We start from the raw sequence: 57671 nt of genomic DNA, 5'->3' as shown, positions 1-57671 counted from the left end.
TTATTTAAAATAACAATTTTAGGTTCAATAAATTCTTGCTTGTTAGTCAATGATTTGTTTAATGTTAAAACTAGACAAGGCAATAACATTAAGTTTGATAACATTCCGAAGGCTAAGGTAATAGCGATTAATCCGCCCAAAGCGACAGTGCCGCCAAAATCAGATAACATGAATACAGAGAAACCAACAAATAATACTACCGAAGTATAAAACATACTTATTCCCGATTCCTTTATTGTAGCAAAAACTGATTTTTTTATCTTCCAATTATTGCGCTTTAGTTCTTGACGGTATTGTGCCAAAAAGTGAATCGTATCGTCAACTGAAAGTCCAAAAGCAATGCTAAAAACTAAAATGGTTGAAGGTTTTAATGGAATGCCAAAATAACCCATCAATCCAGCAGTAATTACAAGCGGAAGTAAATTTGGAATCAATGAAACGATCACCATCTTAAAAGAACGGAACATGAAAACCATTAATAATGAAATTAAAAATACTGCAAATAATAATGAAGTGACAAGATTGTCTAATAAATATTGTGTTCCTTTTTCAAAAACCAATGCTTTACCAGTCATAACGACGTGATAGCGATCTTTAGGAAAAATTTTATTGGCTTTTGCCCAAAGTTTATCTTCGATTTTAGCCATATTTCCGGTGCCAATGTCTCTCATAAAAGTGGTGATTCTTGCCACTTGTCCTGTGCTATCTACATAGCTTTTCATTAAATTGTTTTTCGAGTTTTTTGTAGCATTTTTAGCATAACCTAAAATAAAACTTTGCTCCTGTGAGGTTGGTAAATCATAATAATCAGGATTACCATTATAATACGCTTGCTTTGAATATTTAACTAGGTTTAATATCGAAATAGGTTTAGAAAGTTCTGGAATTTCTTCTATAGTTTCCTGTAATTCGTCCATTTTTTTTAGTGTAGACAAACTCATAACCCCTTTTTTTCTTTTGGTGTCAACCGTAATTTCAAGAGGCATAATTCCTTCAAATTCTTTTTCGAAAAATAAAATGTCTTTATAAAAGCTAGTATTTTTCGGCATATCTTCGATAAGACTTCCTGAAGTTTTGATTTTTAAAGCGCCCATAATGCTTACTAAAAATACAACTAAGGCAACGATATAGACATATTTTCTATTGTATTTTACTGTTTTTGCAATCCAGTTTATGAATTTACGGGTGTAATTACGATTTAAATGTTCTAAATGTTTTTGTTTAGGAACGGGTTGGTAACTGTAATAAATAGGAATTACAATCAAACATAAAAAGAAAAGAGAAATAATGCTTAAAGAGGAAATAATACCAAATTCCTTAAGAAGATGACTACTAGTAATTATAAAAGTGGCAAACCCCGCCGCCGTGGTTAGATTAGTCATCAGCGTTGCTGTTCCTACTTTTGTAATAACGCGCTGTAAAGCTCTTGCTTTGTTGTGGTGTGCGCTATATTCTTGTTGGTATTTATTGGTTAGGAAAATACAATTCGGAATTCCAATGACGATAACTAATGTTGGAACAAGTGCAGTAAGAACCGTGATTTGGTAATTGAACAATCCTAATAATCCAAAAGTCCACATGACACCAATAATTACAATTATGATGGCAATCAATGTAGCGCGAAACGAACGAAAAAAGAAGAAAAATATTAAGGAAGTTAATAGTAACGAAGCACCAATAAACAGACTGATTTCATTTACAATACTCAACGCATTTAACGTACGGATATAAGGCATTCCGGAAACACGTAAGTCAATTCCGGTTTCTTTCTCGAAAGCATCTATTTTTGGAATAAATTCTTTTACAATGTAATCCTTACGATGTGCAGTATTTACAATTTTTTTGTCTAGATAAATAGCTGAGCGAATGCTTCCACTTTTTTTATTAAAAAGTAAACCTTCGTAAAAAGGCATGTTCTGAAACAAATCCTTCTTGATTGAATTCAAATATGCTGCACTATTTGTTTTCTTAGAATCAACAAAAGGAACTAATTCAAACGTTTGTAATGATTCATTTTTCTTTAATTGCTTTAAATCATTTATCGACACCACTAAATCGACTTCCTTTTGCGCTTTGATTTCGATCATTAATTTGTTCCAAGCAGCGAAAGCTTTTGGTGTAAAAAAAGCATCATCTTTTACACCAACGACGATTAAGTTTCCTTCTTCGCCAAATTTATCTAAAAAAGCATTGTATTCTTTATTAACGATGTGATCGTCAGGAAGTAAATTAGCCTCTGTAAATGAAAACTGTATATTTTTCCATTGTAATGCTAAAAGAGCTGTTATCGCAATAATAATCGATAACATTAAAATTCTATTTTTGAGGACAATTCGAGCTACTAGTTCCCAAAATCCTATGCTAAACCACTTCGCCATATTTAATATTTAAAGGATGTAAAGGTAATTAAATGGATTCTAAGTCATTAATTTTAGCCTCTTTTTTTTGATGGTTTTAACTTTGGTTTCAGCTTATATATTTTATTTACTACAATATAAATATTAGAATAATAATGATACATTTGGCTACTCTTAGCCCGTTTTTGAATTCGAGTTTAATGCCGTAAAATTAGATATGAAAAAATATAAAAATACTATTTTTTATTTCGCTGTAACTGGCGGATTCTCTGCCTTAATATATTGGATTATTAGTAAAGGGAAATTCTTAGAAGCGAGTAAAACTATTGTTACGCCCGCAAGCGGAAATGGTTCTTGGAAAGATTTTTTAGCTTCTATGCAATACAATTTTCAAGATCCATTAGCGATTCTTTTAGCACAAATTATAACCATAATTTTGGTTGCTCGTTTTTTTGGCTGGGTTTTTAAAAAAATTGGTCAGCCGTCAGTTATCGGAGAGATTATTGCCGGAATTGTTCTGGGTCCTTCTTTATTAGGGATGTATTTTCCGGAATTTTCAGCGGCGCTATTTCCCGTAGAGTCTTTAGGGAACTTAAAATTTTTAAGTCAGATAGGTCTAATCCTTTTTATGTTTGTCATCGGAATGGAATTAGACATGAAAGTCCTAAAAAATAAGGCTAATGAAGCCATTGTAATCAGTCATGCCAGTATTGTAATTCCTTTTGCGCTAGGTATTGGTCTTTCCTATTTTGTATACGATCAGTTTGCTCCAGAAGGCGTTAAGTTTCTTTCTTTTAGTCTCTTTATGGGGATTGCATTGAGTATTACCGCTTTTCCTGTTTTGGCACGAATTGTTCAGGAAAGAGGAATTCATAAAACAAAATTAGGTGCAATCGTAATTACTTGCGCTGCCGCCGATGATATTACGGCTTGGTGTATTCTGGCAGTTGTAATCGCTATTGTAAAAGCAGGAACTTTTGTTAGTTCGCTATACATTATTATGCTTGCGGTACTTTATGTTGTTGCTATGATTTTTATAGTAAAACCATTTCTAAAACGAATTGGGGATTTATACGGTTCTAAGGATAGTATTGTAAAACCAGTAGTTGCTATCTTTTTCCTCGTGTTGATTATGTCTTCTTATGCTACTGAAGTTATCGGAATTCATGCTTTATTTGGTGCTTTTATGGCTGGAGCAATTATGCCAGATGTTCCAAAATTCAGAACTATTTTTATAGAAAAAGTCGAAGATGTAGCTTTAATTCTTTTGCTTCCCTTGTTTTTTGTTTTTACAGGTTTAAAAACTGAAATAGGATTATTAAACGATCCTTATCTCTGGAAAGTAACAGGATTCATCATTCTAGTTGCTGTTGTTGGAAAGTTCCTTGGAAGTGCATTAGCAGCAAAGTTTGTAGGTCAAAGTTGGCGCGACAGTCTTACTATTGGCGCCTTAATGAATACCAGAGGTTTGATGGAATTAATCGTTTTAAATATTGGTTTAGAACTTAAAGTGCTGACGCCAGAAGTTTTTACCATGATGGTTATTATGGCTTTGGTTACAACATTTATGACTGGACCCGCATTAGACTTGATCAATTATATTTTTAAGACAAAAGACAGCGATGCAATTGTTGAGCCAATTAACTTTAACAAATACCGTGTTTTAATATCCTTTGGAAATAATGAAAAAGGAAAATCATTGCTGCGTTTGGCAAACAGTTTGACCAAGAAGCAAAAAGCACAATCTTGTATAACCGCTATGCATTTGTCTTTGAGTGATGAGGTACACTCTTTTAATTTAGAGGATAAAGAAAAAAACACTTTTGATCCAATTGTTGAGGAGTCTCAATTGTTACAACAGGATATCAAAACTATCTTTAAAGCAACTGTGGATATTGAAACTGAAATCGCAGATATAGCCAATCAAGGAGATTATGATTTGCTATTAATAGGTTTGGGTAAATCTATTTTTGAAGGCACTATTTTAGGAAAAGTAATTGGCTTTACCACTCGGATTATTAATCCAGATCGATTGATTGATAAGTTTACAGGAAAAGAAGGTTTGTTTGAAAATTCTCCTTTTGATGAAAGAACCCGACAGATTATTTCTAAAACTAAAATGCCAATTGGTATTTTGATCGACAAAGATTTACAAGAAGTCAATCGTGTATTTGTTCCTATTTTTAGTACTGAAGATTCCTTTTTGATAGAATATGCTCAGAAATTAATTTATAACAACAATTCAAAATTGGTCATACTTGATGTAAATGGGTATTTTAATTCTAATTTTGTCATCAAGAGCGCTGTAGATTCTTTGCAAGAAAAATATCCAAATAACATTGATCTAATTGACAATCGAACTATCGAAAGTGAGTTTTTAGGACAGCAAGATTTGATGCTGATTAGTTTAGGAAGTTGGAAGGAATTAGTAGATTCAAGAAGTATTTGGTTGAGTGGCGTTCCTTCGGTATTAATTTTAAAACAGTAATATGAATTGGATTTTATTGATTATTGGTGGTCTTTTCGAAGTCGGTTTTGCAACTTGTTTAGGCAAAGCCAAAGAAAGTTCTGGAATGACTGCTACATTGTGGTTAGCAGGATTTTTAGCTTGTTTGGCCGTTAGTATGCTATTGCTTTATAAAGCAACACAAACATTGCCTATAGGAACTGCTTATGCGGTTTGGACCGGAATTGGTGCCGTAGGAACTGTTTTGGTTGGTGTTTTTATTTTTAAAGAACCCGCTGATTTTTGGAGAATATTCTTTATAACAACACTAATAAGTTCTATAATTGGACTTAAATTTGTTTCTAGTACCTAGTCCGATTTTTTTTGTAAAAATAAAAAAACCGTGTTTCAAAAAAATATTTTTTTGAAACACGGTTTTTTATATAAATGCTATAAGGATTAAACCTTCATGATTTCAGCTTCTTTGTAAACTAATAACTCATCAATTTTTTTGATAAAACTATTCGTTAAGTTTTGAACTTCTTCTTCAGCACTTTTACAAATGTCTTCAGAGGTTCCGTCTTTTTCTAGTTTTTTAATATCAGTGTTAGCATCTTTACGAGCATTTCTAATACCTACTTTAGCATCTTCAGATTCTACTTTAGCTTGTTTAGCCAATTCGCGTCTTCTTTCTTCGGTTAATGCCGGTACACTTATGATAATTACATCACCATTATTCATTGGGTTAAATCCAATGTTGGCTATCATAATTGCTTTTTCAATAGGTTGCAACATATTTTTTTCAAATGGCTGCAAAGTAATTGTTCTTGCATCAGGAACACTGATTTTAGAAACTTGAGAAAGCGGTGTCGCTGATCCGTAATAATCTACAAAGACACTTCCTAACATCGCTGGTGAGGCTTTTCCAGCGCGGATGTTCAAAAATTCTTTTTCTAAATGCGCAATAGAACCGATCATAGATTCTTTGGTACTATCTAATATAAATTCAATTTCTTCAGTCATTTCTTTAAAATTTTAGCTCTTTGTATTCTATATCTACTTTTGTTGTGCTTATATATTTACAACTGTTCCTATATTTTCTCCTTCGCAAATCTTTAATAGATTTCCTGCTGTATTCATATCAAAAACAACGATTGGTAATTTGTTTTCTTGACTTAAAGTAAATGCAGTAGTATCCATTACATTCAATCCTTTTTTAAGGACATCGTCAAACGAAATAAAATCAAACTTCACGGCAGCAGCATTTTTCTCTGGATCACAGTCATAAACACCATCTACACGTGTTCCCTTTAGGATTACGTTGGCATTAATTTCTATTCCACGTAAAACAGCGGCAGTATCTGTTGTAAAATAAGGGTTTCCTGTTCCAGCTCCAAAAATTACAATTCTTCCTTTCTCAAGGTGACGATCTGCTCTTCTTTTAATGTAAGGTTCCGCAATCGACTCCATTTTTAAGGCTGTTTGCAATCTAGTTTTCATTCCTTTTTCTTCCAAGGCACCTTGCAAAGCCATTCCGTTTATTACGGTAGCAAGCATTCCCATATAATCTCCTTGCACTCTATCCATTCCTGCACTTGCACCAGCAACTCCTCTAAAAATATTTCCACCACCTATTACAATAGCGATTTCAATTCCTTTTTCATGGATCTGCTTGATTTCGTCGGCATATTCACCTAATCTTTTCGGATCAATTCCGTATTGCAAATCACCCATTAAAGCTTCACCACTTAATTTTAGAAGAATTCTTTTGTATTTCATTTTGCGTTGTGTTGATTCGTGCAAATATAGACATATTCTGATTTTTAAAAAAAGGGTTGTCTATATTTTATAAATTAAGTTTCTCGTAGGATTCTTTGGCTGCTTCATAGCCAATTTTAAAAACAGTATCCATCTTTATTTTATTAGTTTCAAAAGTGCTGTACAAAGTCAAATCGGTAGGTTCAATTACCCAATCGCAAAAGTTAAATTTGTGCATATTTGAATTTGCCGAAAGAATGTCAAAAGCTCTTGTAGTAACGGCCTTGATTGAATGTAGGTCTTTTGCTTCAATTTTCTGAATTGGACTTACGTAAATTCCGATTAACGTTTCGCAATGTCCTTGTAAGATATCAGTTGGAAAATGATTTAAAATGCCTCCATCGCTGTAAAGACGACCGTTAATTTCATAAGGAGACATAATTCCTGGAAAGGCTGAAGAGGCCAATATAGCATCAATTATTTTTGTGTCCGGCCCAAAAACCTTTAGTTTCCCCCGTACCATATCGGTGGCAGTAATTTGTATTGGAATTTTTAAATCACCTATTAATGCATCTTTAAATATCGTATGAAAATACTGTTTGAAGGAACCAGAATCTATTAATCCCGCTTTTTTGAAAGTCAGGTGTTTCCAATGAAAAAGATAAATCGATTTAAAAAAAGTTAGTATTTCTTCGGGTGTTTTTCCCCAAGCGTACAAAGCTCCTACAATAGAACCAGCACTTGTTCCTGCAATGCGATCCGGTATTATGTTTTGTTCTTCTAAAAACTTTATTGCTCCAGCATGTGCCAAACCTTTAGAACCTCCTCCTGAAAGAATGAGTCCAATTGATTTTGTTTTTAAATCCATTTTCATTATTTGGTATAAAATTACTCTTTTTGTACTTTAGAAAGTGACAAATATCACATTTTAACCTCTTTTTTATGGTAACTTTGTAACTATAAACTAACAATTATGAAAACTTCAATAGCCAAAGGATTGTTTAATAGTCATCCTTATTTAGAATATAGAAAATTAGTTTCTGATTTATTATTGCAAGGTAAAGCTACAGGAAACGAACAATCTGAAGATTTAACGCATTATAGTACACTAAATGAGACTAGAATGAATCGTTTGGATAAAACCGTGCAAATAACAGAGCAAATTAGTCAAAAGTTAAAATCATTAAAAGGAGATTATATTTGGTTGGTTATTTCAGAAGGTTGGTGTGGTGATGCAGCCCAATTGTTACCAGTTGTTAATAAAATGGCTCTAGAATCAGGTAAAATTGAACTAAAAATTGTTTTGCGTGATGAAAATGATGATCTGATGAAGTTGTTTTTAACAAATAATTCAAAATCAATCCCAATAGTTATCGTTGTTGATAAAGTAACAGGAGAATTATTAGGACATTGGGGACCAAGACCAAAAGGTGCGATCGAATTAATTCAAAATTATAAAAAGGAATTTGGAGTTGTTGATGAAACAGCAAAAACTAATTTGCAACTTTGGTACTTGCACGACAAAGGAGTAAGTACTCAAGAAGAACTTATCAATTTAATGCAAGAGTTTGATTCTTAAATTTTAAAAAATCAGTAGTTATATTTCATTAATTTACAGAAGCTTTCTTAAGTTCTAAAAATTATTTTTTTTATTCTAAAAATAATTGTAAATTGCTGATTGTTAACCAAATCTATTATTTTGATTTGCTTTTTTTATAGGTGTTAATCAGATTGTCTAACAATTAAAAAAACATTATTATGAAAAAATTACTTGAAAAAGTGTATGATTATGTATCGCATTTTCTTTTTGGAGGAAAGCGCCTTGCTAATTATTAACGAGTGGCTGAAGCCAGTTAGAAATAAAGCATTTTTTACAACTGCTTTGTTTTTTAGAGAAAACACATCGCAAATTCATTTAATGATTTGTCATGTGTTTTTGCTTTTTAGAGTAAATAGGTTTGGTTTAAAAATGAATATTAGATGCCCAGAATCTTAAGTTAATTCGGCTTTTCATCTAATTTAAACTTCGCCACGGTAAAACTTTACTGTTATGAATCTAAAATATTTACTCGATAAGGTGAAAAAATTACATCTATTTTCCTAAGTTTTCTTCAAAAGCAGTTACATCTACAGCGTTGATCACATTATAATCTCCAATTTTGGTACGGCGTAAAGCAGTTAAATGTGAGCCTGAATTCATTGCCTTTCCAAAATCATACGCTAGTGATCGGATATAAGTTCCTTTGCTGCAAACTACTCTAAAGTCGATTTCTGGAAGCGCAATTCGGGTGATTTCAAATTCGTGAATCGTCGTTTTTCTGAAAGCAATTTCGACAGTTTCTCCGGCACGAGCATGTTCGTACAAACGGACACCATCTTTTTTTATAGCAGAATAAATGGGTGGTTTTTGATCGATTTCGCCAAGAAATTGTTTCACGGTTTCGTGAATCAAAGTTTCGTCAATATGTGTAATTGAGAACGTCTGGTCAATTTCGGTTTCTAAATCATAAGATGGAGTAGTAGCGCCAATATAAAAAGTTCCAGTGTACTCTTTGGCCTGACCTTGAAGTTCTGTTATTCTTTTAGTAAATTTCCCAGTACATACTAATAATAAGCCAGTCGCTAATGGATCTAAAGTTCCAGCATGCCCAATCTTGAATTTTTTAGGAAGTCCAAGTTTGTTGATTAGCGCATATTTTAATTTATTTACTGCCTGAAAAGAACTCCAATTCAAAGGTTTATCAATAAGTAAAATTTGTCCGTCTAGAAAATCTTCGACTGTCTTCAAAGTGAATTATTTAAAATATGAGAAGTAAACCAATAAAAACAAACCAACAATGATTCGGTACCAACCCCATGGTTTAAAACCGTATTTCTTGATGATTTCGATAAAAAATTTAATAGCAATAACTGCTACTATAAAAGCTACTACATTACCAATAAGGAACAATTGAATGTTTTCGTTTGACTTTAAAATTAATTCGTAACCTTTCATTTGTGAGGTTTCGTATGTTTTTAAAAATAGCGAATAACAAGTAACTGCCATCATGGTAGGTACGGCCAGAAAAAAAGAAAATTCGGCAGCAACATGTCTTGTAAGTCCTTGTTGCATTCCTCCAATAATAGAAGCTGCTGATCGACTTGTGCCAGGCATCATGGCTAAACATTGCCAGAATCCAATAACTACTGCTTTTTTTACGGTAATATCCTCTTCTTTTAAAACCGTTGGATTTTGAAATTTTTTGTCAATAAAAAGTAGAATTACTCCACCTAATATTAATACAATAGCGATAGGAATGGGGTCGCCTAATACAGCTTCGATTTTGTCATCAAATAATTTCCCTAATACTAAAGCGGGAATTACAGCACATATAAGCTTGATGTAAAAATTGAATTTTGAGAAGTCAAAAAACTTTTTCCAATACAAAGCGACTACAGCTAAAATGGCTCCAAATTGAATGGAAACCTGAAAAAGTTTTACAAAATCATCTTCTTGAATTCCAAAATAGGAACTAAGAAAAACCATGTGAGCTGTTGAGGAAATTGGAAGATATTCTGTTAATCCTTCTATAATAGCAATTAAAAAAGCTTGAATTGTATTCATTTATACTTTCTTTGGATTTTTAAGTATAGCGTAAATGGTGATTCCAAATCCAATTAAAACCGTAGTTGGAGCCAATCTAATTCTTCTAAAATTAAAAATAGCATCACTAAATACATTTGGATCTTTACTTCCTCCTCCAGACATGAGTATGAATCCTAAGGCAATAACTCCGATACCAATTAGTAGAATTTTATAGTTTACTTTGTCAAAAAGGAAATCTGATTTATTTTCGTTATTTTTCATTTGTGGTAAATTAGCAGGCTTTTTTTTATTAAATCTAAAAAATCGTTAATCTAAGATCTTAAATTAATACAGATCATCTGTTCTTAAATTTAAGAAACGTTGTGTAGCAAAATAGGTACTTAGCCAAGTGATCAGAATTCCAATACCTAAAACAGCTAATAATACCATTCCGATCGAAGCTTTGTCTTCTAAAATTCCAAGGTTTGGAAAACTATTTTCAACATAAAGTAAAACTCCAATCAAAGTTAGGACTGCTAATATTGCTCCAATCATTCCTAGCTTTATGCTACGCATAACAAAAGGTTTTCTAATAAATGATTTTGTAGCGCCTACCATTTGCATGGTTTTAATGATAAAACGATTTGAATGAATCGATAATCGCAGTGAACTGTTGATTAATAAAACAGCGATCACAGTCAAGAAACCGCTCACTATCAAAATCCACATACTTACTTTCTTGATGTTGTCGTTTACTAGATTTACTAGTTGTTTGTCATAAACAATATCAGACACCATGATGTTCTTACGTAAACTAGTTTCAATTTTTGCAATACTATCTTTGATTACATAATCTGCTTTTAGATGAATATCATAGGAGTTTTGTAATGGATTTTCTCCTAGAAAAGTCATGAAGTCTTCTCCGATAATGTCGGTATGTTGTTTTGCTGCAACTTGTTTATCAACAAAATTGAATGATTTTACAAAACGTTTTGATTTTAATTCGGTTCCAAAACTTTTTATAATACTATCATTAGCTTCATTTTTGAAGAAAACTGTCATAGCGATATTTTCTCTAAAATCATTAGCTAGTTTTTTAGAATTTATAATAAAAAGACCCAAAATTCCAAGTAGAAATAAAACTAAGAAAACACTTAGTACTACTGAAAAATAGGAAGAGATTAATCGGCGTTTTTGAAAATTATCAAAGGAAGAACTCATAGTTTATTGAAATTATTGGGTAAAAATAATAAAGAATTTCTTTATTTGAAGTTAATAACGACCAAAGTTTCAACTTTCGTACAATAAACGTAAATTTGACACCTTAAAACAATCATTTCCAGAAAAAAATGAAGCAAATGAGTAGATCAGTTGCTATGAATCTTAAATTATGAAATACAATCCGAACGAAATTGAAGCAAAATGGCGCAAATATTGGTTAGAAAATCAAACCTTTAAAGCCGAAAATAATTCAGACAAACCTAAATATTATGTGCTTGATATGTTTCCTTATCCTTCTGGAGCAGGTTTGCATGTAGGACATCCACTTGGATATATTGCATCGGATGTGTATTCTCGTTATAAAAGACACCAAGGTTTTAATGTGCTGCACCCAATGGGTTATGATAGTTTTGGATTACCAGCGGAGCAATATGCTATTCAAACTGGGCAACGTCCAGAAGATACAACGGCTGTAAATATTGATGGTGGTTTTGATAAAGAAGGAAATAAAATTGCTGGTTATAGAAAGCAACTAGATACTATTGGATTTTCATTTGATTGGAGTCGTGAAGTGCGAACTTCAAATCCTGATTATTACAAGCACACACAATGGATTTTTATACAATTGTTTAACTCTTGGTACAATAAAAAGAGCGACAAAGCAGAAGATATTTCGACTTTGGTTGCTGTTTTTGCATCAGAAGGGAATTCAAATGTGAACGCTGTTTGTGATGATACTATTCAACAATTTTCAGCAAGTGAATGGAACGCTTTCACAAAAGAGCAGCAAGAAAAAATTCTTTTACAATATAGATTAACGTATTTAGCGGAGACGGAAGTAAACTGGTGTCCAGGATTAGGTACGGTTTTAGCCAATGACGAAATTGTAAATGGCGTTTCTGAGCGCGGTGGTTTTACTGTAGTTCGAAAAAAAATGACACAGTGGAGCATGCGAATTTCTGCTTATGCAGAGCGCTTATTGCAAGGTTTAAATGAAATTGATTGGAGCGAAAGCATCAAAGAAAGTCAAAGAAACTGGATTGGAAAATCTGTTGGAGCGATGGTTTCCTTTAATGTGAAAGGTCATAACGAGATTATTGACGTTTTCACGACACGTCCTGATACTATTTTTGGAGTGACGTTTATGACATTGGCACCAGAACATGATTTGGTTGCCAAAATTACAACTCCAGCACAAAAAACAGCTGTTGAATCCTATATCGAAAAAACGTCAAAAAGATCTGAAAGAGAGCGTATGGCGGATGTTAAAACAATTTCAGGCGTTTTTACAGGAGCGTATGCAGAGCACCCATTTACTAAAGAAGCAATTCCGGTTTGGATTGGGGATTATGTTTTAGCTGGCTACGGAACTGGAGCAGTGATGGCGGTTCCTTGTGGAGATGAAAGAGATTTTGCTTTTGCGAATTTCTTTAAAGGGCAAGAAGGAATGCAAGAAATCAAGAATATTTTTGATAAAGATATTACTGAGTCCGCTTTTGGTTCTAAGGATGGATTTCAATTAATAGATTCTGATTTCTTAAACGGATTAGGATATAAAGAAGGAACTTATAAGGCGATAGAAGCGCTAGAAAAATTAAAACAAGGAAAAGGAAAAACAAATTACCGTTTGCGTGATGCTGTTTTTTCTCGTCAAAGATATTGGGGAGAACCGTTTCCAGTTTATTATGTAAATGGCTTGCCGCAAATGATTGATGCGAAACATTTGCCTATTATATTGCCGGAAGTAGAAAAGTATTTGCCAACAGAAGATGGTTTGCCGCCTTTAGGAAACGCTTTAGTTTGGGCTTGGGATATCGAGAAAAATAAAGTAGTCAATACAGATTTAGTAAATAATACAACCATTTTTCCTCTAGAATTAAACACAATGCCGGGTTGGGCGGGAAGTTCTTTTTATTGGATGCGTTATATGGATGCGCAAAATGAAAACGAATTTGCTAGCAAAGAAGCGTTGGCTTATTGGGAAAGTGTTGATTTATATATTGGTGGAAACGAACATGCGACAGGGCATTTGTTGTACTCTCGTTTTTGGAACAAATTCTTAAAAGATAAAGGTTATGCACCAACCGAAGAACCGTTCAAAAAACTGATTAATCAGGGAATGATTTTGGGAATGAGTGCTTTTGTGTATCGATTGGAAGGAACTAATAACTATGTTTCTAAAAACAAGATAGAAGGTCAAAATGTGCAACCAATCCACGTTGATGTTTCTATGGTAAATGCTTCTGATGAATTGGATATTGAAAGATTCAAAGCATGGAGAGAAGATTACAAGAATGCTGAATTCATTTGCGAAGACAATGGAAGTTTTATCGTTGGTCGAGAAGTAGAAAAAATGTCCAAATCAAAATATAACGTTGTTACGCCGGATGATATTTGTAACGAATACGGAGCCGATACGTTGCGTTTGTACGAAATGTTTCTGGGTCCATTAGAACAAGCTAAACCTTGGAATACTGCTGGAATTTCGGGAGTTTTTGGTTTCTTAAAAAAATTATGTCGTTTGTACTTTGATGATAACGGTATGATTGTTACAGACGAAACACCATCAAAAGACAACTTAAAATCATTGCACAAAACCATCAAAAAAGTAGCAGAAGATATCGAGAATTTCTCTTTCAATACTTCAGTATCTCAGTTTATGATTTGTGTAAATGAATTATCTACTCAAAATTGTCATTCTCGTGCTATTCTAGAACCTTTAGCCATTGTAATTTCACCTTTTGCGCCACACATTGCTGAGGAGTTGTGGTCGTTGTTAGGTCATGAAGGTTCAATTGCAACGGTTGCTTTTCCAATTTTTGAAGCAGCTCATTTGGTAGAAAGTGAAAAAGAATATCCGGTTTCTTTCAATGGGAAAATGCGTTTCACCATCAAATTACCTTTGGATTTAACCAAGGAGCAAATTGAGGAAATCGTTATGAAAGATGATAGAACCATTAAACAGTTAGAAGGTAAAACACCAAATAAAGTGATTATCGTTCCAGGTAAAATAATTAATTTGGTAGGATAGAACTAAAGTTTTTTAAATTAAAAAAATCCAAATTCCAATTGCTGGGATTTGGATTTTTTTTTTTTTTGAATATTGATTTCTGTGCTTCTAATCCCTATTTAAATAATGGAGAAGTGTCGTTGAGCTTGGATTAATGAAAAGTAATTAATTTATACGAATACCCCATCCTAATTATTACGCTAGAAGAATCGCATCGCTATAGCATAGTTTGGTTAGTACACTTTCTTACTGAAGAAGTATAGTAGTTATTAGATTTTAAAAAAACTCGATAAAGATATAACTATGAATTATCAATTATTTAACAAATGTCAATTTGTCAATTTTAATAATTGGTTCACAATTTGATGCTTCAGTAGTGTTTATAAAAAATTAAAATACAAAGATATGGGAATGGGATATTTAATTCTTGCTGGAGCAATTATGCTTTTCAGTTGGTTGGTGAGTTCGAGACTAAAAAGCAAATTCGAATTTTATTCTAAACTGCAGTTGCAAAACGGAATGTCGGGAGCAGAGATCGCTGAAAAAATGCTTGCTGACAATGGGATCCGTGATGTAAGAGTGATTTCTACTCCGGGAAGATTAACGGATCATTATAATCCTGTTGATAAAACAGTAAATTTAAGTGAGGCCGTTTATAATCAACGAAATGCGGCTGCGGCTGCGGTTGCGGCACATGAATGCGGACATGCGGTACAACATGCTGTAGGTTATCAATGGTTGACGATGCGTTCTAAATTGGTGCCAATTGTAAATGTAGCCTCAAGTTACATGCAATGGATTTTATTAGCTGGAATTTTGATGTTAAAAACCTTTCCGCAATTATTGTTAGTAGGAATTGTCATTTTTGCAGCAACTACTTTATTTTCTATTGTTACTTTGCCGGTTGAATACGATGCGAGTAACCGTGCTTTGGCTTGGTTAGAAAATAAAAGAATGCTTACGCAGCAAGAACAAGCTGGAGCTAAAGATTCGCTTAAATGGGCTGCAAGAACTTATGTTGTGGCTGCTTTGGGATCTATTGCAACTTTGTTGTATTATGTTTCAATCTACATGGGAGGAAGCAGAAGAGATTAATTTGATAATTTCAAATTATAGAAAAGTAGTAACCGACTCGATTGTTAATTGAGTCGGTTTTTTTTATGATTTATTTGATTTAATCCTTACAGCTGAATCTGTCTGTCAATTTGTTGGTCTAAGGAAATGAAGGTTTCCGTTCTAGAAACACCATCAATTGCTTGAATTTTAGTGTTCAATAAATGCATCAAATGTTCGTTATCTCGACAGATGATTTTAATCAAAATAGACCAATTTCCGGTCGTGTAATGGCATTCTAAAACTTCTGGAATTTTCTTTAAGTCTCTAACGGCCTCTGGATTACTAGAAGCTTTGTCTAAATAAATACCAACAAAAGCCATTGTGTTATAGCCAAGAACTTTGTTGCTAACAGTAAATTTAGATCCAGAAATCACTCCAGACTGCTCTAATTTCTTTAATCGTTGGTGAATTGCCGCGCCAGAAATACCTATTTTATTGGCAATTTGAAGAATTGGTTTGCGAGCATCATTCATTAAATCACGCAGAATTTCTTTGTCAATACCGTCAATTTCTACTACTAAAGAATTTATTTTCATAAGTTGTTATTGTAAACCAAACATCAAATTTTAGTTTAAGTTCAAAATCAAATTTAATTAAAAAAGATGAAGTAGAAAGGTTGTAGCTCTTTTTTGTATACTCAATCATAAAAAAAAGCCATTCGGATTACGAATGGCTTTTCTGTATTTAAAATAGAAGTAATTTATTTACTCTTGTTGGCTTCTACAATATATTTTTCTAAAGCCATAGTCATTGAAGGTGTAGCTGGCGTTGGTGCTAGTATATCAACTCGTAAACCATGATCCAGAGCTTCTTTTTGTGTCGTACTACCAAAAACAGCAATACGAGTATCGTTTTGTTCGAATTTAGGGAAATTCATAAACAATGATTTAATTCCTGTTGGACTAAAGAAGGCCAATACGTCATAATATACATCTGCTAAGTCTGAAAGATCGCTCATTACTGTTCTATAAAAAACAGCAGGCGTCCAATCTACTTTTAATGCATTCAATGTCGTTTGAGCATCAGCATTCAACTGATCCGAAGCAGGTAGTAAGAATTTTTCGTCTTTGTATTTTTTGATCAATGGCGATAAATCAGCAAAATCCTTTGGTCCTACATAAATTTTTCGTTTTCTGTAAACGACATATTTTTGTAAATAAAAAGCAATCGCTTCTGATTGACAAAAGTATTTCAAACCTTCAGGTACTTTAAAGCGCATTTCGTCTGCAACTCTAAAAAAGTGATCTACAGCATTTTTACTTGTTAAAATAATAGCAGAGTAATTGTTAAGATCGATTTTTTGAAGTCTAATCTCTTTTGCGCTTACTCCTTCTACATGAATAAAAGGTCTGAAATCAATTTTTACTTTATGCTTTTGTTGAAGTTCAAAGTAAGGTGAATTTTCTACCTTAGGTTCAGGTTGTGATACCAAAATTGTTTTCACTTTCATATTTTCACTTTTTCTAAGCATTCCCTTTTATAAACCAATAATACATAAAATAATAGGGTGCTATTTCGAGAGTGCAAAGATATAAAATAAAGTAAAACAACTTACCGAATATTAATTTTTGATAATTTTTTATTGAAATCAAATAGGTTAATGCGTTTGTTATCAGTGCAATCGCAATTATAAAAAGTGGGATATTTCTCGAAAATGAGTCGTAATAAAACAAAATTATATTAAAAGGGAGTATTAATAACCCAATATAGGTCCTGTAAGTAACTTTTTGAAGATTAAATTGTTCGGTAAACTCTTCGATATTAAAGGAAGTTGCTATGATCTTTTCAATCAAATATTTAGATAAAATAAAGAATATTAGAAAAGTAAATATTTGAATATATAAAAGCCAATCTGTTTTTGAGGCATATCCAAAATAACTGAGTGATATTTGTATAAAAAACGTCAAAGAAATCATTTGTACAAAAAACAAGGAAAGTGTAAATCCGCTTTTTAAATTTGTACTGTCTTTGTAAACTTTTATGTATTTGTTCGAGTAAATAAGGTTGGCAAAGTCACCAAAACGATTTTCAAATATAGATTTGGTAATTGCAATTATAGCAAATGATAGAACAAAAAGAACGGTTGCCCAGTCTTTGCTCTCTATTATTCTTGGATGAAGTATAGTTTCGATCATAGGGTCGCAAAATTACTAATTTTTATATCATTCTTTTTATTATAATTTTATTAAGGTTGTAATAGTATAAAAAGTTTACTTTTGCCTTGAAATTAGTCAAAATATGAATGATTGTATTGTTATAATTCCTACCTATAACGAAATTGAAAATATTGAGAGCATTATTCGAGCTGTGCTTTCTCAACGAAAAACTTTTGATATTCTAATAATTGATGATAATTCGCCAGATCACACTGCTGACAAGGTTGTTTTACTTCAAAAGGAATTTGGAGGTAGATTATTTATAGAAAAAAGAGAAAAAAAATCCGGTCTAGGAACAGCTTATGTTCACGGATTTAGATGGGCATTAGAACATAAATACGAATATATTTTCGAAATGGATGCTGATTTTTCGCATAATCCAAACGATTTAGAAAAGTTATATACTGCGTGTCACTTGGGTGATGCCGATTTATCTATTGGTTCGCGATATGTTACAGGAGTAAATGTAGTAAACTGGCCTCTAAGTAGAGTCTTGATGTCCTATTTTGCTTCGGTTTATGTAAGATGGATTACTGGCATGAAAATTCATGACGCTACAGCGGGTTTTGTCTGTTATAAAAAAAGAGTTTTAGAAGAAATTAATTTAGATAAAATAAAGTTTGTTGGTTATGCGTTTCAAATCGAAATGAAATACAGAACCTACTGCAAAAAATTTAAGATAACCGAAGTTCCTATTATTTTTACCGATAGAACAAAAGGACAATCAAAAATGAGTAACTCAATAATTATTGAAGCTGTTTTTGGGGTTATCGCACTAAGATTAAAGAAGTTATTTAATACATTATAGAAGAAGAAACGATGAACAGGATTTTAATTAAGAATGCCAAAATAGTAAACGAAGGAGTGATTTTTGAAGGCGATCTATTAATTGAGAATGATATAATTGTTGAAATTTCAGAGACCATCAGTGCTAAATCTGCTGATTGCAAAATTATCGATGCCGAAGGGAATTATTTGATGCCAGGTGCTATTGATGATCAAGTGCATTTTAGAGAGCCCGGTTTAACTCATAAAGGCGATATCGAATCAGAGTCAAAAGCGGCAATTGCAGGAGGTATTACTTCCTATATTGAGCAGCCCAACACTATTCCTAATGCAGTTACTCAAGAAATATTAGAACAAAAATATGAGTTAGCTGCGCAAAAGTCCTATGCGAATTATTCTTTTATGATGGGCGCAACAAATGATAATTTGGAGGAGGTTTTAAAAACAAATCCAAAAAATGTTGCGGGAATAAAAATTTTCTTAGGTTCTTCTACTGGAAATATGTTAGTCGATAATGAAGCGACACTCGAAAAAATATTTTCTAATACTTCTATGCTAATTGCTGTGCATTGTGAAGATGAAACAACAATAAAGAATAACTTAGAAAAATACAAAGAAGAGTTTGGAGAGGACATTCCAGTTACAGTGCATCATTTGATTCGCAGTGAGGAAGCCTGTTATATTTCTTCTTCAAAAGCAGTGGCTTTAGCCAAAAAAACAGGAGCGCGTTTGCATGTTTTTCATCTCTCAACTGCAAAAGAAATGGACTTGTTCACCAATAAAATTCCGTTAGAAGATAAAAAAATTACTGCAGAAGTCTGTATTCACCATTTATGGTTTACGAATGAAGATTATGCAACAAAAGGGAATTTGATAAAATGGAATCCTGCCGTGAAAACTGCAAATGATAGAAAAGTATTGTGGGAAGCACTGCTTGATGGTCGTATTGATGTAATTGCCACAGATCACGCTCCGCATACTTTAGAGGAGAAAAGTAAATCTTACATGAACGCTCCTTCTGGAGGTCCGCTGGTGCAACATGCTGTTGTAGCAATGTTTGAAGCATTTCATCAAGGAAAAATAAGTGTGGAGAAAATTGTGGAGAAGATGTGTCACAATCCTGCTAAAATATTCAAAATTGAGAAACGTGGTTTCATCAAAGTGGGCTATTATGCTGATTTAGTCATCGTAAATTCTGGTTTGCCTTGGAGCGTAAAAAAAGAAAATATAATAGCAAAATGTGGTTGGTCTCCTTTTGAAGGGTTTACTTTTAAGTCTAGAATTACTCATACTTTCGTAAATGGTCAATTGGTTTATACTGCCTTTAAGGTCAAAGATATACGTGCGGGTAAACGTTTGTTATTTGAAAGATAAAAACTTCTGATAAATGAAAAGAATAATTTTTTTTATAGTCTCATTGACCCTTTTTATAAGTTGTAAAGACGATGCGGTTAAAAAACCAAAACGCCTAATTGAAAAAGAGGTTATGGTAGATATAATGTATGACATATCGCTTTTGGATGCCATTAAATATCAAAATCCAACTTCTATAGATAGTTTAAAAATAAATCCAAGAGATTTTATATTTAAAAAGTATAAAGTAGATAGTCTTCAGTTTGCTACTAGTAATGTTTATTACTCTACTGATTATGAAGGGTACAAAGTCATGTTTGATGAAGTAGCCAAACGAATTAACAAAGAGAAAAAATCTGCAGAAGATATAGTTAAAGCTGAGCAAAAGAAACTTAAAAACACTAAAAATATAAAGTTAGAAAAAACTCAGAGATATAATTCTGATACGTTGGTTAGAGGAAGAAAAGGACTTCTTGATAAAGAAATGGTAAAAGAACCTGCTATGAAAATGCAGGCTGTTGAATAGGTTTGGCTATAGCTTAAGAATTGAGATCTCTTTTATATAGGAATTGATCGCTTTAAATTTGAAGTTTAAAGTTTCTTTTATTTTTTGATTAGAGTACGAGCTTTTAGAGTAGGATGCTTTTGCAGTAGCCTTTGTAAATTGTCTTTTTTGTTTAAAAATAACGGATAGAATCCAATCCATTCTCCATACTATTTCCATAAAAAAAGGTGACGCATGTTTAGTGGGTCTCTCTTTTTGCAAAGCATCAGAAATGTTGTTTAAGATGTCTCTAAAACAATTGTTTTCGGCAATTAATGTAAATCTTTGATTGCAAATTTCACTATTCATTAATTCAGTTGTGATTTTTACAACATCACTTACGACAATAAAACCGCTTGTTCCAAGAGTGTAAAATGATAATCCATCAGCTACTTTCTTAAAAAGTAAACCGCTTCCTTGTTCTTGAAATCCCGGACCAATTATCACACCTGGATTTACAATTAATATTTTTAAACCTTCTTGTTGTCCTCGCCAAATTTCCATTTCAGCACCATATTTAGAAATGGCATAATCGCTATGTGGTTTTTCGGGATTCCATTCGGTTTCTTCGGTGATAATGGTTTCGTGAGCGGCTAAATCGCCAAGTGCAGCTATTGAGCTTACATAACACAGTTTTTGAATGGAATATCTGAGGCAAAAGTTGACAATATTAGCAGTTCCTTCGATATTTATTTTGCGAATGTTTTCTTCGTCTTTTGGATCAAATGATATTAGGGCAGCACAATGATAGACTTGAGTAATCCCAATAAAAGCTTTTTCTAAAGATGGAACATCGATGATGTCGGCTTGAATCCATTGTATGTTGTCAAATAAATTTGACTTTTTGTAAAGTTGAAATAGCGATTTCGTTTTTTCGATACTTTGAGTAGTTCGATATATTGCCCGAATTCTCTCGCTCCCTCTAGTTTGTGATTCAATTAAATGAAGCAATAAATGTGCGCCTACTAATCCGGTTCCTCCTGTTACTAAAATCATGCTACGAAAATACGAATATTTTTTTTTGAATAACCCCATAAACCAATAACCGAATCCACAATAAATTTTATCTTTGTGCATACAAAGCCCAAAAGGCTGAATTGACGAAAGTAAATTGATTAAAAAAGATGAAAAATTTTATTGAAGAAGTGACTTGGAGAGGAATGCTCCACGATGTTATGCCAGGTACAGAAGAACATTTGATGGAACAAATGCGTGTGGCATATGTGGGAATTGACCCAACTGCCGATTCATTGCATATAGGACATTTAGTTGGAGTGATGTTATTAAAACATTTTCAGTTATCTGGACACAAACCATTAGCTTTAGTAGGTGGTGCAACCGGAATGATTGGTGATCCGTCAGGAAAATCCAATGAAAGAAATTTATTAGACGAGCCTACTTTGCGTCACAATCAAGAAGCCATTAGAGCACAATTGAGTCGTTTTCTTGATTTTACTTCAGATGCCCCCAATGCAGCTGAATTAGTAAACAATTACGACTGGATGAAGAATTTTTCTTTCCTAGATTTCATTCGTGATGTAGGTAAACATATTACCGTAAATTATATGATGGCGAAGGATTCTGTGAAGAAGCGTTTGACTTCTGAAGCTGCCGAAGGAATGTCATTTACCGAGTTTACTTATCAATTGGTTCAGGGATATGACTTTTTGCATTTGTATAGAGATAAAAAATGTACGCTACAAATGGGTGGAAGTGATCAGTGGGGAAACATAACTACCGGTACGGAATTAGTGCGTAGAATTGCAAGTGGAAAAGCGTATGCTTTAACTTGTCCTTTGATTACAAAAGCAGACGGAACTAAATTTGGAAAATCTGAAGGAGGAAATATTTGGTTGGATTCAGCGCGAACTTCACCTTACAAGTTTTACCAATATTGGTTGAATACTTCTGATGTAGATGCAGAGAAATACATTAAAATTTTCACTTTTTTATCGAAACAAGCAATTCAAGATTTAACAGAAAAACATAGAGAAACACCGCATTTGCGTTTGTTACAAAAACGTTTGGCTGAAGAAATTACAGTAATGGTGCATTCAAAAGAAGATTTAGAAAATGCGATAAAAGCATCTACTATTTTGTTCGGGAATTCAACTTCAGAGGATTTAAAACAGTTGGATGAAGCTACTTTTTTAGATGTTTTTGATGGTGTACCTCAAGCTGAAATTGCAAAACCTGAAATAGAAACTGGAATTAATATAATTGACCTATTAAACGAAAAAACAGGCTTTTTTAAATCAAATGGTGAAGCAAGACGTGCTTTGACTGCTAATTCTATTTCAGTAAATAGAGAGAAAGTAGCAGAAGATTTTATGCTTTCGACTAAAGATTTAATCAATAATCAATTTGTGTTGTTGCAAAGCGGCAAGAAAAATTACTTTGTAGTTAGAGTTGTTTAATTTCATAACTTTACTTTAAATATTTAAAATTATGGAAACACAATTTTTAACTGATGAAAAAGGAAATAGAACGGCTGTTGTTTTGCCTATAAAGCAATACAATAAAATGATTGAAAAATTGGAGGATTTAGAAGACGTTCGCCTTTATGATGAAGCCAAAAAGGAGGATGATGGTTATCGAATTTCATTTGAAGATTATTTGAAAACAAGGGAAGCAAAAAAGTCAAATCTATAACATTGATTTTTCCAAAAAAGCGCAGAAGAAGTTAGATAAGTTATCAGATGAGACAGCTAATCCAATATTATTTGCGATTGGAAGTTTATCAAAAAATCCTAGACCTTCAGGTTGTAAAAAGTTAAAAGGAAGAAAAGGATATAGAATACGTGTTGGAGATTATAGAGTGATTTATGAAATAATTGATGATATTCTTTTGATCGATGTAATAGATTTAGGTCATCGAGAAGATATTTATGAATAAGATTTACATCACCATCAGGTTACATCCTCGAATATCAGAATTATCAAAACGTCCCAATACCTCGAAAGAGTTGTTGGGATTTTTTTTGCCCAAATCTTGAGTAGCAATAAAAGAACAAGAATTGATGTTAGCTAAATCAATCACGTTGATTCCGCCTGTTTTTCCTTGTGGAATGTAAGTTAAAGCATCTTCGGTGTCGCGAATTAGGATTTGTATCCAAGAAGGGCATTCAAATACGCCTTCTCCTAGTGAATAGGCTTGAGAAAGCAATTCGGTCATTCCGTATTCCGAGTGTATACTAGAAACGCCAAAACCTTCACAAAGTTGCTGATGTAGTTCTTCCCGAATCATTTCTTTGCGCTTGCCTTTCATGCCGCCAGTTTCCATTATAATCGTGTGTTTCAAATTGAATTGCTGTTTCTCTATAAGATCTAATAAAGCGTAAGTAACTCCAATTAAAATCACATTTTGTCCTGCCTGATCTAATTCGATTAATTTTTTGATTAATTCATCGTGGTTATGTAAATAAAACCCACTTTCTGGTTGATTAGAAAGTTTTATTAAATCTTCGACCATATAGATTAACGATGATCCTTCGCGCTCCAGATAGGAAGGGAGTAAAGCCAAAACGACGTAATCTTCAATATTTCCGTAAAACTCTGAAAACCCTTTGCGATAACTTTCTTCGTAAATAGAAGCGTCTGTTACAAGATGCTTACTCGTTATTGTTCCCGTTGTCCCGCTACTTGTAAAAACGGCTTCGACAGCATCAGTTTTTGAAACTACATTGTGACTTTTGAAAAACTGAATAGGTAAAAATGGAATTTGCTCTACTGATTTTACTTTATGAGAATCTGTTTTTAGAAGTTCACAAAACTCACGATACACTTGATTGTTTTCGTATTGATGACGAAATACTTTTAAGGCAATTTTCTCAAATTGTTTTTGACTAGAAATAGAAAATATATCAGCAGTTGAAATCAAAATATTTTTTTTACAAAAGTAATCAAAAAATGCTCGATGTTGTCAAAAACGCCATCCTGATGGATTTTTTGGACATAAAAAAAAGCTCCAAATTATTTTGGAGCTTTTTATTTATTTTAGAATACTTATCGTATAATTAATTTTCTAGTTGCCGAGGCTTCTTTTTCATTAATTTTTATGATGTAAACCCCAGAAGTTAAGGTAGAAACGTTTAGCTCTCTGGAGCTAAGTTGTGTTTGAAGTACTTTTTTGCCTAAAACATCAAAAATGATTATTTCTTTGTCTAAATCATTTTTTGTAGCAATGTAAACTTTACCATTGCTCACAGGATTTGGATACAAGTTTAAACCTTCTATTGTAGGTGAATCTTGCGTTCTTGGCTGTGGCTTAGTTTCTTGAGCATTAGCGCTTAAGGAAAATAAAAAGACCAATAAAGTAATAGTATAAAAGTAGTTTTTTGCCATCAGATTTATTTGAATAGTAAATGTACAAAAAAATATTCAAATAGTGTACCAAAAAAAATGCCTCTCCAAAAAGAGAGGCATTTTACTATTTTGTTTCTATTATTAGAATCCAGTTGCCCATCCAGCAGCCCAGCTCGGCATTCCAACTCCATTTCCAGCTCCAGTAGCTGTTGCAGAAGTAGTAGCAAAATTAGCATTTACTGTTGCGCTAACTCCTGAAGTTGCAGGTGCTACAGCAGTTGTTTTTCCTTTCATAGTAGTTGTTACATCCGAATCAATTTTGAAATTAACAACTTTTAGAGACGTTCCAGCATTTGCTAACGTTTCATCATGCTCTAGATCAAAACCTGTAGCCCAACCTTTGATCACCACATTGGTAAAAATACCTTTTGTTCCTCTTCTTAGTTTAATTGCTTGGTTTTCTGCAAATGCAGTAGTATTAGCAGTACTTCCAGGTCCAATAAGTGTTAGGTTTGTAATAGTAGGATTAGAGATTGGAGTATTTGCAAAACCAAACTCATAGTTGTCTGCTTCAATACCTCTATTTCCTGTTCCGTAATCTAATCTACCGTACCAATCTGTGTTTGTACCAGACCAACCTTCAGTCCAATCAAATTGATCATCTTCGTTTCCTATAGAGATTATGTGATCCGTGTTTACTGTTCCTCCAAAGAATTCTACTCCATCATCAGATCCGTGAATTAATTGAACGTAGCTAATTGTTGTTCCAGAACCTACACCAAATAACGATAGTCCGTTAAACTCTTTATCAGCATTAAAAAGTGCTCCAGCATATTCTATTCTTAAATATTTAATAGAACCAGAGTTGTCATTAGATATTGTTCCTCCATAAGTTAAATCACCAACTTCTGATTGTGCACTACTTGCGCCTCCGCTAATGCGATTAATTGGTGCTTTTCCACAGATAACTAATCCACCCCAGTCACCACCAGCTTTTGTAGCCTTTCCACTTGTCATTACAACTGGTTTTGATGCTGTTCCGTTTACATTGATTTTACCTCCTTGTGCAACGGCAATATAAGACGCTGTTCCGCCAGTTCCCTGAATTACAGTTCCTGCAGGAATTGTCAAAGTAGCGTTATTGTTTACTTGGATTTTTCCAGTAAGTTTATAAACTTTACTAGCATCTAGAACTACTTCACCTTCTGTTATTGTTCCTTTAAAATCATCTGCATTAGCAATAAATTTTGAGGTTGAAGGATTAGTTGTGTCTGAATCGTTAGAAGTACAACTGGTCATTACTCCTGCAGTTACAACTAAAAGACTTAATAGATTTACAGTTAATTTTTTCATAGTTTTTTTAATGTTTTTTCATTTGTTTTATTAGGACAAATATCAAACAAAAGCTTTTTTCTAAAGTTAGGTTAACGTGAACCTTAGATTAAAAAAAAGGCTATTTAATGTTAGCTAATTGTTGCCATGTTAAGAACGGTTTGAAGATCACTAATAAGTTTTTGAAACAAAAAAAGAGGCTATTCGTATTAATGAATAGCCTCTTTTTAGATGTTTGCTTAATTATTTAGAACTGATAGTTAATGCTAAGACTTAGTGATAATCCTTTTTTGTAGCTTAATAGGTTTACATCTCCATTTGTGTTTTCCTGAACTTGATTGATGGTAGGATTTAAAATGTTTTTTACAAGAAAACTTAATCCTACTTTTTCATTTAGTTTAGATTTAGCTACAAAGTCTAAAGTACCAAATGCTTTATCAACAATATCACCTCTTTGTAAGGTACCAATAGCATATATTCTATCAGAGAAATAAGAATACGTTAATGTTGAAGTTAGATTGCTTTTTTTATTGTTCCATTCATTAAAAAAACTTAAATCGGTATTTAATAATACGTCAGAAGCTCCTGTGAATTTTCCTTTTTTAGAGGTAAAATCTACTTCGAAATCTGTTTCTTTCTTCACTTTATTAGAGTTTAATTCTTGATTAGAATATAAGTAAGATACATTTACACCTGCAGAAAGTTTTTTAGAATTTTCGGTATCAATATTCAATAGTTGCTTGCGATATTCTACTTCGGCTCCCGTTACATAACCATAATCGCCTGTGTTTACATAAGAAATGTCATTTGTAGAGGAATTAATCGTTACCTCGTTCATTGGGTTTTGAATGTATTTCCCAAAAGCAGTTACCGAAATTAGCTCTTCGTTTTTAGGAAAAAATTCCCATTTTAGATCTAAATTGTAATCATCTGATGCGTACAGTTTTTGGTTTCCAATATATACTTGAGTAATTTCTTCATACAAAAATGGTGCTCTTTCTTTAAATTGTGGTAAGGTATAAGTTTTGCTTAAGCCCAAACGCAAGTTTTGTTTTTCTGCCAATTCATATTTCATTACGATACTAGGTAAGAAAGCAGTTTTATCCAGCTGACTGCTTTTTGTAATAGGATCAAGTTGGGTGTTCCAAGTGATTTTTTGAGCTATTTTTTCTGCTCTTAAACTTATAACAGTCGTTAGTTTGTTCAATTTATATTCTGTATTTAGAAACCCTGCATTTATGTTTTGGTCTCCTTTATAAAATTGTGGATTTAAAGCTGAAGATTCAAATTGATCGCCTCTAAAAGTGATAATTTTAAAATAGTTGTTATCTAAATTAGACTGGTTGTAAAATAAATCTAAGTTGTTTGGATCTACAATGTCAGATAAGTGAGTATTATCAGATTTAAAATTAAATTGTGTGGCTTTAAAGTTTCTAGTTTTAACTCGTCCGCTATATCCAAAAGTGAATTTTCCTTTGTATTCCCCTTCTTCCGTTTTGCTGAATTTGTAATCGTAGCTTAAGTTTGCAGCAACTTCATCTTCTTTCAAATTTTGAAAATAACGATTGTTACTTCCAGCATTAGATAAAAGTGTATAACCAGCGGCCACTTTGTTTAAGGTATTTGTTGTTCGGTCTGGAGTATCTCCTTTGATACTGTTATATGATAATCCCCAATTAAATTTAGAACGCTCCTTAAACTTATGTTCTCCTAATAATTGGTTAACCCATAAAGCATTTTTATTGTACTCATTTCTTCTAATTAAAGCATTCCCGCCATCACCACCATCCGCAAAGTAACCACTGTATTCTTTTTTAGATTGTGTACTTGTGTTAATGAATAATGAGTTAAAGTTAACGGTGTTGTTTGGGTTTATTTTGTACCCTAAATTTAACAGTCCAGTCGTGTTGGTATTGTAATTAATATCGGTGTAAGTATGGTAATTTTTATTTGCAACACCAGTTCCAGATACTGATCCTTTTGCAGAACCATTACTTTTAGAGTTAAATTCATTGTCGTAAGAAGCATTAGCGAAGATGCTAATTTTCCCTTCTTCACCAACTTTAAATGAAGTTCCTCCTGAAATATTGTAAGAGCTAGCAATTGGCGCTTTATTCTCTAATTGATTTGTTTTATAATTGTACTGTGTCAAAGGATTTGACGGTATAGCACGATTGGTAAAGCCTAAAGCTCCGTAACCTTGTAGTAAATTAAAATTGTCTACTTTTAAGGCATTCGTATTTATCTTTGATCCTAATTGAAATTTTAAAAAGCTTTTGCCTTTGTGTTCTTTAGAGATAATGTCAACATTACCACCCGCAAAATCGCCGTAGAATTTTCCGTTGTATACTTTGTCTATTGATACATATTCTACAATATCGGTAGAGAAAATATCTAAATTAAGGTTTTTCTTGGTTGGGTCATTAGAAGGAATTGGAAGTCCATTCATGGTTGTCGAATTGTAGCGGTCTCCTAATCCTCTAACAAAAATATTCCCTGTTCCTTCCTGTTTTGTAATACCAGTCGTTTTTGTAACAGCAGTGGCAACATCACTAACTCCTTTTCTTGATAATTCTTGAGCACCAATAGACTGCTTGATGTCTACAGCATTTTTTTGTTCTAATAATAGCGCTGTTTCTTTTTGCCTACTTACAGTACTAGCTCTTACAATTACATCTTCTAATTTGTATCCTGCAGAGCCTAATGCTTGATTGATGGTCAAGGTTTGGTTTGCTATAATTTTCACAGGAATCTCAACAGATTCGTATCCAATAAAACTAAATTGAATTGTATAATTACCAGGAACTATAGACATCGAGAATTTACCGTCAATATCAGTGTTTGTTCCAATATTAGTTCCAGCAATAAGTACGTTAGCAAATGGTAAGGATTGGTTGTTTGCCTCTTTGTCGGTCAAGATTCCAGTTATTGTTCCTTTGTTTTGTGAAAAAGAAATAGCAGTTATAAATAACGATATAAAAAGTATTTTGAATTTCATTTGTTTTGTTTTTTTTGCAAAGTAAGTCCCGAAATGTAAAATGTAAGTTACCGTCTTGTTAGGGTTATGTTTTGTTTTTGCTAATAAATTGCTCCAATATTAAATTACCGTTAACACCTTTTCAGTTTCCTATTTATGATTACATTTACCATAAAAAAAATAACTTTTGACGCTTTATGAAGAAAAAAAACACCAAAATTCTATTAGTCGATGACGAGCCAGATATTTTAGAAATAATAGGATATAATCTTTTTCAAGAAGATTATCAAATCTTTACGGCCTCTAATGGTAAGGAGGCTATAGCCAAAGCAAAAAAAGTAATTCCAGACCTTATTATAATGGATGTTATGATGCCAGAAATGGACGGAATGGAAGCTTGTGAAAACATTAGAAAAATACCAGAATTAAGTAATGTATTAATTACTTTTTTGACTGCTAGAAGCGAAGATTACTCTCAAGTAGCAGGTTTTGATGCTGGTGCAGATGATTATATAACAAAACCGATTAAGCCAAAGTTATTAGTAAGTAAAGTAAAAGCCTTGTTGCGTCGTTTAAAAGAAAATGATCAAAATAGCGAAACACTGAATGTAGGTGGTATCGAAATTAATCGCGAAGAATATAAAATTGTAAAAGACAATATTGAAATTGTATTGCCCAGAAAAGAATTTGAGTTATTTTACCTTTTAGCTTCAAAACCTGGAAAAGTATTTAAAAGAGATGAAATTCTAGATCGAGTTTGGGGTAATGAAGTCATTGTTGGCGGACGTACTATAGATGTTCACATTAGAAAATTACGTGAAAAAATAGGAGAAGAATTATTCAAAACAATTAAAGGAGTAGGATATAAGTTTGAAGTATAGATGACTATAAATTTTAAAAAAACATATCGATTTGCTGTTAAGTCTTCGCTTTACATTACCTTCTTTTCTACCGTATTAGTAGGATTTCTAACGCATCTTTTTTTTAAATTTTCATATCAATTTTGTCTGGTTTTTGCTTTTTGTATTGCTGTTTTTTCTTTTATCGTTCTTCAGTATAGAGTAGAGCGCTTTATTTACAAAAAAGTAAAAAAAATATACGATGATGTTGCTTTATTAGAGTCGAGTACTTTTATGAATCAGCCTATAACGACTGATATGGCAACGCTAACGCGTGAAGTAAAAAAGTTTGCTACGGATAAAAAATTAGAAATTGAAACCTTAAAAGTAAGAGAAGAATATAGGAGAGAATTTCTAGGCAATGTTTCCCATGAACTTAAAACACCTCTTTTTATGGTTCAAGGTTACTTGTCAACGTTGCTTGATGGAGCGATGAATGATAAAACAATTCGAAAAAAATATTTAGAACGTGCCGAAAAAGGAGTTGAAAGATTGATCTACATTGTTCAAGATTTAGACATGATTTCTAAACTCGAAATAGGAGAGTTAAACCTTGAGATTACTCAATTTGATATTGTCAAATTAATTCAAAATGTTTTTGATTTATTAGAAATGAAAGCTTCTAAAAAAGACATTATTCTTATGTTTGACATGAAATATAGTATTCCCATTATGGTAATCGGAGATCAAGAAAAGATTCAACAAGTCGTTATGAATCTAATCGTAAACTCTATTAAATACGGGGAGAAAAAAGGAACTACTGAAGTGAGTATAGAGGATTTGACCGAAGAAAAATTAATCGTTAGAGTGACTGATAACGGAGAAGGTATTGTAAAGAAAAATATCTCCAGATTATTTGAACGTTTTTACAGAGTAGATAAAAGCGGTGCGCGAACAGAAGGCGGTTCCGGTTTAGGTTTGGCTATTGTAAAACATATTATTGAGGCACATGACGAAAAAATATATGTTGATAGTACCTATGGTGTAGGGTCAGAGTTTTCTTTTACACTTCAAAAAGTAAAAAATAAAAAAAAGCAGGTGTAACGCTACTCCTTAAAAACATGAAATAAGGAACTCCAATCCGTTTTTATTTCTGTTTTTGGTAATCCTTTGTAATTCGCAACTTGCTCCAAGTTTTCTATTTTAAAATCATCTTGTGAGGCAAATGGAACAGCGTTTTCTTCTTGTAGTTTTCTAGCAAGATATTCTTGTTCAAATTGTCCTGGAGTAGGGATAAAAAAGGACTTTTTGTTTAGTTGTGTAAGATCCATAATTGTAGTATATCCAGAACGACAAAGTACAATTTCACTTTCGTTAAATGCATTTGATATCTCAGTAGCATTCATAAAATTATAATAACTCACATTTTCTATTTGCTGCTTTACTTGTTCTTTTTCTATAATTCCTCTAATAAAAATTATTTTGCCAGAATATCTTATAATTTCGGATCTTAATTTCGCTTCTAAAATTCCTCGTTGAGGTTCTGGTCCTGATAAAACAATCATTAAGTCGTATTTCTTTTCTTTTTCTTGAGGCTGCAACCTACTTAATGGTCCAATGTATTGTATGTTTTTTGGAGTCTTTTTTAGATGTCCTAATTTTCCGGTTAGATTAGGAGTTTCATCAAAATCGGGTACCCAACAGGCGTCAAATTTTTTAATGATATTTTGATGTATTTTACTGCTTAACCAAGTGCTACTTCCAGACAGTACTTTCAGTTGGTGTGTAATGTAAACACAGGGAACTTTTGTACTGCAAACTCCAAATCTGTTGTCCGAAATGATTCCTTTAATATCGTATTGCTCAATCCAATGTTCCGCAATTCTTTTCTCTTCTTGAATGGCTTTGATTGTTTTTAAGCCATTTTTAAATAATTTCCATTTTAGATTCTCTCCTTTTCCCGCATATTCTATTTGGTATGAGGGGAGTTCTAATGTATTTAGGTTGGGGAACTCTTTTCTTAATAAAGCTAAAGCATCACCGTCTGAAGCAATAATTGGGGTGTAGTTATTTTCTATCAATGCTTTAATAATTGGTATGCAGCGGGTAGCATGACCCAAACCCCAATTTAAGGGAGCAATTAAGATTGTTTTTTTATTAAAATTTGATATCATTAATTTTTTTAGCTAGTGCAATGGTCATAACGTAGCAAAGGGGACAATTGTTTAGAAAGTCCCCTTTGTTTTTTATTTTAAATGGAATTAATCTTGAATGTATGTTTTATTTCCGTTTGCATTAATATAATATTTTCCTCCTCTAGGACCTGTATATACCTTTTTACCGTTGTATTCACCAGTTATTTTATCTGCAATTTTTGGTGCCTTTTCATTGGTTTCTTTAATTTTTGCTGGTGCTTTTTTTGTCGTAGCTTTAGCTGTTGGTGCTTCTTTTTTAAGGTTTTCCGCTTTCTTTTCTACTTTTGCTGATTTTGCCTCTACTTTTTCCGCTTTTGCTTTTACTTCTTTTTTTGTTTCAAGAGCTTTCTCTTTTGTTTGAGTTGCTTTTGTTTTACTTTCAGTGGTTTTCGCTTTGTTTTCTTTTGCTTTCGCTTCAGTTGCTTTCGCTTTTGCATCAGTTGCTTTTGCTTTCGCTTCTGTTTCTTTCTTCTTAGCTTCAGTTTTGGTTTTCAAAGCTGTTTCTTTAGCATCTGCTTTTGCTTTAGCTACTTTCTCTGCTGCTTTTTCTGTTTTGGCAGCTGCTTTCTTCTTTTGTGCTGCAGTTTCTTGAGCATAAAAGCTACCAGACAATAGAAAAGCAAAACACAATAAAAATAATTTTTTCATGATAATTTATTTTAAGTTTTTAGAAAATGTTTAGGACATCTAAATTTAATAACTTTTTTCCTAAATATAATGTTAAAAAATTAAAAATAAGCTCTTAATTGAATGTTTCCAGTATGAATAGCCAAATTGGTTTCACTTTTTCTACCTTCATAATTTAAGTTGATATCTAAAAACTGTGTTATATTTCTTTGTATTAGTAGTTTCCAAGTCAAATTTTGCCCTGTTTGTAAGCCTTCTAGCATTTGAAATCCAACAGAAGAAAACTCATTTCCATCAAATTTATTTTGGTAAAAAGAAACCTCTCCATTCATGGTAAATTTAGATTCACTCGCATAAGAAAAAGAAGTTCCAAAACGATTTTGAATTAATTTTTCTGATAAGCCTATTTGATTTTCTTTTTTTTGTAATTCATAAAAAATATCCCAACTCATATTTTTAGAAAATAAATAGCTAATTTTTGGTGCGAGTTGGTAACCGCTTATTTCATAGTTTTTTTCTAAATAATTCTCGGAATTTATTGCTGTTTGAATAGTTTTGATCAAAAATCCGAATAGCCAACTTTTTTTGTATAAATGATTGTATTGTAACTGATGGGAACTATTTGTTGCTTCTTGTGATCCCGTAGAAAGAAGATTTTTTGTTTTGCTTTCTAAGTAAGTGTAGGTTACAGAATGATTTTGCCTTCCTCGGTTATAAAACAAGCTGTTTCTTAAACTCGAATTTAAGCCTAAAACATTTTCATTACTTGAACTAAAAGGATTTAATTCAAAGTTGGCACCATTATTCCTGTTTTTTCTATCCATTATAAAAGCTGTTTGGTTATAAAAGTAGGATAAGAATTTTTTTATTCCGTTCTCATTTTGCCACTGGATTGGATTTAATGTCAAAGACTGCGAAAATTTATTTTGATGAGTTTTAATATACAATCGATTCGGTAAAAAAACGCGGATAAATTTGGCTTGATCTATAAATGGAGCTATTTCAAACTCTTGTAACTCTTGAATTCCGTTGTTGTTATAGTCATTCCAAGTGTAAACTCCCTGTCCTATAGGCACTTCTATATAAGTGAATTCTTGCTGTGGAATGCTTCCTGAATTGGTTTCGTAAGTAGTAGTATTTTGAATAAATTGATTGAAATAACGGTCTGTGTACACAATTCTAGAGTTTAGCGACGATTCTTTTTTTCTAGAGTCATTACTGAATTCTAATATCCTGTAATTAGCATATACAGATAAGTCACTCGTATTGCTTTGAATTAATCTTGATTTTAAACGAAAAGTTTGAGAGGTATTTACCCTTTGAATAATGCTTTTTTGTAAACTATCATTAGTGCGTTTTAGATATCCTAATTCTACAAAAACTTTGGTACTGTCTCCTCTTCCTGTAAAAAATCCATATTCTGTAAACTTTTGACTGAATGCAGAAAATGCATTGGTATTCTTATTTTTCTCTTGATTGTCCTCTAATCGCAGGCTTGCGCCTATCCAGTTTTTATCAAAATGAAACCGAACTTGAGATTGACTTCTAACAAAATGAGAGGAAAGGAGGCTGCCATTACTTTTTAGAAAACTGCTTTGATTTTTGAAATTCCAATTTTTAAGTTGAAAAAATCCATCTAATAAATGTCGATTTCCGGAGAAATTATCAGAGAAATCTAATTTTTCAAACTGATACTTTATTTTTCCTTTGCTAACGGTATTGTTTTTTGGATTTAAATCTAATTCTAAGCCTGAAATAAGTAGGCTTTGGTTTCCAATTCCCAACGTTCCTAAATTCCAATCTCTATTAAATTCAATGGTGTACAATCGCTCCACTGAGGTAAAGTCCTTTTGGACAAATTGATAATTTGTAAAAGCATCTAAAGTCCATTTTTTAGAGAAAAGACGTTGTTTGGCATTTATTTTCCCTGCTAATCCTTTATTATCACCATCATTTAATGAAGAGAATAAATTTTTATCATTGTTACTAATTCCTATTTCAAAATCCATTGCTGTTTTCTCAGTGGGTTTGTATTTTCCTAAAAAAGTAGCTACTTGGATCTTTGTAGGTGCAACCAAAGGCACGGTTGGTTCGTAGTTTCCTTGTGGAATTCCATTTATTGGCGCAACATATTGATATACTCTTGTGATCGTGGTTGAATTGGTTAAACTATAATTTCCTTTAAAATCGCCCACTAAAGTAAATCGCACATTATAAAGCTCTTCTTGTTTATCTGTTGAATATTCAAAAATTTCAACAGTATTTAAAACAGATTTTCGGTAAAGAACTTTGTTGTCAGAGTAGGAATCTACATAGGCTGAAGGCGCGACCATAAGATTTTGATTATCTCCTGCATTAATTAATATGTCTGCTTGCGCTTGCGACAAATTTTGCTGTAAAGGTTGATTTTTTTGGTCGTTTTCAGAGTATAAATAACCACCAAAACTCCAAGAGTTATTCTCGTGCGTGGCTCCTGCATAGGTTACAAATCGAGTATAATTTCGATCTGAATACTGGTATTCTACCGTAATTCGCATTTCAGACGTAATGGTAAACAAAGGTGTAAAGATGATTTCTCCAGCATTATAATCGATTGTGTAGTCGTTATTGTCTCCTCTTTTTAGCTGAGTGCCATTTACATAAACACGTTCAGATCCCGAAATGACTAATACATATAATTCTCCATTTTGTCCTTTTAATTTATAAGGGCCTTGATTTCCTTCCTGACCAATAATAGCACTTTTAGCATATTGACCACGAACCAAAGCTGCGGAGGCAAATGCATTTGTTTTGCTTGTGGCGGTATCAAAGTCGAAGCTTGTAGCAAGTCCTTGTACTTTTTTATTGAAATTTAAAAATTGTGTTTTCTTATTTTCAAGGAATAAATCACCTGCTCGAATATTCCATTTATCACTAAATAATTCCATGAAAATATTGTCGAACTGATCCAATTTTTGTGAATAACCTCCATCTTGTAATGGGATGTTGCTGTCTTGAATTGAGGCCCTTAGGCTTACTTTTTCAGAAATTTTTCCAGTTATTTGGAGGTCTAAATTAGAATTTAATACTGCATTTTGATTATTTCCAATGGTTATTCCTCTTGTGATACTTCCTGAAGTATTTAAGCCATCAAAAGGAATGTTTTTATTTGTACTTTTCTGTTCTATTTTATATAAATTACCCAATCCCGACTCATTGTTTACCAGACGACTTGAGTCATAGATCTTGTATTCTTGAGTTAATAAATCAGGAAATTTTAAATATTTTACAGTAATGGAATCCCTTTGTAAAGGGCTATTTTCTTTAAATAATAGAATCCCTTTTTTAAAGTTTATTTGATAAAAAGCAGTGTCAATGGGATTTCCATCCGAATCGAGTATTTTAAAAAAGCTGGAATTAATACTTTCTTTTTCAATGTAAATTGTATCGCGGGACGGAATAATTTTTTTGGTTTTGTATAAGGTATTGATTTCTTGAGCATGAAGCCCAGAAAAACAACTTATTGTGAGCCAAAAAAGAAATTTTTTAAACATAAATACAGTTACTCAAAAGCATCAAAAGTAGTATTTATAATTTAATTTTATCAGAATGAGTTTATTAGGGAGTAAAGTTAGAAATTTCCCCTAAAAGATAATGGGAATCAAGATTGCTCCTTAATTCCCATTAGTTTGTCTATAAAAATAGTTTTATATTTCCTTAGTTACGACTTGCATAGTTTCTCGGCTTACTTGTTTTAGTAAAACAACTTTGTTTTCTTCAACAGTATGTGCTGCGGTATCATTAAAATGTCTGATGGTGTAAAGAGTAACATTCTCTTCAAAATCAACTTTAAATTTTTTAGATAAAATCGCATTCAACTCATTAAAGTTATTGAATTTGTCTTCGACACAAACAGAAAAACTAATGGCAGAATTCTGAATTAGGTTTACTTTGAGTTTAAAACGGTGAAACAAGGCAAAAATTTCGCTAATGTTCTCTTCCATTATAAAGGAGAAATCTATAGAGGATAGCGAAATCAATAGTTGATTTTTCTTGACGATAAAGCAAGATAAATGAGGTTCTAAATCGACTCCTTTTGCAACACTAGTTCCTTTTAATAAAGGATTTATAAAAGACTTTACGTATAAAGGAATTTCTTTTTTTTGTAAAGGTTGCAACGTTTTTGGGTGAATTACCGAGGCACCATAAAAAGCGAGTTCGATTGCTTCACGATACGAAATTTGATTAAGTAAGCTTGCATTTTCAAAATACCTTGGATCGGCATTCATCACTCCAGGAACATCTTTCCAGATGGTTACGCTTTCGGCATTCAAGCAGTAAGCAAAAATAGCTGCTGTATAATCTGATCCTTCACGACCTAATGTTGTGGTAAAATTATTTTCGTCGGAGCCTAAGAATCCCTGTGTAATATTAAGGATTTTACTTTTTATATTTTTTGATATGTTTTTTTGAGTCAGTTCCCAATCTACTTCTGCATCTCTATAATTTGCATCAGTTTTTATAAAATTGCGAACGTCAAGCCATTGTGTTTGTATACCCATAAAAGTCATAAAATGACTCAAAATAGTAGTCGAAATTAATTCGCCAAAGCTAACAATCTGATCATAGACAAAATTATAGTTAGGAGATTTGTTGTTTGCTAAAAAATATTCTAAATCGGAAAATTGAGAATTGACAGCTGCAAAAACTGCATTTTTTTCGTCCTCAAATAAGTCCATTACAATTTGATTGTGGTATTTTTTTACCTCTTGAACCGCCGAACTTAATTCGGGAGATTTATCAAAATAATTTTTAATAACCAATTCTAATGCATTGGTTGTTTTTCCCATAGCAGAAACAATTAGCAACACATCTTCATAGCCCACTTTTTGTAAAACGTCATAGACATTTTTTATTCCTTCGGCGTCTTTTACAGACGCTCCACCAAATTTAAATACTCTCATATTACTATTAATTCTACCGTTCTTAAACTTTATGTTTTTTTGTCCATATGCACAATGCTAGTTTGCAATGGATTTAAATTTTTAATTTAGAATCAACAAAATGGTTAATTCCTTCTTCGTCCATTTGTACAACTAACCAACCATCAAGAATTTTTGCTCCCGATTTTTTGTAAAATTCTATTGCTGGCGTATTCCAATCCAGAACATTCCATTCTACTCTTCTTACATTATCCTTTTTGCCTTGTTTTAAAATTTCAGAATATAAGGCGTAGCCCAATCCTGTTCCTCGCATTTTTTCTTTTACAACTAAATCTTCCAGATGAATTGTTTTTCCTTTCCAAGTAGAAAAGCGATAATAATACAAGGCGATTCCAACAATTTCTTTAGTTTCTGTAGTATCGGTTTCTACTTCGGCAACAAAAACTTGAAATAATGGATTTGTTCCAAAACCATCTCGAACAAGATCTTCAACCCTGATTTGAACTGCATCGGGTTCGTTTTCGAATGTTGCTAATTCTTGAATTAGGTTCAAAACAGCTTTCATGTCCTCGGCTTTTCCTTTTCTAATATTCATAAATAGTTGGTTTTTATCGTTCTTAGTGGGTACTTACAAAGCTAATGAGCTTATAAAGTAGTGATTTTGAAAGCAAATATACAATACTGATAAACTAAGTAAATATTATTGAATTCATTTTCACAAAAAAACCGATATTTGTGACTTCAAAATAACTACAACGATTTCGCAATGAAAGAACGCAACAAAACACTAGGTGAGTTTATCATCGAAAACCAAAATGCATTTCAATATTCTTCTGGAGAACTGTCAAGAATCATCAACTCTATCCGATTAGCTGCAAAAGTGGTTAATTATAAAGTCAATAAAGCGGGATTAGTGGATATCATTGGTGCAGCTGGAGAACAAAATATTCAAGGTGAAGATCAACAAAAATTAGATGTTTATGCCAACGAGGTTTTTATTCAAACTTTAATCAATAGAGAAATTGTTTGCGGAATAGCTTCAGAGGAAAATGATGAATTTATTACCGTAGCAGGAAGTGATAAAAGCCATAATAATAAATATGTAGTGCTCATGGATCCTTTAGATGGTTCCTCAAACATTGATGTAAATGTGTCTTTGGGGACTATTTTTTCAGTGTACAGAAGAGTAACACCAATAGGATCTCCTGTAACAATGGAGGATTTTTTGCAACCAGGAGTTAATCAAGTGGCTGCAGGTTATGTAATTTACGGAACTTCTACAATGTTGGTTTATACAACTGGTCATGGTGTAAATGGATTTACTCTGAATCCTGCAATTGGTACGTTTTATTTGTCTCATCCTAATATGCAATTTTCTATGGATGGACATATTTATTCTATTAATGAAGGGAATTATGTTCATTTTCCACAAGGAGTAAAAAATTACATTAAATATTGTCAGACTGAAGAAGAAGACAGACCTTATACGTCTCGTTATATCGGAAGTTTAGTTTCAGATATTCATAGAAACATGATCAAAGGTGGTATTTATATTTATCCTACTAGTTCTAAGGCTCCAAAAGGTAAATTGCGTTTGTTGTACGAGTGTAATCCGATGGCATTTATTGTAGAACAAGCAGGAGGAAAGGCTTCGGATGGTTTTGGTAGTATTATGGAAATCATACCGACTGAATTACACCAGCGCGTTCCTTTTTTCTGCGGAAGTTACAATATGGTAGAAAAAGCAGAGGAATTTATGGAAAATGCTAAATTAAGCAAATACTGAAAATAAAAACAGCACAAAAAAAAGCTTCCAATTATAATGGAAGCTTTTTTTTATATTTTATTTATTCATGTTTTGCATTTCAAACAAAAAAGTTTCAAGATCAACTTCTTTATCTGCTAATTTTAATGATTTGTTTACGATGTAGTCAACATTATCAATATTAAAACCTAATGCGATACAAATTTTTCTAAGAAGTAATTCTTGTTTGTCTCCTAAATGATGATCAACATGAATCATTCGAACTAAGTCGAACAAACGATCTAATCTTTGCTCGTGTAAGTAGGGAGCGTTTATTGGAAAATTTAAAGGATTTTCTAAAATCTCTTCATATTCTGCAGGAGAAATTTCAAGTTTAATGGCTAGTTTGTCTAAAAATGCTTTTTCTTCTGGAGAAACTTTTCCATCAGTAAGCGCCACACGAACAATAGCTGAAAAATGACCTTGGTTTCTTTGCTTAAATCCGCTATCAAATAAATCTGAAAATGACATAGTTTTTGTTTTTTAACCCACAAAGATAAATCTATTTTTAAATTTATTGATTTTTTAATTTTTAATTTTTTTTCTTTTAAAAATATATGTTTTCAATTCCGTTTATTTAAATATTCAAATCAATCATTTTCAAAATTAATCGTAAGTTTACAGCCCTTTATCAACTTAATATTGTACTAATGTCAGAATTTTGGATTTACTTTCAAATAGGATTAAAACACGTTTTAGATATACACGCCTATGACCACGTTTTATTTTTAATAGCTCTTGCTGTTCCCTTCTCTTTCAGCGATTGGAAACGTGTGGTTTTATTAGTAACGCTCTTTACTATTGGGCATACCATGGCATTGATGTTGTCTGTTTTTGGTATAGTTGCTATCAAAGTAAATGTTGTCGAATTACTTATTCCAATAACTATTTTGATAACAGCTTTATTCAATTTATTTACGGCAGGAAAATCCGGCAAGAAGGAAAGTATTAACTTGGTATTTTTTATCACGCTCTTTTTTGGAATAATCCATGGTTTGGGTTTTTCAAATTATTTTAAGTCTATTTTAGGAGGTACTGCAAGTTCTAAAATCTTACCTTTAAGTGAATTTGCATTAGGTATAGAAGCCGCACAGATTGTAGTGGTTTTTGTAGTTTTAGTGCTTTCTTATATTGTACAAACTATTTTTAGATTCTCTAAAAGAGACTGGACTTTAGTGATGTCAGCATTTATAATAGGAGTTGTTATACCAATGATTATTGCTAGCGAAATCTGGCACCGATAAATATGAACGAAAAGAAATTGAATAAGTACGACAAGGCATATCTTAGAATTGCTAGTGAATGGAGTCTTTTGTCTTACTGCAAACGCAAACAAGTTGGCGCAATTATTGTCCGGGATCGAATGATTATTTCAGATGGTTATAACGGAACGCCTTCTGGTTTTGAAAATTGTTGCGAAGATGAAGCGGGTTTGACACGTTGGGATGTGCTGCATGCTGAGGCTAATGCGATTTTAAAAGTAGCTCGATCTACACAATCTTGTGAAGGCGCTACCTTATATATTACACTTTCGCCTTGTAAAGAATGTAGTAAACTGATTCACCAATCCGGAATAAAAAGAGTCGTGTATCACAAAGGTTATCGCGATGATTCTGGCATTCAGTTTTTGATAAAAGCAGGAGTAGAGGTAGAGCATATTCCTGAGTTAGAAGAATAGAAGTCATTTAAAAGTTGTCCAAAAAAAGCTGTTACTATTAAAATAATGTGACCATCAAATGAAATTTAATACAAAATTTTTACCTCTTCTCTTTTTTGCAACACTTGCCTTAGGTGTTGTACTGGGTGGTATGTTAAATTTCCCAAACACAGCAGAATATCTAGTAAAAAACAATTCGAAAAGCAAACTCAATAAACTAATCGATTTTATAGATAATGATTATGTTGATGCTGTTAATACAGATTCTATAGTAGATCTAACGGTCAATAACATATTAGCTAAACTAGATCCACATTCTATTTATATGCCTCCAAGCGAACAACTGCAAGTAGCAGAAAGTATGAAAGGAAATTTTGTGGGAATTGGAGTCAATTTTTATATGTATAAAGATTCCGTTGCTGTAATAAAACCGGTTGCTGATGGTCCTTCTGCAAAAGCAGGTATAGAGTCAGGAGATCGTATTTTGTATGCCGATAAAACAAAACTATTTGGACGAAAATTACCAAGTGATAGTTTGTTTTCTAAATTAAAAGGAACAGTAGGTTCTGATATTGAACTTACTATTTATAGAAAGTCAGAAGGCAAGAAACTAAAAGTAAAAATTAAAAGAGATGTTATTCCCATAAAAAGTGTTGATGCAGCATTGCTTTTAAACGCTACTACGGGTTATATCAAAATCAATCGATTTGCCGAAACTACTTATAGCGAGTTTATGACCGGCTTAATAAACCTTAAGCAGCAAGGCGCAAAATCATTAATTATTGATGTTCGTGATAATGGAGGTGGTTATATGGAAGAAGCCATTGCAATTGCTGATGAGTTATTGCCAAACAAACAACTAATCGTTTTTACTAAAAATAAAAAAGGAAATGTAGATAAGACTTTTGCGACCGAAAAAGGAAGTTTTGAAAACGGAAATGTATTTGTTTTGATAAATGAAAATAGTGCTTCAGCGAGTGAAATTCTTGCGGGTGCTGTTCAAGATAATGATAGAGGTACAATTTTGGGGCGTCGTTCTTTTGGAAAAGGATTAGTGCAACGCGAAATGGATTTTTCCGATGGTTCTGCAGTGCGTCTAACGATTGCTAGATATTATACGCCAACGGGTCGCTCTATTCAGAAACCATATACAAAAGGGAATGAAGCTTATTTTAAAGAATCAGAATCTCGTTATACAAATGGCGAATTGTTTGATAAAGATAGTATTAAGGTTTTAAAAGAAATAAAATTTAAAACTAAAAAAGGGAAAATTGTTTATGGCGGAGGCGGAATTGTTCCAGACGTTTTTGTCCCTCTTGAAGTAGAACATGGCAATGAAGGTACTGCCTATTTATTGCAGTCGGGTATTTTAGGAAATTTTGTATTCGAGCAACTGGATAAAGATAGAAGTAGTTTTAAAGGATTGACTTTTGAGCAATTTCAAGTCAAAATGAAACAGACTAATCTTTATTATGATGCTTTTCAAAAGTTCATTTTTGGAAACGGATTGGACTTGAATTTTGGAAAAAGTAAATCTTTAGTGCAACGGTATTTGGTGGGTGAATTTGCAAGACAACTTTATGGAGAAAAATATTATTATGAAATTGTATTAAAAGAAGATGCAATGATTAAGGCAATTTTAAAATAATCGATTAATGAATAAGTTTAAAATAAGTTTTCTTTTGCTGCTTACTGCTTTCGTATTCGCTTGTGCAGGTATGAAAGAGAAAAATGCAATTGAAGGAACGGTAAATGCGGTTGAGTTTGGTAAGGATGGCTATACTGCTAAAATTAAAACCAACAATAATAAAATCATCTACGCAACGCTAAGTATCGTAAATGTTGGAGGCCCCGAAAATTACAAGGTTTTTAAAGTAGGAGAACAAGTGTCTGTTACAGGAGATCTATGGAAAACGGATACTGAAAATCATATTACAGTTAGAAAAATCATTACTGCAAATTAATTATTACTTTCTAATTATCTTATGCTATCGTGAGCATGAGTTTGTATCTCATTGTTCCATAAAGTAAGAATGTCTGTTGCTACTGCAGCACCACTACCAGCTGCAATTGCGAGTTGGCTTCTCCAGCCTGCTAAAGTTCCAATTACATAAATGCCTTCGGCAACTTTATGATCGTCATTTTTGAGTTGAATTCTTTGTTTTTCTGGGAGCGATTTTTTGTGAGGTTCTACATATTGCATCAAGCCTTCGATGGCAAATGTATTTGCTGCGCCAATACCAATAACGATCATTTTAGTGTTATAGTTTGATCGATTAGTTATAACGGTAAAATTGGGAAACTCTCCTTCAATTTTAAGTACTTTTTCGTTAGGTATTTGTACGATCTGAGGATGAGTTGCTGAGAGTTGCCCCGTACTTTCTTTTAATAAATCGGAGCCCAGTTTTCCACTCGGAATTCCGTATGCATTGTTGAATAATGCTTCTTGTAATGAAGAGGTTTTTTGATGGGTAAAAATGCCTATTTTTTTATCAGAAACAAAAGATTTGTTTTTTGCTGAGCCCAAAATAAGCGAACATGACATTCCAGAAACGCCACCTCCTATTATTAAAACATCAAACATAAGGATTTATTTTCCGTTGGTTTTTTCTTCAATTCTTTTTGACATTTTAAAAATCAAAAGTATCATAACCGCACAAAAAGAAGCTGCAATGCCAATAAATGCAACTACACTATCTCCTTGAAATGGATTTCTAAAATCAAGTAAAGTAACATTAAATAGAATTAGAGCAATTGCTAAAAATACCAATATGTTAATAAAAATTTTCATAATGTGTTATTATTTTAAAAGTATCAAGTAGATGGTTTTATTGTCAAACGAAATTCGTTGAGAATCTAATTTGTTTTATTATCGGGTCTTAAGGGCGTAAATTTAGGGAAATTTATTTTAGACAAACAAACCTTTAACATTCGCAGCGAATAATTTAACAGCTATTGCTAAAAGTACTACTCCAAACGTCTTTCTAATCACACCAAGTCCATTTTTTCCTAGCATTTTCTCTATCTTAGAAGAAGATTTTAGTACTACATATACTAGAATTATGTTCAAAACAATGGCGATAATAATGTTTGCTGTATGAAATTGAGAGCGCAATGAAAGTAAAGTGGTCATTGTTCCTGCTCCAGCAATTAGAGGAAAAGCTAGAGGAACGATAGAGGCGGAACTGGCTTCTTCATCACGGTAAATACGAATGCCTAAAATCATCTCAAGAGCCAAAAAGAACAATACAAATGAACCTGCTACAGCAAATGAATTGACATCGATCCCTATTAATTTTAATAACTCTTCTCCAACAAATAGAAAGGTGATCATTATAACTCCTGAAACTAAGGACGCTTTTTCTGATTCGATATGTCCAAATTTTGCTCGTAATCCGATGATAATTGGTATAGAACCAATAATGTCAATTACTGCAAACAGAACCATTCCTACGGTTATAATTTCCTTAATGTCTAATCCTAGCATGAGCTTTTTTTTGCTACAAAGTTACTCTTTTTGATTAAGTATCAAATTAATATCAGTAGCAACAACCACTCTATTTGTAAAATTTTGCTTGTTTAGAATTTTTTAACTCGTTAATTATTTTTTTACAAATAATTTGAATCCATTTTTAAAGGGGAATTATTGGGTACAAAGAGACTAAAATTAAAGTTTCATGATAAAATTTGCGAATTAAATTTTTTAGGAGTCCAGGCAAGTTGGTCTTGTTAAAGTTGTTTTTTAAACCTTAAGTTATGGGATTCTTAATTACCTTTGCGGTTAATTATATAAGCACTACAGAATAATGTTTCAATTAGGAAAAACCATAGTTTCAGAGGATTTACTCGAAAAAGATTTTGTTTGTAATTTAACCGCTTGTAAAGGCGCTTGCTGTGTTGACGGTGATGCTGGAGCCCCTTTAAGTTTAGAGGAAACAAAGATTTTAGAAACCATTTATCCTAAAGTGAAACCATTTTTGCGTAAAGCAGGAATTGATGCTATCGAAGCGCAAGGAACTTGGGTTACTGGTGTAGATGGTGAACTTGAAACTCCACTAATTGACGGTAAAGATTGTGCTTATGTAATGTTTGATGGTAAAACTGCGCTATGTGGTATCGAGCAAGCCTACAACCAAGGAATTATCGATTGGAAAAAACCGGTGTCTTGTCACTTGTATCCTGTTCGAGTGAAAGATTTTACGGAATTTGCCGCAGTTAATTATGATAAATGGGACATTTGTGATCCCGCTTGTTCTTTAGGTCAGGAATTAGAAGTTCCTGTTTATAAGTTTGTCAAAGAGGCCTTAATTCGAAAATTCGGTGAAGACTGGTATATGGAATTAGAGCAAGTAGCACAAGACTTAAAAAACCAAAAATAAAAATAAACTTTACCTTATTATTTTATTTACTAAACCCTATGTTTTACGGTGCTTTAGCGTTTCTTAACGTTTGTAATTCACTGTAATACAGTATTTTGTAATAAATCGTAAAATCACATCTATTTCTTTCCTTTGTTAAAAACTAGGGGAGATTGTGGATAAGTTTGGCTTTTTATTACCGCAATATTTCACAACCTTTGTAAAGCTCAAAAAGCTACAAAATTCATTAAACGCATAAAAAAATAAATCCATACAATGACACAACTAGAGCCAATTTTACAAGAAAATAAAAATCGTTTCGTAATTTTTCCTATCAAACATCATGATATATGGGAGTTTTATAAATCAATGGAAGCTAGTTTTTGGACGGCAGAAGAAATTGATTTATCTCAGGATTTAAACGACTGGAATAATAAGTTGAATGATGATGAAAGGTATTTCATTAAGCATATTCTTGCATTTTTCGCTGCTTCTGATGGAATTGTAAATGAGAATTTAGCAGAAAACTTTGTAAATGAAGTGCAATATGCTGAGGCTAAATTTTTCTATGGTTTTCAGATCATGATGGAGAATATCCATAGTGAAACCTATTCTTTGTTGATTGACACTTACGTGAAAGATGAAGCGGAGAAAGATGATTTATTTAATGCTTTAGAAGTTTTTCCAGCGATTAAGAAAAAAGCAGACTGGGCATTAAAATGGATTGAGTCAGATTCTTTTGCTGAAAGATTGATTGCATTTGCAGCCGTAGAAGGAATTTTCTTTTCAGGAGCATTCTGTTCTATTTTTTGGTTGAAAAAACGTGGATTGATGCCGGGTTTGACATTCTCTAACGAATTAATTTCTCGTGACGAAGGTGTTCATTGTGACTTTGCAGTGCATTTGCATAACCACCACTTAATTAATAAAGTTCCAAAAGAAAGAATTAGAAGCATCATCGTTGACGCTTTGAACATTGAAAGAGAATTTATCACAGAATCACTTCCTGCAAGTTTAATAGGAATGAATGCAGTATTGATGACTCAATATTTAGAATTTGTTGCGGATAGATTATTAGTGGAACTTGGTTGTGATAGAGAATACAATACTTCAAACCCATTTGATTTTATGGACATGATTTCGCTTCAAGGAAAAACAAACTTCTTTGAAAAGAAAGTAGCTGAATATCAAAAATCGGGTGTGATGAACACTGATGTTGATGCTCAAAAAATATCTTTTGACGCTGACTTTTAGTATTCAGCCACAAAGACGCTAAGCCGCAAAGAAAAGTAAGGTTTAGTTTTAAGTGAAAATTTCATTATTTTTTTGGTGATGTAGCAATCTAAAAAGGTTACTCAAGCATAAAGAATCTTTGTGCCTTGGTGTCTTTGTGGCTAAAAAATAAGTCAATCCAAGTAGAAATAACTTCTTGTCTCTATGACAAAAAGATAAACATAAAGCATAAATAAACTTTGTGCCTTAGTGCCTTCGTGGCAAAATCAGATTAACAAATAACTAAAAACAGCAAAGGGATTTGTTGTTTTAAAAAAACCAAAAAAATTATGTACGTAGTAAAAAGAGACGGTCGCAAAGAGCCTGTAATGTTTGACAAAATCACAGATAGAATTAAAAAACTATGCTATGGTTTAAATGATTTGGTAGATGCTGTAAAAGTAGCTATGCGAGTGATTGAAGGACTTTATGACGGAGTTTCTACGTCAGAATTAGATAATTTAGCTGCCGAAACTGCGGCTTCGATGACGATTGCGCATCCTGATTATGCACAATTAGCTGCGAGAATCGCGATTTCAAATTTGCATTCGAATACCAAAAAAGCTTTCTCGGAAACAATGAACGATATGTTTCATTATGTGAATCCAAGAAATGGTCAAGACGCTCCTTTATTATCAGAGGAAGTGCATAAAGTGATTATGGACAATGCGGAATTTTTAGATTCGCATATTATATACAATAGAGATTTCAACTACGATTATTTTGGTTTTAAAACACTAGAGCGTTCGTATTTGCTTAAAATAAACGGTAAAATTGTAGAGCGTCCGCAACATATGTTGATGCGTGTATCGGTTGGAATTCACTTAGGTGATTTAGATTCAGTGATTGAAACTTATGACTTAATGTCTAAAAAATTCTTCACACACGCTACACCAACGTTATTCAACGCAGGAACTCCAAAACCGCAAATGTCTTCTTGCTTTCTATTAGCGATGCAAGATGATAGTATTGACGGAATTTACGATACATTGAAACAAACCGCTAAAATTTCGCAATCAGCGGGTGGCGTTGGATTGTCAATTCACAACGTTCGTGCAACTGGATCTTACATTCGTGGAACCAACGGAACTTCAAACGGGATTGTTCCTATGTTGAGAGTTTTTAATGACACGGCAAGATATGTAGATCAAGGTGGTGGAAAACGTAAAGGTAGTTTTGCGATTTACATCGAAACTTGGCATGCTGATATTTTCGAATTCTTAGACTTGAAAAAGAATACTGGAAAAGAAGAAATGCGTGCTAGAGATTTATTCTTCGCGATGTGGACTTCTGATTTATTCATGAAACGTGTACAAGAAGATAGTTACTGGACGTTGATGTGTCCTAACGAATGTCCAGGTTTATATGATGTTTATGGTGACGAATTTGAAGCCATGTACATCGGTTATGAAAAAGCGGGTAAAGGTAGAAAAACCATTAAAGCGCATGAATTGTGGGAGAAAATTCTAGAATCGCAAATCGAAACTGGAACGCCATACATGTTGTATAAAGATGCAGTCAACAGAAAATCAAATCAGAAAAATTTAGGTACTATTCGTTCATCGAATTTGTGTACAGAGATTATGGAGTTTACTTCTAAAGATGAAATCGCAGTTTGTAACCTAGCGTCTCTTTCGTTACCAATGTTTGTGGATGGTAAGAAATTCGACCACGACATGTTGTACACGGTGACGAAACGCGTAACAAGAAACTTAAACAAAGTTATTGATAGAAATTATTATCCTGTAATTGAAGGAGAAAATTCTAATAAACGCCACAGACCAATCGGTCTTGGAGTGCAAGGATTAGCAGATGCATTCATTATGTTGCGTTTGCCTTTTACAAGTGATGAAGCTAAAAAGCTAAATCAAGAAATTTTTGAAACGCTTTATTTTGCTGCTGTAACCGCTTCTATGGAAATGGCAAAAGAAGAAGGTCCGTATTCTACTTTCGCAGGATCGCCAATGTCTCAAGGAGAATTCCAATACAATATGTGGGGAATGAAAGATGAGGATTTGTCAGGTCGTTGGGATTGGGCTTCTTTAAGAAAAGAAGTGATGGAACACGGTGTGCGTAACTCGTTATTAGTAGCGCCGATGCCAACTGCTTCAACGTCTCAAATTTTGGGTAATAACGAAGCTTTTGAGCCATACACTTCTAATGTATATACACGAAGAGTACTTTCGGGTGAGTTTATCGTGGTAAACAAGCATTTATTGCATGATTTAGTAGAGCGTGGCTTATGGAACGAAACGTTGAAACAAGAATTAATGCGTAATAACGGATCGGTTCAAGATTTGAATATTCCGCAAGATTTGAAAGAATTGTACAAAACAGTTTGGGAAATGTCAATGAAAGATATTATTGATATGTCACGTCAACGTGGGTATTTTGTAGATCAATCACAATCATTGAACTTGTTTATGCAAAACGCCAATTACTCTAAATTGACTTCTATGCATTTCTATGCATGGCAATCTGGATTGAAAACTGGAATGTATTATTTAAGAACAAAAGCAGCTGTTGATGCGATTAAATTTACATTAAATAATGATAAAAAAGCAGAACCAATTGAAGTAGAAGCTAAACCGATACAAGTAGCAGTTCCTGCTGCTCAAGTAGAAATGAGTTCTGAAGAATACAGAACCATGATCGAAATGGCCAGAAATTCTGATCCAGACGATTGCGAAATGTGTGGGTCGTAAATTATATTAAAATGAAAAAGGCTTCTTAATTGAAGCCTTTTATAAGAATAACTTAAATCTATTTGCCGAGGTAAAGAAAATCAAACGCATAAAAAAAGGGAAATCTTTCGAAATCCCTAACTTGGAAAAAACTTAAATAATAAAAGCTTGGCGGCCATTTTTTATTAAGTTATTATAAAGATGATGAGGTTGCCTCACCTACTTTTTTTATACCTCAAAAGTATATAAATTGAATCTTCTTTCCAAGTTAAATTTTCAACACAATGCAAATTATCACAATAAAAGCTCGTGAAGAGTTGTAAGTTAAAGCATTGTATTTAATTAATTATATAGTTTAATAACTATTAAATAAGAAGAAGATGATAAATTTATCAATTTACAGAATAACACTTGTAAATAAATCAAAAGAACAACAAGTGTTAAGTTTCTACAATGAAGAAGAAGATTTGCTAGAAACAATGAATGACTTCTGTAGTCATATCCATAAGAATATTAGATCTTACACTGATGTACAGGGTAAACACAGAACTTTTTCCTTGGCGAATAAACAGCATAAAGATGTTGAAAAAAGAATAATTACAGGTTATTTTGATTCTGCTTACACAGGAGAGTATGGGAAAATAAAAGATAGTAGAACATCTCATCTTAAATATGATATTTTAAAGGGAGATCTTTTTAGCAAAGATTTTTTTTACCTCATTCATGTCCCGAAAAATTCAAAATATGGTTTCTTTGTTTTTCAAAAAAAAGAAAATCATGGAGTAAAAGTAGTGTTTGAAAATGCCTTTAATAATTTTATAAGGACCAAAGGAGTATCAAATTTCTTTTTAGAATTAAAACATGCGCCTTCAAGATATTTAATAACCAACTTTTTTAAGTTTGGTCGTTTAAAAGAATTTAGGTTAATTGATTCGACTGTAAAAAGTAATGACAAGTTCATTAATATGAATTTGGGTAGAGAAGAGCGTGTAATTAAGTTAAATAACGCTGTAAACAGTGAAGTTATAAAGGATGTTTTAGTCGAATTATTTGATAATTTCTCTCACGAAAACAGAATCTCCTTTTTGAACCATGGTGAATTCGATGAAATATCGTTTATAATTACCCATAATGGTGTATCAAAAACATTTTATGTAAAAGATAAAGAAAAAATTAGAGCTAGTTTAAATGTCAGTAATATGGTAGAGTTTCAAGATGGAGAAGCTACATTCGATTCATTGATTAAAATTTGTTTAGAATTGATAGATTCTGCAGCATAATTGATGTTTAAGTAAGCTTTAAAGGAGTTTGTGATTTTCCCCGCTAGTTCAATTGTTTTGAGTCAATCGAAAAGCGAAATTGTCATTAAAAAAAAGAAAGTCCCTAAAAAGACTTTCTTTTTACATTATAATATTTTCAGCAATAATGAAAGAATTTACTTAACTTTACTCACAACTTTTTTAAAACTTCTCAAATGAAAATAAACAAACTACTTATTATAGCGTTAGTAATTTCTAATCTTTGCATGGCGCAGCAATATGATGGAGTTAAAATAGAAAAAAGCAAAGTAGATAAGAATAATGTTATTTATCAAATTGGTAAAACATTTATGTATTCCTATTCTATTCAAAAGAATGAAAACAAATATTTTCTCGTCAATAACACAAAAGACAGTTTAACTACTAATGAAGTGGATAAAAATAAAATTGATGCTATTAAAATGTCCGTTATAAAACCAAAGATGTTTCAAAGGATAAACAAAAATCAAACTGAAATCCGTTATAATTTTGAACCCAATCCTAAATTTTTTAGTTCAACTGGAGTAGTCGAAAATAAAGAGAATGTTTGGATTCATCCTCCCAGAATCGGATTTTTGAATGCATTAGAAACCTGTCCCTTTCCTTATATTAAATTAAATAAGCCTGTTGGTTACACTTGGACTGACAAGATGAGCATTGGCGATCATTGGTCAAACAAACAATGGGGAGAATGGAAAGGTAGACTTCTTTTAGATTACACTTATGTAATTGTTGGGAAAGAAGCAATCAAAACTAGTCTTGGAAGTTTAGATTGTTATAAAATTAATTCAACTGCAAAATCTAATATCGGCGAAAGTAAACTGGTAGCTTTCTATAACGATAAATATGGTTTCGTTAAATTAGAATATACCTTAATGAACGGAATTCAAATCGATATTAATTTAGTTGAAGTTAGTGAATAATCGTAATTGCTAAAAAGCTTTACTGTTACTTTTATGTAGACTTTTTTATGTAAAATAAAATAGGAAAAGAAATACTTATTCAAAAAGCACTGACAGATATTACTAACGGTAATACATATACTCACGAAGAAATGAAGCGATGATTTGAATCTAATATTGTAAATAAAGGATAATTTATTAAGGTTATTATGAATTTTTTTTTTGTAATTTTATAAAATGGAAATCAAAGATTTAAATAAAATAACTACTGCTGAGAAAATTGTTTTAGTTGAGCAGTTATGGGATAGTGTTTCTAAAAAAGACATTGATCTTTCATCGGAACTCAAATCGGAGTTAGATTTTCGATTGCAAAAAGTCGAGGAAGGTAGAGCTGAATATTTTACTTGGCAAGATGTGAAAAAACATATTGATTCATTAAGATAAATGTACAGTGTACATTTTATAAAGGAAGCATTATTGGATATTGAAGAAACAATTCTTTGGTATGAAGAACAAAGAAAAGGACTATCTTATGACTTTGAACTTTGTTTAGAAGTTGGTTTGAATCAGATTACTAGAAATCCTTCTTCATTTCAAAAAAGATACAAATCTGTAAAAATTCTTTTTATAACTCGTTTTCCTTATGGAATTCATTATATAACTACCAACGATACTATAACGGTAATTGGAATCTTTCACACTTCACGTTCGCCTAAAAATTGGGAATCTAGATTAAATTCTCATTGATAACGCAAACGTCCCGCGCGTTCCAAAAATCAACATAAAAACAATTCCTATAAAGACTTTCATTTTACATTACAATCACTTCACAAATCGTAATTCTGCGAACTCGGCTGCTTGATGAAAACCATATTTTTTGCTTTTATAGGCTTTTAAGGATTGGTATTCTTTAGTTTGTCCGAAGTCAATTCGGAATAAATTTCCTTTCCAAATGGTTCCAATTTTTGGAGTTTTAAAATTGCCATTTGTTATTTCGTTTAAACTCGAAAACGGAACAGCAATTTCTACGCTATATCCAGAATCGGTAATTTTTGAAGCTGTTTGCAATCCTTTTACACTAATTGATAAATCAGATTTTCGTTTGGCGCAGTCACTTCCAATGCATCGAATAAGCAGATCGTAATTACTGCTGAAAGCATTTACGCCAATTTCAATGTAATTTTTAACTTTTGCATCTGGACTAATAAAAATCTCTACTAAATCATCAGTTTCAAAGAGAGGAGAATCTTGATTCCTTGCTTTGCCTACAATTTCAGAATCGATACTATTGTAAGCGATATATAAAAAATTATTATCCCAAGAGAGAGACGCAACGGTTGTTTGTGTTGCTTTTTCTTCAGAGTTATGAATAACAAATGGCTGCGAAAAAGGAGAATGCCAGTCGGATAAATCACCATCAATAACTATGGGTTGCTTTGTCTTATGAATTAAAACAGTCTGTGATTTAATTTGTTGCACACTAAAAATCAGTAAGAATACTACAATAAGAGTGTTTTTCATTTTTTACTTCAATACGTTACTTTGTAAAAAGGGTAAATAATAGGTTCTAGAACTTTATCTAAAATTCAAATGTATCTTTTTATGGAGTCAAAACTTTATTTCTATTCAAAATAATTGCCTTTTGTATTGATGAATAAGCTTTAATGCTTTCGTTATTATTAAAGCGCTAATTTATTTTGTGTTAAAAGCAAAAGTAATTTTTTGATTTAAAAAAGTCTAAAGCATTCGATAAGAGTGAGAATTTCATAAATCTATCATAAAATAGTATAAAGATAAAGTTCTCAACCTGAGATATATTTGTATTATCAAAAGAATGTGATTATGAAAGCAATTCAATATACTAAAAAAGTTAGCACGAATATTTTACGTTTAATATATTCTACGTGTACCAATGATTTGGTTATAAATTCGAAACAAGCCAGTGTGATCGAGGATTTTTTCTTAGCCTTTTGTATAGAATTCAATCGTTTGTTCATTGCAGATAGTCTTTTAATGAATGTTTTGCAAAAACACTGTATAGTAAAAGCAAAGACCTATATTGATCATACTAAAAGTATATGTAGAGATAATTTTCTTGAAGATAGAAATGCTTTTCTTGAATTTTTTGGTTCGAATGAAAATTATAGTATTTTAAATAAAATGAGATTATTTGAAAAAACGAATAATTAAGCAGCTCGGTTTTGCTCCTTTGATTTTATAATCTTCTTTTGTAAATAAATCTGAATTTTCACTACCGTTGGCTAGTATTGTCTGTCAATATTGATACTAAAGCCACATTAATTCGCTATATTTGAGAAATGTAGCATCCTATAAAATCTACTCTCCTAAAAAAAAACAAAAATGGAAACTAAAGAATTTATGATTACTGAAGATCTTTTAGCTTCTAAAGGACAACGATTTTTAAACTGTATAATCGATTTGTTTATTGTTTACTTACTTACAATGGGAATTGGTGCAGCCATAAATATACTGGGAGAATTAACGGGTAATTTTAAACTTTCTGAGTGGATTATATCTCTAACTCTAATTGAAAATATCATTTTTGGTCTGGTAGTTTTATTCTTTTATTACGCTATAATGGAAATGTATTTATCCAGAACATTTGGTAAATATTTTACTAAAACTTTAGTCGTAAAGCATAACGGCAATAAACCGAATATGAAAAGTGTAATTATTAGAACTCTAGTTCGAATGATTGCTTTTGAAGCTTTTACTTTTCTTAATGATAATGGAAGAGGTTGGCACGATACATTATCAGTTACTTATGTGGTAAAGAAACATGAGTTTGCGGCAAAAATGAAACTTTAAGAAAAATAATATATATTTTTAAGCGCTATAGCTGTCATTTTTGGCAGCTTTTTTTATTTCCGCTTCTTACTTTTTCTTTATATTCGCTCCTTATAAATTCAGCATAATATATCCATCACAAAATGAACTGGGAACAACTTTTATCACTAAGAAGACAAGGCGACAAAGGCAAAAGATTGCGTGTAGAACAAGATGACACACGTTTGGGTTTTGAAGTAGATTATGATCGAATCGTTTTTTCGGCAGCATTTAGAAGTTTGCAGGACAAGACACAAGTCATTCCACTTTCTAAAACTGACTTTGTACACACGCGTTTGACGCACAGTTTAGAAGTTTCAGTTGTGGGACGTTCTTTAGGAAGACTAGTTGGTAAAAAAATTATTGAAAAATATCCGCATCTTAAAGAAGTACATGGTTTTCACATGAATGACTTTGGAGCTATTGTAGCAGCAGCTTCTTTGGCACATGATATTGGAAATCCACCTTTTGGGCATTCTGGTGAAAAAGCAATAGGAGAATATTTCTCAATTGGGAACGGCCAAAAATACAAGGGACAAGTTTCTAATAAAGAATGGCAAGATTTAATAGATTTTGAAGGGAATGCAAATGGTTTCTCCGTTTTAACAGCCAGTCGTCCCGGAATTGAAGGCGGATTGCGAATTTCATACGCTACTTTGGGCGCTTTTATGAAATACCCAAAAGAAAGCTTGCCTAAAAAACCAACGAAGAATATTGCAGATAAAAAATATGGTTTCTTTCAGACCGATAAAAACTTTTTTCAGGAAGTAGCCGCCGACATGGGTATGATTCCCAATAAATCAGGAGATGATATTGGTTACGAAAGACATCCTTTAGCTTATTTGGTAGAAGCAGCAGATGATATTTGTTACACCATCATAGATTTTGAAGACGGAATAAACTTAGGATTGGTATCTGAAGATTTTGCGTTAGAATATCTAATTAAATTAGTAAAGGACAGTATCGACACATCAAAATATAAAACACTAACCACGAAAGAGGATCGCATTAGTTATTTGCGTGCTTTGGCAATTGGCAGTTTAATTAATGATGCAGTGAGTGTTTTTGTAGCTAATGAGGAAGCAATCCTAAATGGTAAGTTCCCTTATTCGTTGATGGATAAAAGCAAATACAAAGTCCAGATGGATGATATTATTAAGATTAGCGTTAATAATATTTATCAGAGTAGAGAAGTAATAGAGAAAGAAATTGTAGGATATCAAATTATTCAAACTCTTTTAGATAAATTTATAACGGCTTATAATAATAGATTTAATGAAACGGAATCTAACTACGATTCCTTAATTTTAAAATTATTGCCTGAGAAACACCATTTAGAGAAAGAGAATGTTTACGAAAGATTATTACACATTTGTCATTTTATTTCGATGCTTACAGATGGAAATGCGCTTTTGTTTTATAAAACAATAACCGCTGTAAAAAACTAATTAATACTTTACTGTAACGATATAAAAAAGTCCTGATTTTTATCAGGACTTTTTTATTAAAACACATATTCTAAACCAACACCTATGGCTTGCCTTATTTGGGTTCTTGGGCCTTGAGTGATTTGAATTCCTGCTACTTCTTTTTTAGATTTAATATCATCATCATAAATTACGTGAGCGCCTATGTTGGCTTTTACATATTGATTTACGACAAGCTCTATTTGCAAATCATAATCGATATCTACATTTCCAAAACGATTAATATAATCCGAATACAAACTCACTCGATTCTCTAATATTATATTTTTAAAAACTTCTTTTCGGTATTTTCCAGTGATTAGAAAACCAAGTTCCATTTTCGATTTTTTTCCTTCACTTATAAGATTTTTGTCTAGATCATAAGTAGCTTTATCAACCCCAAAAGCACCTTGATTGGCCAAAGATTGGTCTAAAACCAAAGTAGTTTTGAAGGTAAATGGCGAAATATAAAAAGTTCTATTTTTTTCTACATTAATGTTTTCAGCACCAATTCCCATAAAAATATACGCTGGAGCAAATGGTTTCGATATAGCTCTATCGGTATTAGGATAAGCATAACCGTTGGTGAATTGCGTGTTAAAATTAAATTTAGCAGAATGAAACCAGTTGGAGAGCGTGTCTTTTCGATATCCAAAAGTAGAGTTTAATTTCATGGCATCGTCTGTTTTCTTAAGACCTTGTCCGTCTTGCTTGTTTACACCGTATCTAAAAATTAACTCGTTAGACCAGTTGTAATTGCTTCTTCTGTAGTTTCTTATAAAATTCCCTTTTAATAAACCGGAAATCGAACTTGTTCCTCCTGCATTCCAATTAAAAAAAGCTACTTCGGAAATGTCAAAACCCAATGTGTTTTTTTTGTTCCAATACGTCAAAGGAATATAATGGGTTTTTGTTCTAATTTTAAAATACTTTATAGAAGGTTTAGCTACAATCATTTTTTTTGTAGCAGGTCTTAAGGTATCAAATATATATACTTTTGTAGAGTCCTGAGAAAAACATTTTATAGAAAAAGTGCAGATAAAAAAGAGTAAAGTGTAGGTTAATAACTTCATTTGGGAGTGATTGTATTTAACGGCGCAAAATAAATATTTTAAAAGTTTGAAAAAAGTATTTCGAGACTTTTAACGTCTATTTTACAATATTGTTGCAATTCGGCTACATTTCCATGCTGAATAAATTCATCTGGAATGCCAAGAGTGGTAATTTGTGATGAATAATGGTTTGTTGAGGCAAATTCAAGAATTGCACTACCAAAACCTCCAATAACTGTCCCATCTTCAATTGTGATGATCGTTTTGAATTTTTTAAAGATAGAATGCAATTGATTTTCATCGAGTGGTTTTACAAATGGAAAATCATAATGTGCTAGCTGTTCTGGATTTTTTGTTTTGGCAATAGCCAAAGTAACGTTGTTGCAAATAGTTCCATTAGACAAAATAGCAATTTTAGAACCTTGCTTTAGACAGTCACTTTTACCGATTTCTATTGCTTGGTAAATTCCTTGATAATTTTTTTGCCAATCCGGAATTACACCACGACCGCGCGGATATCGAATAGCAATAGGATGTTTTAATCCTAATTGGGCAGTGTATAATATATTTTGCAATTCAATTTCATTTCTTGGAGCGTAAATAATCATGTTTGGAATGCAACGCAAATAAGCGATATCAAAAACGCCATGATGCGTAGCGCCATCTTCACCGACTAAACCCGCTCTGTCTAAACAAAAAATAACCGGTAAGTTTTGTAAAGCGACATCATGAATGACTTGATCATACGCTCTTTGTAAAAATGTAGAATAAATGTTGCAGTACACAATCATTCCTTGTGTAGCCATTCCGGCGGCAAGCGTG

At 32.4% G+C, this 57671-nt stretch carries 56 protein-coding genes (2 of these 56 only partly in view); 28 read left to right on the top strand and 28 right to left on the bottom strand.

The window, feature by feature from the left end; translation table 11 throughout:
- Positions 1–2378, bottom strand: the 5' portion of a protein-coding gene (locus MW871_RS10380) for an efflux RND transporter permease subunit (protein ID WP_248428455.1). Its footprint begins 34 nt before the window's first position; 2378 of the gene's 2412 nt are visible here — the first part of the coding sequence; its start codon is at positions 2376–2378; the stop codon falls past the left edge of the window.
- Between the two features lie 196 nt (positions 2379–2574).
- Between MW871_RS10380 and MW871_RS10375 the strand changes: the two genes are divergently transcribed.
- Both MW871_RS10375 and MW871_RS10370 read left to right on the top strand, forming a co-directional pair.
- A complete protein-coding gene (locus MW871_RS10375) occupies positions 2575–4845 on the top strand; it encodes a cation:proton antiporter domain-containing protein (protein WP_248428454.1) in 2271 nt (756 codons plus the stop codon).
- A gap of 1 nt (position 4846) precedes the next feature.
- Positions 4847–5176 (top strand): DMT family transporter, encoded by a 330-nt coding sequence (locus tag MW871_RS10370; RefSeq protein WP_188049005.1) that lies wholly within the window; start codon positions 4847–4849, stop codon positions 5174–5176.
- An 86-nt stretch (positions 5177–5262) separates the two neighbouring features.
- Here the strand turns inward: MW871_RS10370 and frr are convergent, their stop codons facing one another.
- The 3 genes from frr to MW871_RS10355 all read right to left on the bottom strand — a co-directional run bounded on the left by frr (position 5263) and on the right by MW871_RS10355 (position 7429).
- On the bottom strand, positions 5263–5826 hold the full coding sequence (gene frr, locus MW871_RS10365) for a ribosome recycling factor (protein ID WP_188049004.1): 564 nt from the start codon (positions 5824–5826) through the stop codon (positions 5263–5265).
- A 48-nt stretch (positions 5827–5874) separates the two neighbouring features.
- Positions 5875–6582: a UMP kinase gene (pyrH, locus tag MW871_RS10360; protein ID WP_188049003.1), complete on the bottom strand. Its 708-nt coding sequence runs from the start codon at positions 6580–6582 to the stop codon at positions 5875–5877.
- Positions 6583–6649: 67 nt separating this feature from the next.
- A complete protein-coding gene (locus MW871_RS10355) occupies positions 6650–7429 on the bottom strand; it encodes a patatin-like phospholipase family protein (RefSeq protein ID WP_248428453.1) in 780 nt (259 codons plus the stop codon).
- 105 nt (positions 7430–7534) lie between these two features.
- Between MW871_RS10355 and MW871_RS10350 the strand changes: the two genes are divergently transcribed.
- On the top strand, positions 7535–8140 hold the full coding sequence (locus MW871_RS10350; protein ID WP_248428452.1) for a thioredoxin family protein: 606 nt from the start codon (positions 7535–7537) through the stop codon (positions 8138–8140).
- A 513-nt stretch (positions 8141–8653) separates the two neighbouring features.
- Here MW871_RS10350 and truB read toward each other — a convergent pair.
- The 4 genes from truB to MW871_RS10330 all read right to left on the bottom strand — a co-directional run bounded on the left by truB (position 8654) and on the right by MW871_RS10330 (position 11347).
- On the bottom strand, positions 8654–9349 hold the full coding sequence (truB, locus tag MW871_RS10345) for a tRNA pseudouridine(55) synthase TruB (RefSeq protein WP_248428451.1): 696 nt from the start codon (positions 9347–9349) through the stop codon (positions 8654–8656).
- Between the two features lie 6 nt (positions 9350–9355).
- Positions 9356–10165: an undecaprenyl-diphosphate phosphatase gene (locus tag MW871_RS10340; protein WP_188048999.1), complete on the bottom strand. Its 810-nt coding sequence runs from the start codon at positions 10163–10165 to the stop codon at positions 9356–9358.
- Positions 10166–10408 (bottom strand): DUF3098 domain-containing protein, encoded by a 243-nt coding sequence (locus MW871_RS10335; protein WP_188048998.1) that lies wholly within the window; start codon positions 10406–10408, stop codon positions 10166–10168.
- A 63-nt stretch (positions 10409–10471) separates the two neighbouring features.
- Entirely contained in the window at positions 10472–11347 is an 876-nt protein-coding gene (locus MW871_RS10330) for a cell division protein FtsX (RefSeq protein ID WP_188048997.1), read from the bottom strand.
- A gap of 169 nt (positions 11348–11516) precedes the next feature.
- On the opposite strand from MW871_RS10330, the gene leuS reads away from it, so the two are divergent.
- On the top strand, positions 11517–14378 hold the full coding sequence (gene leuS, locus MW871_RS10325) for a leucine--tRNA ligase (RefSeq protein ID WP_248428450.1): 2862 nt from the start codon (positions 11517–11519) through the stop codon (positions 14376–14378).
- 384 nt (positions 14379–14762) lie between these two features.
- Entirely contained in the window at positions 14763–15452 is a 690-nt protein-coding gene (locus MW871_RS10320; protein ID WP_210644776.1) for a zinc metallopeptidase, read from the top strand.
- 86 nt (positions 15453–15538) lie between these two features.
- On the opposite strand, the gene MW871_RS10315 is transcribed toward MW871_RS10320, so the two are convergent.
- The 3 genes from MW871_RS10315 to MW871_RS10305 form a co-directional block, all read right to left on the bottom strand.
- Positions 15539–16009 (bottom strand): Lrp/AsnC ligand binding domain-containing protein, encoded by a 471-nt coding sequence (locus MW871_RS10315; RefSeq protein ID WP_188048994.1) that lies wholly within the window; start codon positions 16007–16009, stop codon positions 15539–15541.
- Between the two features lie 164 nt (positions 16010–16173).
- Positions 16174–16923, bottom strand: coding sequence for a uroporphyrinogen-III synthase (locus MW871_RS10310; protein WP_188048993.1), 750 nt, complete (start codon positions 16921–16923; stop codon positions 16174–16176).
- 13 nt (positions 16924–16936) lie between these two features.
- A complete protein-coding gene (locus MW871_RS10305; RefSeq protein WP_188048992.1) occupies positions 16937–17608 on the bottom strand; it encodes a DUF4271 domain-containing protein in 672 nt (223 codons plus the stop codon).
- Positions 17609–17711: 103 nt separating this feature from the next.
- Here MW871_RS10305 and MW871_RS10300 point away from each other — a divergent pair, with 103 nt between their 5' ends.
- Genes MW871_RS10300 through MW871_RS10290 form a run of 3 tightly spaced genes read left to right on the top strand, consistent with a single transcriptional unit; the run spans position 17712 to position 20294 of the window.
- The gene (locus MW871_RS10300) at positions 17712–18437 is read left to right on the top strand and encodes a polyprenol monophosphomannose synthase (protein WP_248428449.1); all 726 of its coding nucleotides are present in this window, start codon (positions 17712–17714) and stop codon (positions 18435–18437) included.
- An 11-nt stretch (positions 18438–18448) separates the two neighbouring features.
- Positions 18449–19789 carry a dihydroorotase gene (locus tag MW871_RS10295; protein WP_248428448.1) on the top strand — a complete coding sequence of 447 codons (1341 nt, stop codon included), beginning with the start codon at positions 18449–18451 and terminating at the stop codon, positions 19787–19789.
- A 13-nt stretch (positions 19790–19802) separates the two neighbouring features.
- A complete protein-coding gene (locus MW871_RS10290; protein ID WP_248428447.1) occupies positions 19803–20294 on the top strand; it encodes a DUF4296 domain-containing protein in 492 nt (163 codons plus the stop codon).
- Between the two features lie 6 nt (positions 20295–20300).
- Here the strand turns inward: MW871_RS10290 and MW871_RS10285 are convergent, their stop codons facing one another.
- Positions 20301–21308, bottom strand: a complete 1008-nt coding sequence (locus MW871_RS10285; RefSeq protein ID WP_248428446.1) for an NAD-dependent epimerase/dehydratase family protein — start codon at positions 21306–21308, stop codon at positions 20301–20303.
- Positions 21309–21436: 128 nt separating this feature from the next.
- Between MW871_RS10285 and tyrS the strand changes: the two genes are divergently transcribed.
- The 3 genes from tyrS to MW871_RS10270 are packed head-to-tail and all read left to right on the top strand — an operon-like array spanning position 21437 to position 23208.
- On the top strand, positions 21437–22729 hold the full coding sequence (gene tyrS, locus MW871_RS10280) for a tyrosine--tRNA ligase (RefSeq protein ID WP_248428445.1): 1293 nt from the start codon (positions 21437–21439) through the stop codon (positions 22727–22729).
- A gap of 31 nt (positions 22730–22760) precedes the next feature.
- Complete coding sequence (locus tag MW871_RS10275) at positions 22761–22964, top strand: hypothetical protein (RefSeq protein WP_210644769.1); 204 nt, start codon at positions 22761–22763, stop codon at positions 22962–22964.
- The gene (locus MW871_RS10270; RefSeq protein WP_345799456.1) at positions 22957–23208 is read left to right on the top strand and encodes a type II toxin-antitoxin system RelE family toxin; all 252 of its coding nucleotides are present in this window, start codon (positions 22957–22959) and stop codon (positions 23206–23208) included. Before MW871_RS10275 ends, MW871_RS10270 begins: the two co-directional genes overlap by 8 nt.
- A 3-nt stretch (positions 23209–23211) precedes the next feature.
- On the opposite strand, the gene MW871_RS10265 is transcribed toward MW871_RS10270, so the two are convergent.
- From MW871_RS10265 to MW871_RS10250, 4 genes are all read right to left on the bottom strand, one after another.
- Positions 23212–24192: a LuxE/PaaK family acyltransferase gene (locus MW871_RS10265; protein WP_248428444.1), complete on the bottom strand. Its 981-nt coding sequence runs from the start codon at positions 24190–24192 to the stop codon at positions 23212–23214.
- A 125-nt stretch (positions 24193–24317) separates the two neighbouring features.
- Positions 24318–24656 (bottom strand): T9SS type A sorting domain-containing protein, encoded by a 339-nt coding sequence (locus MW871_RS10260; RefSeq protein ID WP_188048984.1) that lies wholly within the window; start codon positions 24654–24656, stop codon positions 24318–24320.
- A gap of 102 nt (positions 24657–24758) precedes the next feature.
- Positions 24759–25970, bottom strand: a complete 1212-nt coding sequence (locus tag MW871_RS10255) for a hypothetical protein (protein WP_188048983.1) — start codon at positions 25968–25970, stop codon at positions 24759–24761.
- A gap of 226 nt (positions 25971–26196) precedes the next feature.
- On the bottom strand, positions 26197–28947 hold the full coding sequence (locus tag MW871_RS10250) for a TonB-dependent receptor (RefSeq protein WP_248428443.1): 2751 nt from the start codon (positions 28945–28947) through the stop codon (positions 26197–26199).
- 176 nt (positions 28948–29123) lie between these two features.
- Here MW871_RS10250 and MW871_RS10245 point away from each other — a divergent pair, with 176 nt between their 5' ends.
- Positions 29124–29807 (top strand): response regulator transcription factor, encoded by a 684-nt coding sequence (locus MW871_RS10245; protein ID WP_248428442.1) that lies wholly within the window; start codon positions 29124–29126, stop codon positions 29805–29807.
- Positions 29808–30869 carry a sensor histidine kinase gene (locus tag MW871_RS10240; protein WP_248428441.1) on the top strand — a complete coding sequence of 354 codons (1062 nt, stop codon included), beginning with the start codon at positions 29808–29810 and terminating at the stop codon, positions 30867–30869. It begins immediately after the preceding gene.
- 2 nt (positions 30870–30871) lie between these two features.
- Here the strand turns inward: MW871_RS10240 and MW871_RS10235 are convergent, their stop codons facing one another.
- From MW871_RS10235 to MW871_RS10215, 5 genes are all read right to left on the bottom strand, one after another.
- Complete coding sequence (locus tag MW871_RS10235) at positions 30872–31939, bottom strand: glycosyltransferase (protein WP_248428440.1); 1068 nt, start codon at positions 31937–31939, stop codon at positions 30872–30874.
- A gap of 87 nt (positions 31940–32026) precedes the next feature.
- A complete protein-coding gene (locus MW871_RS10230) occupies positions 32027–32608 on the bottom strand; it encodes a hypothetical protein (protein ID WP_248428439.1) in 582 nt (193 codons plus the stop codon).
- 80 nt (positions 32609–32688) lie between these two features.
- Entirely contained in the window at positions 32689–36120 is a 3432-nt protein-coding gene (locus MW871_RS10225; protein ID WP_248428438.1) for a hypothetical protein, read from the bottom strand.
- Positions 36121–36273: 153 nt separating this feature from the next.
- Positions 36274–37530 carry an aspartate kinase gene (locus MW871_RS10220; RefSeq protein ID WP_210644753.1) on the bottom strand — a complete coding sequence of 419 codons (1257 nt, stop codon included), beginning with the start codon at positions 37528–37530 and terminating at the stop codon, positions 36274–36276.
- Positions 37531–37603: 73 nt separating this feature from the next.
- Positions 37604–38104, bottom strand: a complete 501-nt coding sequence (locus MW871_RS10215; protein WP_248428437.1) for a GNAT family N-acetyltransferase — start codon at positions 38102–38104, stop codon at positions 37604–37606.
- A gap of 171 nt (positions 38105–38275) precedes the next feature.
- On the opposite strand from MW871_RS10215, the gene fbp reads away from it, so the two are divergent.
- Complete coding sequence (gene fbp, locus MW871_RS10210) at positions 38276–39295, top strand: class 1 fructose-bisphosphatase (RefSeq protein ID WP_248428436.1); 1020 nt, start codon at positions 38276–38278, stop codon at positions 39293–39295.
- A gap of 57 nt (positions 39296–39352) precedes the next feature.
- Here fbp and MW871_RS10205 read toward each other — a convergent pair whose 3' ends face one another.
- A complete protein-coding gene (locus MW871_RS10205) occupies positions 39353–39784 on the bottom strand; it encodes a tellurite resistance TerB family protein (RefSeq protein WP_210644749.1) in 432 nt (143 codons plus the stop codon).
- 179 nt (positions 39785–39963) lie between these two features.
- On the opposite strand from MW871_RS10205, the gene MW871_RS10200 reads away from it, so the two are divergent.
- The 4 genes from MW871_RS10200 to MW871_RS10185 are packed head-to-tail and all read left to right on the top strand — an operon-like array spanning position 39964 to position 42934.
- Complete coding sequence (locus tag MW871_RS10200; RefSeq protein WP_188048972.1) at positions 39964–40557, top strand: HupE/UreJ family protein; 594 nt, start codon at positions 39964–39966, stop codon at positions 40555–40557.
- A 2-nt stretch (positions 40558–40559) separates the two neighbouring features.
- Positions 40560–40991 (top strand): deoxycytidylate deaminase, encoded by a 432-nt coding sequence (locus tag MW871_RS10195; protein WP_248428435.1) that lies wholly within the window; start codon positions 40560–40562, stop codon positions 40989–40991.
- Between the two features lie 58 nt (positions 40992–41049).
- Positions 41050–42618 (top strand): S41 family peptidase, encoded by a 1569-nt coding sequence (locus MW871_RS10190; RefSeq protein ID WP_248428434.1) that lies wholly within the window; start codon positions 41050–41052, stop codon positions 42616–42618.
- A 7-nt stretch (positions 42619–42625) separates the two neighbouring features.
- On the top strand, positions 42626–42934 hold the full coding sequence (locus MW871_RS10185) for a hypothetical protein (RefSeq protein WP_248428433.1): 309 nt from the start codon (positions 42626–42628) through the stop codon (positions 42932–42934).
- Between the two features lie 14 nt (positions 42935–42948).
- On the opposite strand, the gene MW871_RS10180 is transcribed toward MW871_RS10185, so the two are convergent.
- The 3 genes from MW871_RS10180 to MW871_RS10170 form a co-directional block, all read right to left on the bottom strand.
- The gene (locus MW871_RS10180) at positions 42949–43554 is read right to left on the bottom strand and encodes an FAD-dependent oxidoreductase (protein WP_248428432.1); all 606 of its coding nucleotides are present in this window, start codon (positions 43552–43554) and stop codon (positions 42949–42951) included.
- Between the two features lie 6 nt (positions 43555–43560).
- Positions 43561–43761 (bottom strand): hypothetical protein, encoded by a 201-nt coding sequence (locus tag MW871_RS10175; protein ID WP_210644742.1) that lies wholly within the window; start codon positions 43759–43761, stop codon positions 43561–43563.
- 117 nt (positions 43762–43878) lie between these two features.
- Positions 43879–44457 (bottom strand): MarC family protein, encoded by a 579-nt coding sequence (locus MW871_RS10170; RefSeq protein WP_188048966.1) that lies wholly within the window; start codon positions 44455–44457, stop codon positions 43879–43881.
- Positions 44458–44776: 319 nt separating this feature from the next.
- On the opposite strand from MW871_RS10170, the gene MW871_RS10165 reads away from it, so the two are divergent.
- The 7 genes from MW871_RS10165 (at position 44777) to MW871_RS10135 (ending at position 52231) form a co-directional block, all read left to right on the top strand.
- Entirely contained in the window at positions 44777–45349 is a 573-nt protein-coding gene (locus tag MW871_RS10165) for a DUF3109 family protein (RefSeq protein ID WP_210644740.1), read from the top strand.
- A gap of 255 nt (positions 45350–45604) precedes the next feature.
- Positions 45605–46582, top strand: a complete 978-nt coding sequence (locus tag MW871_RS10160) for a ribonucleotide-diphosphate reductase subunit beta (RefSeq protein WP_188048964.1) — start codon at positions 45605–45607, stop codon at positions 46580–46582.
- A gap of 308 nt (positions 46583–46890) precedes the next feature.
- A complete protein-coding gene (locus MW871_RS10155) occupies positions 46891–49305 on the top strand; it encodes a ribonucleoside-diphosphate reductase subunit alpha (RefSeq protein ID WP_248428431.1) in 2415 nt (804 codons plus the stop codon).
- Positions 49306–49664: 359 nt separating this feature from the next.
- Positions 49665–50564, top strand: coding sequence for a hypothetical protein (locus MW871_RS10150; protein WP_248428430.1), 900 nt, complete (start codon positions 49665–49667; stop codon positions 50562–50564).
- Between the two features lie 194 nt (positions 50565–50758).
- Positions 50759–51505, top strand: a complete 747-nt coding sequence (locus tag MW871_RS10145) for a hypothetical protein (RefSeq protein WP_248428429.1) — start codon at positions 50759–50761, stop codon at positions 51503–51505.
- Between the two features lie 216 nt (positions 51506–51721).
- Positions 51722–51928 (top strand): addiction module protein, encoded by a 207-nt coding sequence (locus MW871_RS10140; protein WP_188048960.1) that lies wholly within the window; start codon positions 51722–51724, stop codon positions 51926–51928.
- Complete coding sequence (locus MW871_RS10135; protein ID WP_248428428.1) at positions 51929–52231, top strand: hypothetical protein; 303 nt, start codon at positions 51929–51931, stop codon at positions 52229–52231.
- Between the two features lie 75 nt (positions 52232–52306).
- On the opposite strand, the gene MW871_RS10130 is transcribed toward MW871_RS10135, so the two are convergent.
- Entirely contained in the window at positions 52307–53005 is a 699-nt protein-coding gene (locus MW871_RS10130) for a carbohydrate-binding family 9-like protein (RefSeq protein WP_188048958.1), read from the bottom strand.
- Between the two features lie 321 nt (positions 53006–53326).
- Between MW871_RS10130 and MW871_RS10125 the strand changes: the two genes are divergently transcribed.
- From MW871_RS10125 to MW871_RS10115, 3 genes are all read left to right on the top strand, one after another.
- Positions 53327–53674, top strand: a complete 348-nt coding sequence (locus MW871_RS10125) for a hypothetical protein (RefSeq protein ID WP_188048957.1) — start codon at positions 53327–53329, stop codon at positions 53672–53674.
- Between the two features lie 171 nt (positions 53675–53845).
- Positions 53846–54313 (top strand): RDD family protein, encoded by a 468-nt coding sequence (locus tag MW871_RS10120; protein WP_188048956.1) that lies wholly within the window; start codon positions 53846–53848, stop codon positions 54311–54313.
- Between the two features lie 122 nt (positions 54314–54435).
- On the top strand, positions 54436–55779 hold the full coding sequence (locus MW871_RS10115; RefSeq protein ID WP_248428427.1) for a deoxyguanosinetriphosphate triphosphohydrolase: 1344 nt from the start codon (positions 54436–54438) through the stop codon (positions 55777–55779).
- 56 nt (positions 55780–55835) lie between these two features.
- On the opposite strand, the gene MW871_RS10110 is transcribed toward MW871_RS10115, so the two are convergent.
- Both MW871_RS10110 and MW871_RS10105 read right to left on the bottom strand, forming a co-directional pair.
- Positions 55836–56870 (bottom strand): DUF3078 domain-containing protein, encoded by a 1035-nt coding sequence (locus tag MW871_RS10110; protein ID WP_188048954.1) that lies wholly within the window; start codon positions 56868–56870, stop codon positions 55836–55838.
- A 38-nt stretch (positions 56871–56908) separates the two neighbouring features.
- On the bottom strand, positions 56909–57671 hold the 3' portion of the coding sequence (locus MW871_RS10105) for a 1-deoxy-D-xylulose-5-phosphate synthase (RefSeq protein ID WP_248428426.1). Its footprint extends 1019 nt past the window's final position; the window shows 763 of its 1782 coding nt (coding positions 1020–1782); the start codon falls outside the window, past its right edge; it ends in the stop codon at positions 56909–56911.

This window comes from Flavobacterium pygoscelis (assembly GCF_023162025.1).
In the GTDB taxonomy this organism is placed as follows: Bacteria; Bacteroidota; Bacteroidia; order Flavobacteriales; family Flavobacteriaceae; genus Flavobacterium; species Flavobacterium pygoscelis.
The sequence above is the reverse complement of the archived record's forward strand: the minus strand, read 5'-3'. Positions and strand labels throughout refer to the sequence as shown.

Coding starts and splice junctions, on each gene's coding strand:
- MW871_RS10190 (WP_248428434.1), top strand. CDS start 41,050: ATGAAATTTAATACAAAATTTTTACCTCTTCTCTTTTTTGCAACACTT.
- tyrS (WP_248428445.1), top strand. CDS start 21,437: ATGAAAAATTTTATTGAAGAAGTGACTTGGAGAGGAATGCTCCACGAT.
- MW871_RS10335 (WP_188048998.1), bottom strand. CDS start 10,408: ATGAAAAATAACGAAAATAAATCAGATTTCCTTTTTGACAAAGTAAAC.
- MW871_RS10110 (WP_188048954.1), bottom strand. CDS start 56,870: ATGAAGTTATTAACCTACACTTTACTCTTTTTTATCTGCACTTTTTCT.
- MW871_RS10175 (WP_210644742.1), bottom strand. CDS start 43,761: ATGAAAATTTTTATTAACATATTGGTATTTTTAGCAATTGCTCTAATT.
- MW871_RS10125 (WP_188048957.1), top strand. CDS start 53,327: ATGAAAGCAATTCAATATACTAAAAAAGTTAGCACGAATATTTTACGT.
- MW871_RS10200 (WP_188048972.1), top strand. CDS start 39,964: ATGTCAGAATTTTGGATTTACTTTCAAATAGGATTAAAACACGTTTTA.
- MW871_RS10115 (WP_248428427.1), top strand. CDS start 54,436: ATGAACTGGGAACAACTTTTATCACTAAGAAGACAAGGCGACAAAGGC.
- MW871_RS10180 (WP_248428432.1), bottom strand. CDS start 43,554: ATGTTTGATGTTTTAATAATAGGAGGTGGCGTTTCTGGAATGTCATGT.
- MW871_RS10150 (WP_248428430.1), top strand. CDS start 49,665: ATGATAAATTTATCAATTTACAGAATAACACTTGTAAATAAATCAAAA.
- MW871_RS10300 (WP_248428449.1), top strand. CDS start 17,712: ATGAATGATTGTATTGTTATAATTCCTACCTATAACGAAATTGAAAAT.
- MW871_RS10250 (WP_248428443.1), bottom strand. CDS start 28,947: ATGAAATTCAAAATACTTTTTATATCGTTATTTATAACTGCTATTTCT.
- MW871_RS10220 (WP_210644753.1), bottom strand. CDS start 37,530: ATGAGAGTATTTAAATTTGGTGGAGCGTCTGTAAAAGACGCCGAAGGA.
- frr (WP_188049004.1), bottom strand. CDS start 5,826: ATGACTGAAGAAATTGAATTTATATTAGATAGTACCAAAGAATCTATG.
- MW871_RS10255 (WP_188048983.1), bottom strand. CDS start 25,970: ATGAAAAAATTAACTGTAAATCTATTAAGTCTTTTAGTTGTAACTGCA.
- MW871_RS10145 (WP_248428429.1), top strand. CDS start 50,759: ATGAAAATAAACAAACTACTTATTATAGCGTTAGTAATTTCTAATCTT.
- MW871_RS10310 (WP_188048993.1), bottom strand. CDS start 16,923: ATGAAAGTGAAAACAATTTTGGTATCACAACCTGAACCTAAGGTAGAA.
- MW871_RS10215 (WP_248428437.1), bottom strand. CDS start 38,104: ATGAATATTAGAAAAGGAAAAGCCGAGGACATGAAAGCTGTTTTGAAC.
- MW871_RS10275 (WP_210644769.1), top strand. CDS start 22,761: ATGGAAACACAATTTTTAACTGATGAAAAAGGAAATAGAACGGCTGTT.
- fbp (WP_248428436.1), top strand. CDS start 38,276: ATGAAAGAACGCAACAAAACACTAGGTGAGTTTATCATCGAAAACCAA.
- MW871_RS10370 (WP_188049005.1), top strand. CDS start 4,847: ATGAATTGGATTTTATTGATTATTGGTGGTCTTTTCGAAGTCGGTTTT.
- MW871_RS10375 (WP_248428454.1), top strand. CDS start 2,575: ATGAAAAAATATAAAAATACTATTTTTTATTTCGCTGTAACTGGCGGA.
- MW871_RS10340 (WP_188048999.1), bottom strand. CDS start 10,165: ATGAATACAATTCAAGCTTTTTTAATTGCTATTATAGAAGGATTAACA.
- MW871_RS10230 (WP_248428439.1), bottom strand. CDS start 32,608: ATGAAAAAATTATTTTTATTGTGTTTTGCTTTTCTATTGTCTGGTAGC.
- MW871_RS10245 (WP_248428442.1), top strand. CDS start 29,124: ATGAAGAAAAAAAACACCAAAATTCTATTAGTCGATGACGAGCCAGAT.
- MW871_RS10285 (WP_248428446.1), bottom strand. CDS start 21,308: ATGATTTTAGTAACAGGAGGAACCGGATTAGTAGGCGCACATTTATTG.
- MW871_RS10260 (WP_188048984.1), bottom strand. CDS start 24,656: ATGGCAAAAAACTACTTTTATACTATTACTTTATTGGTCTTTTTATTT.
- MW871_RS10160 (WP_188048964.1), top strand. CDS start 45,605: ATGACACAACTAGAGCCAATTTTACAAGAAAATAAAAATCGTTTCGTA.
- MW871_RS10170 (WP_188048966.1), bottom strand. CDS start 44,457: ATGCTAGGATTAGACATTAAGGAAATTATAACCGTAGGAATGGTTCTG.
- MW871_RS10195 (WP_248428435.1), top strand. CDS start 40,560: ATGAACGAAAAGAAATTGAATAAGTACGACAAGGCATATCTTAGAATT.
- MW871_RS10155 (WP_248428431.1), top strand. CDS start 46,891: ATGTACGTAGTAAAAAGAGACGGTCGCAAAGAGCCTGTAATGTTTGAC.
- MW871_RS10330 (WP_188048997.1), bottom strand. CDS start 11,347: ATGAGTTCTTCCTTTGATAATTTTCAAAAACGCCGATTAATCTCTTCC.
- MW871_RS10235 (WP_248428440.1), bottom strand. CDS start 31,939: ATGATATCAAATTTTAATAAAAAAACAATCTTAATTGCTCCCTTAAAT.
- MW871_RS10305 (WP_188048992.1), bottom strand. CDS start 17,608: ATGATCGAAACTATACTTCATCCAAGAATAATAGAGAGCAAAGACTGG.
- pyrH (WP_188049003.1), bottom strand. CDS start 6,582: ATGAAATACAAAAGAATTCTTCTAAAATTAAGTGGTGAAGCTTTAATG.
- MW871_RS10350 (WP_248428452.1), top strand. CDS start 7,535: ATGAAAACTTCAATAGCCAAAGGATTGTTTAATAGTCATCCTTATTTA.
- MW871_RS10165 (WP_210644740.1), top strand. CDS start 44,777: ATGTTTCAATTAGGAAAAACCATAGTTTCAGAGGATTTACTCGAAAAA.
- MW871_RS10225 (WP_248428438.1), bottom strand. CDS start 36,120: ATGTTTAAAAAATTTCTTTTTTGGCTCACAATAAGTTGTTTTTCTGGG.
- MW871_RS10185 (WP_248428433.1), top strand. CDS start 42,626: ATGAATAAGTTTAAAATAAGTTTTCTTTTGCTGCTTACTGCTTTCGTA.
- MW871_RS10140 (WP_188048960.1), top strand. CDS start 51,722: ATGGAAATCAAAGATTTAAATAAAATAACTACTGCTGAGAAAATTGTT.
- MW871_RS10205 (WP_210644749.1), bottom strand. CDS start 39,784: ATGTCATTTTCAGATTTATTTGATAGCGGATTTAAGCAAAGAAACCAA.
- MW871_RS10315 (WP_188048994.1), bottom strand. CDS start 16,009: ATGAAAATAAATTCTTTAGTAGTAGAAATTGACGGTATTGACAAAGAA.
- MW871_RS10135 (WP_248428428.1), top strand. CDS start 51,929: ATGTACAGTGTACATTTTATAAAGGAAGCATTATTGGATATTGAAGAA.
- MW871_RS10120 (WP_188048956.1), top strand. CDS start 53,846: ATGGAAACTAAAGAATTTATGATTACTGAAGATCTTTTAGCTTCTAAA.
- MW871_RS10320 (WP_210644776.1), top strand. CDS start 14,763: ATGGGAATGGGATATTTAATTCTTGCTGGAGCAATTATGCTTTTCAGT.
- MW871_RS10240 (WP_248428441.1), top strand. CDS start 29,808: ATGACTATAAATTTTAAAAAAACATATCGATTTGCTGTTAAGTCTTCG.
- MW871_RS10290 (WP_248428447.1), top strand. CDS start 19,803: ATGAAAAGAATAATTTTTTTTATAGTCTCATTGACCCTTTTTATAAGT.
- MW871_RS10130 (WP_188048958.1), bottom strand. CDS start 53,005: ATGAAAAACACTCTTATTGTAGTATTCTTACTGATTTTTAGTGTGCAA.
- MW871_RS10295 (WP_248428448.1), top strand. CDS start 18,449: ATGAACAGGATTTTAATTAAGAATGCCAAAATAGTAAACGAAGGAGTG.
- leuS (WP_248428450.1), top strand. CDS start 11,517: ATGAAATACAATCCGAACGAAATTGAAGCAAAATGGCGCAAATATTGG.
- MW871_RS10355 (WP_248428453.1), bottom strand. CDS start 7,429: ATGGATTTAAAAACAAAATCAATTGGACTCATTCTTTCAGGAGGAGGT.